The sequence below is a fragment of the Sphingobacterium mizutaii genome (assembly GCF_900187125.1).
Classification (GTDB): domain Bacteria; phylum Bacteroidota; class Bacteroidia; order Sphingobacteriales; family Sphingobacteriaceae; genus Sphingobacterium; species Sphingobacterium mizutaii.
Genome location: NZ_LT906468.1, coordinates 1845487 through 1903157, shown reverse-complemented (window position 1 = coordinate 1903157; position 57671 = coordinate 1845487). Strand labels below are relative to the sequence as shown.

40 protein-coding genes (2 of these 40 only partly in view) are annotated in these 57671 nt (G+C 33.6%); 13 read left to right on the top strand and 27 right to left on the bottom strand.

The window, feature by feature from the left end:
* From CKW03_RS08095 to CKW03_RS08005, 17 genes are all read right to left on the bottom strand, one after another.
* Positions 1-1254, bottom strand: the 5' portion of a protein-coding gene (locus CKW03_RS08095) for a glycoside hydrolase family 140 protein (protein WP_093095666.1). It extends 117 nt beyond the left edge of the window; only the first 1254 of its 1371 coding nucleotides appear in the window; it begins with the start codon at positions 1252-1254; its stop codon lies off the left edge, out of view.
* A 277-nt stretch (positions 1255-1531) separates the two neighbouring features.
* A complete protein-coding gene (locus CKW03_RS08090) occupies positions 1532-3214 on the bottom strand; it encodes a hypothetical protein (protein ID WP_093095664.1) in 1683 nt (560 codons plus the stop codon).
* A 394-nt stretch (positions 3215-3608) separates the two neighbouring features.
* On the bottom strand, positions 3609-4103 hold the full coding sequence (locus tag CKW03_RS08085; RefSeq protein WP_139185418.1) for a hypothetical protein: 495 nt from the start codon (positions 4101-4103) through the stop codon (positions 3609-3611).
* A gap of 759 nt (positions 4104-4862) precedes the next feature.
* Positions 4863-5243 carry a response regulator gene (locus tag CKW03_RS08080; protein ID WP_093095662.1) on the bottom strand — a complete coding sequence of 127 codons (381 nt, stop codon included), beginning with the start codon at positions 5241-5243 and terminating at the stop codon, positions 4863-4865.
* Positions 5236-6213, bottom strand: a complete 978-nt coding sequence (locus tag CKW03_RS08075) for a histidine kinase dimerization/phospho-acceptor domain-containing protein (RefSeq protein WP_147120810.1) — start codon at positions 6211-6213, stop codon at positions 5236-5238. Before CKW03_RS08075 ends, CKW03_RS08080 begins: the two co-directional genes overlap by 8 nt.
* Before the next feature lie 194 nt (positions 6214-6407).
* On the bottom strand, positions 6408-6758 hold the full coding sequence (locus tag CKW03_RS08070) for a response regulator (RefSeq protein WP_093095659.1): 351 nt from the start codon (positions 6756-6758) through the stop codon (positions 6408-6410).
* Between the two features lie 662 nt (positions 6759-7420).
* A complete protein-coding gene (locus CKW03_RS08065; protein WP_093095657.1) occupies positions 7421-8242 on the bottom strand; it encodes a helix-turn-helix domain-containing protein in 822 nt (273 codons plus the stop codon).
* An 864-nt stretch (positions 8243-9106) separates the two neighbouring features.
* Positions 9107-9610, bottom strand: a complete 504-nt coding sequence (locus CKW03_RS08060) for an RNA polymerase sigma factor (RefSeq protein ID WP_093095656.1) — start codon at positions 9608-9610, stop codon at positions 9107-9109.
* 3563 nt (positions 9611-13173) lie between these two features.
* Positions 13174-14865 (bottom strand): PepSY-associated TM helix domain-containing protein, encoded by a 1692-nt coding sequence (locus CKW03_RS08050; RefSeq protein WP_093095653.1) that lies wholly within the window; start codon positions 14863-14865, stop codon positions 13174-13176.
* Between the two features lie 8 nt (positions 14866-14873).
* The gene (locus CKW03_RS08045) at positions 14874-15149 is read right to left on the bottom strand and encodes a hypothetical protein (RefSeq protein WP_093095652.1); all 276 of its coding nucleotides are present in this window, start codon (positions 15147-15149) and stop codon (positions 14874-14876) included.
* A 427-nt stretch (positions 15150-15576) separates the two neighbouring features.
* A complete protein-coding gene (locus tag CKW03_RS08035) occupies positions 15577-16797 on the bottom strand; it encodes a DUF4374 domain-containing protein (protein ID WP_093095649.1) in 1221 nt (406 codons plus the stop codon).
* A 25-nt stretch (positions 16798-16822) separates the two neighbouring features.
* Positions 16823-19096, bottom strand: coding sequence for a TonB-dependent receptor (locus CKW03_RS08030; RefSeq protein ID WP_236736441.1), 2274 nt, complete (start codon positions 19094-19096; stop codon positions 16823-16825).
* Between the two features lie 147 nt (positions 19097-19243).
* Positions 19244-19936 carry a hypothetical protein gene (locus CKW03_RS08025; protein ID WP_093095647.1) on the bottom strand — a complete coding sequence of 231 codons (693 nt, stop codon included), beginning with the start codon at positions 19934-19936 and terminating at the stop codon, positions 19244-19246.
* Positions 19937-21544: 1608 nt separating this feature from the next.
* Positions 21545-21778 (bottom strand): hypothetical protein, encoded by a 234-nt coding sequence (locus tag CKW03_RS08020; protein ID WP_093095646.1) that lies wholly within the window; start codon positions 21776-21778, stop codon positions 21545-21547.
* A gap of 285 nt (positions 21779-22063) precedes the next feature.
* Positions 22064-23575, bottom strand: coding sequence for a PAS domain-containing protein (locus tag CKW03_RS08015; RefSeq protein WP_139185416.1), 1512 nt, complete (start codon positions 23573-23575; stop codon positions 22064-22066).
* A gap of 434 nt (positions 23576-24009) precedes the next feature.
* Positions 24010-24447, bottom strand: a complete 438-nt coding sequence (locus tag CKW03_RS08010) for a response regulator (RefSeq protein WP_157739437.1) — start codon at positions 24445-24447, stop codon at positions 24010-24012.
* 653 nt (positions 24448-25100) lie between these two features.
* A complete protein-coding gene (locus CKW03_RS08005) occupies positions 25101-25568 on the bottom strand; it encodes a DinB family protein (protein ID WP_093095642.1) in 468 nt (155 codons plus the stop codon).
* Positions 25569-26048: 480 nt separating this feature from the next.
* Here CKW03_RS08005 and CKW03_RS08000 point away from each other — a divergent pair, with 480 nt between their 5' ends.
* Positions 26049-26444, top strand: a complete 396-nt coding sequence (locus tag CKW03_RS08000; protein ID WP_093095640.1) for a helix-turn-helix domain-containing protein — start codon at positions 26049-26051, stop codon at positions 26442-26444.
* Between the two features lie 472 nt (positions 26445-26916).
* On the opposite strand, the gene CKW03_RS07995 is transcribed toward CKW03_RS08000, so the two are convergent.
* From CKW03_RS07995 to CKW03_RS07965, 6 genes are all read right to left on the bottom strand, one after another.
* Positions 26917-28242, bottom strand: a complete 1326-nt coding sequence (locus CKW03_RS07995) for a metal-dependent hydrolase family protein (RefSeq protein ID WP_093095639.1) — start codon at positions 28240-28242, stop codon at positions 26917-26919.
* A gap of 1601 nt (positions 28243-29843) precedes the next feature.
* The gene (locus CKW03_RS07985; RefSeq protein ID WP_093095636.1) at positions 29844-32780 is read right to left on the bottom strand and encodes an RNA-directed DNA polymerase; all 2937 of its coding nucleotides are present in this window, start codon (positions 32778-32780) and stop codon (positions 29844-29846) included.
* Between the two features lie 495 nt (positions 32781-33275).
* Positions 33276-33827 carry a hypothetical protein gene (locus CKW03_RS07980; RefSeq protein WP_093095635.1) on the bottom strand — a complete coding sequence of 184 codons (552 nt, stop codon included), beginning with the start codon at positions 33825-33827 and terminating at the stop codon, positions 33276-33278.
* A 733-nt stretch (positions 33828-34560) separates the two neighbouring features.
* Complete coding sequence (locus CKW03_RS07975; protein ID WP_093095633.1) at positions 34561-35490, bottom strand: HipA domain-containing protein; 930 nt, start codon at positions 35488-35490, stop codon at positions 34561-34563.
* Positions 35483-35818: a HipA N-terminal domain-containing protein gene (locus tag CKW03_RS07970; protein ID WP_093095632.1), complete on the bottom strand. Its 336-nt coding sequence runs from the start codon at positions 35816-35818 to the stop codon at positions 35483-35485. The genes CKW03_RS07975 and CKW03_RS07970 overlap by 8 nt, the downstream gene beginning before the upstream one ends.
* Entirely contained in the window at positions 35818-36021 is a 204-nt protein-coding gene (locus CKW03_RS07965; protein WP_093095630.1) for a type II toxin-antitoxin system Y4mF family antitoxin, read from the bottom strand. Before CKW03_RS07965 ends, CKW03_RS07970 begins: the two co-directional genes overlap by 1 nt.
* Positions 36022-36879: 858 nt before the next feature.
* Between CKW03_RS07965 and CKW03_RS07955 the strand changes: the two genes are divergently transcribed.
* The 5 genes from CKW03_RS07955 to CKW03_RS07935 all read left to right on the top strand — a co-directional run bounded on the left by CKW03_RS07955 (position 36880) and on the right by CKW03_RS07935 (position 45054).
* Positions 36880-37458 carry an RNA polymerase sigma factor gene (locus tag CKW03_RS07955; RefSeq protein ID WP_093095626.1) on the top strand — a complete coding sequence of 193 codons (579 nt, stop codon included), beginning with the start codon at positions 36880-36882 and terminating at the stop codon, positions 37456-37458.
* A 50-nt stretch (positions 37459-37508) separates the two neighbouring features.
* On the top strand, positions 37509-38690 hold the full coding sequence (locus CKW03_RS07950) for a FecR family protein (protein WP_139185415.1): 1182 nt from the start codon (positions 37509-37511) through the stop codon (positions 38688-38690).
* 112 nt (positions 38691-38802) lie between these two features.
* Positions 38803-42390 (top strand): TonB-dependent receptor, encoded by a 3588-nt coding sequence (locus CKW03_RS07945; RefSeq protein ID WP_093095622.1) that lies wholly within the window; start codon positions 38803-38805, stop codon positions 42388-42390.
* 22 nt (positions 42391-42412) lie between these two features.
* Entirely contained in the window at positions 42413-44164 is a 1752-nt protein-coding gene (locus CKW03_RS07940) for a RagB/SusD family nutrient uptake outer membrane protein (RefSeq protein ID WP_093095620.1), read from the top strand.
* An 11-nt stretch (positions 44165-44175) separates the two neighbouring features.
* A complete protein-coding gene (locus CKW03_RS07935) occupies positions 44176-45054 on the top strand; it encodes an endonuclease/exonuclease/phosphatase family protein (RefSeq protein ID WP_157739435.1) in 879 nt (292 codons plus the stop codon).
* 316 nt (positions 45055-45370) lie between these two features.
* On the opposite strand, the gene CKW03_RS07930 is transcribed toward CKW03_RS07935, so the two are convergent.
* Together CKW03_RS07930 and CKW03_RS07920 are read right to left on the bottom strand one after the other, a co-directional pair.
* Entirely contained in the window at positions 45371-45892 is a 522-nt protein-coding gene (locus tag CKW03_RS07930) for an alpha/beta hydrolase family protein (RefSeq protein WP_157739433.1), read from the bottom strand.
* Between the two features lie 643 nt (positions 45893-46535).
* Complete coding sequence (locus CKW03_RS07920; RefSeq protein ID WP_093095614.1) at positions 46536-46952, bottom strand: DUF3995 domain-containing protein; 417 nt, start codon at positions 46950-46952, stop codon at positions 46536-46538.
* Between the two features lie 274 nt (positions 46953-47226).
* On the opposite strand from CKW03_RS07920, the gene CKW03_RS07915 reads away from it, so the two are divergent.
* The 3 genes from CKW03_RS07915 to CKW03_RS07905 all read left to right on the top strand — a co-directional run bounded on the left by CKW03_RS07915 (position 47227) and on the right by CKW03_RS07905 (position 49925).
* The gene (locus tag CKW03_RS07915) at positions 47227-48153 is read left to right on the top strand and encodes a hypothetical protein (protein ID WP_093095612.1); all 927 of its coding nucleotides are present in this window, start codon (positions 47227-47229) and stop codon (positions 48151-48153) included.
* 87 nt (positions 48154-48240) lie between these two features.
* Positions 48241-49257, top strand: coding sequence for an acyltransferase (locus CKW03_RS07910; protein ID WP_093095610.1), 1017 nt, complete (start codon positions 48241-48243; stop codon positions 49255-49257).
* A gap of 179 nt (positions 49258-49436) precedes the next feature.
* A complete protein-coding gene (locus CKW03_RS07905) occupies positions 49437-49925 on the top strand; it encodes a hypothetical protein (RefSeq protein WP_093095609.1) in 489 nt (162 codons plus the stop codon).
* Positions 49926-49951: 26 nt separating this feature from the next.
* Here CKW03_RS07905 and CKW03_RS07900 read toward each other — a convergent pair whose 3' ends face one another.
* Entirely contained in the window at positions 49952-51922 is a 1971-nt protein-coding gene (locus CKW03_RS07900) for a DUF1963 domain-containing protein (RefSeq protein ID WP_093095607.1), read from the bottom strand.
* Between the two features lie 537 nt (positions 51923-52459).
* On the opposite strand from CKW03_RS07900, the gene CKW03_RS07890 reads away from it, so the two are divergent.
* On the top strand, positions 52460-53107 hold the full coding sequence (locus CKW03_RS07890; protein WP_093095604.1) for a flavodoxin: 648 nt from the start codon (positions 52460-52462) through the stop codon (positions 53105-53107).
* Positions 53108-53492: 385 nt separating this feature from the next.
* The gene (locus tag CKW03_RS07885; protein WP_093095602.1) at positions 53493-54062 is read left to right on the top strand and encodes a hypothetical protein; all 570 of its coding nucleotides are present in this window, start codon (positions 53493-53495) and stop codon (positions 54060-54062) included.
* A gap of 72 nt (positions 54063-54134) precedes the next feature.
* Here CKW03_RS07885 and CKW03_RS07880 read toward each other — a convergent pair whose 3' ends face one another.
* Entirely contained in the window at positions 54135-54479 is a 345-nt protein-coding gene (locus CKW03_RS07880; RefSeq protein ID WP_093095601.1) for a hypothetical protein, read from the bottom strand.
* A gap of 220 nt (positions 54480-54699) precedes the next feature.
* Between CKW03_RS07880 and CKW03_RS07875 the strand changes: the two genes are divergently transcribed.
* Positions 54700-55221: a hypothetical protein gene (locus tag CKW03_RS07875; RefSeq protein ID WP_093095599.1), complete on the top strand. Its 522-nt coding sequence runs from the start codon at positions 54700-54702 to the stop codon at positions 55219-55221.
* A 1270-nt stretch (positions 55222-56491) separates the two neighbouring features.
* Positions 56492-57671, top strand: the 5' portion of a protein-coding gene (locus CKW03_RS07865) for a phosphocholine-specific phospholipase C (protein WP_093095596.1). 1349 nt of this gene lie beyond the right edge of the window; only the first 1180 of its 2529 coding nucleotides appear in the window; its start codon is at positions 56492-56494; the stop codon falls past the right edge of the window.

Genomic DNA, 57671 nt, shown 5'->3' with positions numbered 1-57671 from the left:
ATACCAGACAGTCTCAATCTCAATTCGATCAAGTACGGGTAAATTCAAGATCACATCCGTACCATTGGGTAGATAAACCATAGCGAAATCATTTCCCGTTGAAGCAACTGTCCAATCAGTATCTGCTCCATCAGTATTCAGAATCAATTCTGGAAACGGTTTCATTTGGTTAGCTTTTCTCGAACCTAGGAGATTACGTGCATGGATGATATCCCAAGCCCCTTCTAGATCTAAATCGTCAGTCCAAAAACTTCTTGCAAAACCAACGGGTTCATTGGACTCATCACGCATTTGCCAGATCGAATGGCATCCGTATGTATAACCAAACCCACCAGAAAATATTGACCAGTATAGCGACTGCCTCACATCCACATCATCGAACCAACCTAATTCATTAGGGTTCCAGTTAACAGGATGATTTTCATACCGAGGTTCTGCATCCATGATAGGTTTTACAGGTACGCGATGATAATCAGGCACTAAGATACGCCTATAAATTTCTGATGTGCGTTTGGCATGGCCAGTCTGAACCATATTAAAATCCAACCAATCCTCATTATGAAACCATTCAGCAGAACTTCGTTCACCTATTGGGTGATAGGTCATTAAATGTTCGTTATCCATCGATTTAATACCTTCCGCCATGGAGCACCAAATATCAAAGTTTTTCCCGCCTCCAGACCTATCACCTCCCATTATCCATATAATGTTAGGGTGACTTTTGTATCTCTGGCCCAAAAATTCCCCATATTCAAAGGCATTTTTTTCAGTGAATATTTCTGGACCTATCCCCCATTTTTTATCAACCTTATCACCCCAAGTTGGTAGCAGACCAATAAAAAGCCCCTTTTCACATGCACGTTCCACAACCCAATCAATATGTTTAAAATAATTCTCGTTGGGGTGACTAGGATCTCTTCCTAAAAGAGGTACATTCCCCTCACTATTTGGAACAACCAATCCATCTAATTCCGCAAGAATTACCGCTTGAATTACCGTAAATCCTTTCTGTCGCCGATTTTCTAAATACGTTTCCGTACTTTTCTTATCAAGTCGATGAAATAATTCCCATGCAGTATCACCAAAATAGGGAAAATGGTCCCCATCTTCAAAGGCCAAAAATCTCCGGCTAGAATCTACTACTAATTTACCATGTGAGAAATCAACGGAAGGTCCATTCCATTTAATTTCTTGAGCGAAGATGGAAGGTAGTATCGATAAAGTTGATATAATGAAGACAAAATAGGTTTTCATGGTTTTCAAAATATATGTTTAATTCTAGCGGAAAAACTTTCTAATTCAAATAACGGTAAGATTCGTGTAAACACAACGTTGTTAATATTTATTATCTAAAGATTTTCTGAAGACTGTTAATGAAAATCCTTTGTGATTCGCACGAGGGTCATAAGTAAGCTAAATGCTGAAATCCTAAAAAAGTAGTTGGTTCAATTCCTCCATTTGACCAATTTTAAGAAATGAGCTTGAATTAAGACCATACAAGGGGGCTTCTTTTTTAGATATGTTACTTATATTAAATACCAGGAAAGTATTTGGAATCTGTCCCAGTACATTCAATTATCCCTTGCAATAGGCTTTTCCAAACCACCTTGAAAAAGGGATGATTTGGATTTCGATCATAATCCACCTGAGCTACATGGAGTTTACCATTTGCATCAGGGTTACTGTCGTTGATAAAGAATTTATTGGCAATAAATGATAAGATCCCTTTTTTACCTCTACCCTTACCTGGATCCTTAAGTAATTCAACTTTCAGATGGTCATATTCAAAAATGAATTCCCCCCAATTCTTGGTGTCATTTCCTTCCATGTCAAAGGTAATTGCTTTTAAATTGCCTTCCGTCAAACGAATGTTGAGAAGTGGTTCTAAGATTCTGTTATACCCTGAAACCTTCATGGCAGATAATTTGCCTGCATAAGAATAATTACCGATATCGCTTAGCATGTCAAAGGAAAATTGGACTTTCAGCTGACCTTGACCATAAACACTTCCTTGCAAATCGGCATTCATATTTCTATTTTTACGTAGGACAGATCCTACATTACTAACATTCTGAAATGTCCCGCTGATATTCTTGAAATCAATTTTCCCCTCTCTGAAATATTTGTCACTAATTTGCGCATAACTCAGATCAATGTGGCTAACCTTGACACCCTTAATGGAAATGGGAACACCGACCTCAAGTAATTGCTGAGCAGGAGATTGACCAATTTTAGAGACATTTTCCTTTTGGTATCTTTTATCTTTTGCTAGTTCAAATAGGCCCCCTTTAACATGCATACTGTCAGCCTCAAAAATCTTTCCCAACAAAAGCTTTTGGCTATTTACACCAGAAATATGGATAGAATCGATTTTCATATCGATCCTTGGCTTATTGAGTTTATCCTGCTTGGCAAAATTCTCCAAATTTAAAGTAGGCTGAAGCGCTAAATTACCAATATTCATCATTCCGTCCTGAGAACTAAACCTGAAATCTTCTATTCTAAATTTATAGGGAGCTCTCTTCAAATCGGTAGTGAATTCTGGAATATGAATTGCAATGTCCTTTGCATATAAAATACGCATGCTGTCTTTGAGAGATTGTTCATCAAGCAAAAATTTCGTCACAGTCAGATTTGCCCCATTGACAGTAATTGAATTGCTCTTTTCATTATTTAGATTCACAAACTCCAAATCAATGGAATTCACCCGGAATTCATCTAGAGCAATGGACTTAAAACGATTTTTTATCCTATCATAAAGATTTTTCTCTGATTTATCCATGTTGTACGAACGACTCCTTAAAATAGCTTTACACTTTAATGAATCCAGCTCAATAGAACTTATTTGGATTCTCTTCTTTACAAAAATATCCCAAAGATTCAAGCCGCTTACTCTCAAACTATTTGTTCTTCCTTGAAATCTGGTGTTTGGAGCTTTCTTGGAGATGTCCAGATTCTTGTAAATAATACTGTCGTGGACAAGCCTTACATCCTTCAAAGACAAATTACCACCAGCAATGTTTAGATCCAGATCGCTATATTTTATGCTGTAAAGACCTTTCGAATATTCGGCGATAGTATCCTCCAACCTTTTACCTAGCAAAGGTTTTAACTTATGAGAAACAAAATATGATCCGACCAACAACAATAAAACCAGAGTCGATAGAATAACGATGCTGATTTTCCAAATTTGCACTTTTTTTTTGTTCCTCATCAGATAAATAACAAGCTAAATGAGGATTTTGTTTGTGTTGCAAGTTGAGAGGTGCCTGTTTTTACAGAATTGGTACAGTTCAATCAAAATAATAATCCATGATTAGACGGTTGAAAATTTTCATCGTTATATTCATCAGCAGCAACCTCCTTGGTAAAACTATGGAGCGCCTAGAAAATGCGGAAAATGTCGGAGGTTGAACAATTCCGGATCTATTGGATAGCGACCCTAATTCAAAAAACCCAGACTCAATTAAAGAGCCTGGGAGGTACTAATTATGTTTCCAAGGATAGAATAAAATGTTAAGTGTCTTCAAAAAAGGCAAGGGGATTAGGAATTAAAACATTCTCCTAATGCAAAAGCTCCCTGTTACTAGAAATCAAACAGCAACTTATCAATTGGCGTAAATTCCGGTTTTGTCCAGATAAATTTCTTTTCTTCCATTTTGGAAAACCTCATTAATTGGAACGAAAACATCAATAAGATCCTCTCGATAACCTTCCAATAATAATTCTATACTTTCTGGACTAACCTTATACATCGTATAAATTGCATCATTGTCCAGAAAACTGATGTCAGATTTGAGCATGTTGACCTGAAAACTATTAAATAATTCATTTGCTGAATCCCTATCAACTTTGACAAGGTTTTGTGCTGCAAGATCATACCTCTCCATTTCTTTCTCTAATTTATCAGCATATTTTTCTGTTAGATATTTTAAATACAAATTTCTATCCCCACTTCGCAAAGCTTCATTTCTATAAGCAATTTTCTCCGGTGAGATTTCAAACTCGTATAGTTCAGGACGTTCTTTATAATGAAAATATTCGTTAAAAATTTTCAATCTTTCATCTAAGGTCATATGTTTTTCATTAATTTCTTGCTGCAAATTAAATAATATTAAATCAATATTATTGAAAATTATAGGATTGGAATAAGAAAACTTAATGAATTGTTCAAATTGGATCCCAAGAACCCATATAATCATTCATTTCGCTTTGATTAATGGTTGGTTTTCATTACAGAAGATTGGACGTTACTATATATAACGAAAGAATGGGGATGATTTTTTAGCGTTAATTTCCCGCTATCTGTGATCGATAATAATTTTGATTTCTACTAATTCCATGCATCAGCGTTTATTAAAAGTTATTAGTCTATATTTCATTTTAATAAATATTTATGATTTAACAAACTGTAGCCCAAATTGAAACTCTAAATAAAAATTTGACTTATCTTTTATTTCAATAAGCGTTCAATATTCTTATTCTAGGGTTAGGTTAAATATGAACCGCTTTAAAAAAAAGTCAGTTTGACCTTTTCCCATTTCAATGGTTTCTGGTAATTTATAAAATTTAGATAGAGTAAGATCAAGCACTTTAAAGTTACTACATAGTACCAGAAAAATGGAGTGATGATTTTTAGCATTTCAACAAAACTATAAGAATGCGTAAAATATCAATCAACTATCAGCTAGGTAGTCAACCGAAGGCCCCTCAATAAATATTATGTTATTTCTCAAACGACACTGGACTCTTAAAGATTCATGGAAATCAAAAATAAGGCAAAATCCCCCATAAAACCTCCATTTGAAATTAAAAATAATTTGCCCCCATATGACTTATTTTATCAACAACATTTACTATTCCTAACCCAGAAAGGTTCTCAATCTTTCCAATTCATTGAGCCTTACAGGTTTTGTTAAATACTCCAGGACCATTCCATTTTCCATGGCCATTTTCCTATCCGATGGACTTAGGGACGAACTGACCATAATTACAGAAACCCTTTTGCATAATCTATGCCTTTTAAGCCCTTCCATCACTTCCCATCCATCCATGATCGGCATCATGATGTCCAAGAAAACAAGGTAGCTATGGTCATGGTCTTGTTGAAGGTCTAACCAGTTTAGGAACTCTGACCCATTGAGAAATTTTTCGAAAACATTTCCCATCTTTAGGTATTCCAACATCTTTTCCAAGAGAAAGGATGAGATTTTGTCGTCATCAACCAAAATGATCCTAAACATCTTTCTCTCCTTTTTGCTCTTCTCGATCAACTATCTGACGTATTATCCTATCCAGTTCATTTGCTGAATCTAATAAAGCATCAAGTAAAAATTCGGATCGCTGATCATGGCTACCTTCTCTCCTGAGGTGTTCAGCCAGGCCGATGATGCGGGCAAGGGGAGCCCTAAGTTCATGGTTATGGAGAAAGTACATTTCCTTTAGTATATTTTGGTCCTCATGCTGCTTGGTAACATCTATTGCAGTACCATGGATACCGATGCACGCGTCACCCAAATGATCTGGTTTTCCCACCACCTTAAGCCGCCTCAATTTTCCACTCTGGGTCCTTACGGAAACAAAAGTCTTAAGTATCCTCTTGTTTCTAATTGCTTCAAAGAGCTGTGCCATGAATAAAACTTCATCGTCAGCATGGAGATAAAATTGTTTCACGTTTTCAAAATTTGGCATAAACTCTTTTCCTGTCTCAAACAGCTCATTCATACCAACCGACCATTTGATTGTTCGTTTCTCGATATTGATCCACCAATTTCCAAACCTTACGTCAAACTGCGCCTCGCTCAGGAGTCTCCTGTCTATAACATAGTCAGTTACATCAATTAATGAACGAACAATAACCAATACTTCTCCATCCTGATCAAAAACAGGGAAATGGGTTATTTCGAAGTATTTCACATTTTCAATTGATGTCTTCTTTTCATGGGGATCTAACCAGGTCTTAATTCCCCTGGAAACAAACCGTTTCTCCTTGAGGACTTCATCAAAAAGTGTTTCCCATTCCAATTCGTCAATAAATTCTGAAATAGGGAATACAGAAAAAAAACCTTTTGAAATCACATGCTCACTATTAAGATCGACCAAGTCGAGGTACGCCTCATTGGCGTCAATGATGGTGAATTCAGGTACATTGGGAAGAATGATCACGCAGGGCACTCCCAGCCATTTGAACAAGTTCGAATACTCAAAATTCAATATATTGCTTAGTTATGTTAATGGATATATATCTTAAAAAATCATTAGAAAGCATATCTTCTAAAACTAAGGAAAACAATTCCTAAGGAAGTTCCTCCAAGCCTTATTTGTAAATTAATATTGATAAAACCGCTATTTGAACGCGACAAAAAAATATTTACAAATAATAATCAACAAAAATTAAACCTCTGTGGTTAAAAAGGCAAAGCAGCCATAAAATCGCAGATATCAAAGGGTTTTTCAATAAATGCATTGGCTCCCGCTAACATGGATGCTTCTTTTCCATTGTGCGATGCCGAAATACCGAGAACAAATACATTGTTTAAAATTTCAGATTTCCGGATTAATCTTATTAATTCAGAACCCGAGACAATTGGCATCTCAATGTCACAAATTAGAACATCAGGACGGATAGTAAGCATTCTCTCCAATGCCCTTGTACTATCCAATTCAGCGATTAACTCAGCTCCTGTCACCGAAAGAACATCCATAATAGCATTAAGGACATGAATATTGTCCTCACAGATAAATATTTTCTTGTTCATATCCGTATGAATAATAAAAAATAAAATGACGCATGGCGATTATTTGTTATCATATATGCACCTAATAATTAATTATAGTTTTTGAAGTATTTATCAATTTTACTTTTCTAAACCATCAATCGCGTAAATTAGTTAAATCGCAAATTAACCATTACCTAATAACTATTGATAATAACAAATTGCTTAAATCAAAATCTGCGTCAAAAATTACTTTTCAAGTAAACAAAATTAAATTGCTTATCAATGTATTTATATTCAATTTTCCAGAATAGTTAATTGATTTTCCGAAATCTGTACGCCCTAAGAGTCTTTTCATGAGCTCGGGAATTCAATTTGAGATTTTTTGTAAGATCCGCAATATAAACTTTTAACCTCTATCAAATCATATAAGCCCCTTAATTACCTTAACTAGAAAATACTTTACTTCTCTAAATACCTAATTGATTTCAAGATAACATTGCAATTTCATTTGAGAATTGTCGACAATTAGACCTAAATTATTTCACCTATTAATAGAAGATGAAAAGTTAGGTGGCATTTTTCATACAAAATTTTGGCCAGAACGGGATGTTAAAGCCAATTAAAATAAGTATTTAGAAAAACAATAAACATATTTCACATAAAAATTATGATATCGTAAAATAAATCTATCAGGCTAGATTTTATAAATGGGGCTGGCCTCCTAGCATCCATTTTCTATATGTAGAAGGTGGATTTCCATATATTTTTTTAAAGTACATGCAGAATCCGTTGGGTGAGATGAAACCCAATTTCTGCGAAATTTCCTTAATAGATAATAATGGATCTTCGAGCATTTTTTTTCCTAGATCCATGATAAATCCATCTATTATTTCTTTAGGAGTACAATTAAGGACTTTTTTCGTAACGGATGACAATGTCCTTACGGTAATGTTAAGAGACTCTGCATAGAAATGAATTCCTTTATGCCTTGTTGAGTGGAGAGAAACGAGTTTTTTAAATTTATCGGCAATATTTACGTACGTCACTGAGACCATATTGACTTCAGTATCGTCCATCCTCCAACTTTTTTGCTTTTCAAATGTATGCTTCAAATGAAGAACGTTGTTTTTTAATAGGTTAGATATAATCAAATACCTGGATTCCTCATCACTTCGCTGATAGGTTTTGATCATATCATTCATAGCCCTTAAGTGTTGGAACTCCTTTTTGGATATTCGGAAATAATGGACATCACTTTCCCTGCCTTTAAAAATCGCTTCTATATGACTGTCTTGGAATAATGCAATATCAAAAAAGAAATACTCGGAAATAGGACAGATACTTTCCCTTTCAAGAATGGGTGGACAAAAGATCCTAGAGTCGAGCACATATTGGGACGGAGCAGTTTCCAAAATTTTTGAAACCTCAAGAATATCATATGTAAGGAAAGTAGCTAGATTACTGTCCTCCATTTCAATCAGGTCTTTTCCATTTACCAGAAAACATAGGTTCTTTTTACTCATAAACAGGCTAAACTTAATTGCTAACAAAAATTTAACCAAAATTGATCTTTAATATAAAAGTCCAGTCAATCCTCCGTATAACATATCACCAAGACATGATAACCTTACCAATAGTTTGAATAGATTTCTAAGTTGAAAAATAGAATGCAGTTAAGATTTTTAATTGATTATGGGGTTTAAAATTTATCCAACATTAAAAATTGCACCAGGATATTATCATGGAATTAGAATTTTATTTAGATTTATTATAAGCATTTTTTAAGTAGGACAATATTAAGATATTTTAAAAGAATGAACCTGGACGTATGGCTCAAAAAATTAAATAATCAATAAACCCAAATTGATAATGGTTATTAGTTTTGGAAATCAACTATGACTTGAGCAATTAAATAACGTCAAACATTTGCTGAGATTTAAAGAATCCGACCTAAATTGAAATCATATTAAATGAAATCAGAAATTTATATGTTTAGGCTTGGCTATTTGACTATAGAAGTATAAACTATGGTTATGTTTAGATATAGCTAATTACACTACCAGAGTTCTTTTAAAGAAAATCCAAAACCATTTCATTAAAAATGCTGTTTTCTTTAGAAATAATGATGTATTTGACTCCAATGCCACCTAAAACCCCAAAAATAGGTGGCATTTTTTATAGAACTTGCACATGGTGTTAGTTTTTTTTATTCCTAGTCCCATAAATTAAGATAAATATATAATCGTAAGGTTTTGTCTGATTTATGCGATATGGCAGAAATATTAAATTTCAATCCAATGAGAAACTATTAATTTAGTTAAACCAAATTATCAAAAATTATAGAGACATACCTGCAGCGACCTATTTTCCGTCTTGACTAAGTGATATTAAGTTTGCCTGTAACTTTTTAACCTCTGCTTCAAAAGTTTCCGTGCAGTGTGTATTCGAGTCTTTATAGTTCCTTCCGGCAATCCTAGGTGGTCGGCGATTTCATAGTATTTATACCCTTCAAAAAACATCATAAATGGTATGTAGTGTTTTTCTGGAATCGATCTTAAAACCAAATTCAAATCTTCTCTCATAAAATTATCTAAGCATTTGTTATTGCTTTGTTGCTTTAATGTTTCTCCAATAGATTGAACTTTTGACAAGTAATTTTTTTCTAAAACCTTTTTTCGACACCCATTAATAAAAATGTTCTTCATAATAGTATAAACCCACCCTAACAGGTTAGTATTCTTTTCAAAGCTATCCTGGTATTTCAAAACTTTAATCAAGGTTTCCTGGAGTAGATCTTCAGCTTCTTCTTGATCTTTGGTAAATTTGTTCGCATATTGTAATAGGGTGTCTGTATGAATCAACACCTCATTTTTAATAAAATTTTTGTTCATGATAAAAAAGATTATTTAAACCTGATGCAAAACATCCCTTGACAGGGATGGTTTTGATTATTCAACACTAAAATTAAACTGCACGTACAAATTCCAGTCAAAAAAAGTTTTTAAAGGTTGTATTGTAAATACTTTTGCAATCTATGTGCCAAAAGAAAAAACCTGCAGTTCAATCCCTTCTTAAGCTTTGATAATATGAATAACATTATTCATATTATCATTTGTTAACAGAGAATATTGCCAAGGAAGAAAGAGGGTAAAATGAGCAATCTTATTAACTTGATAAACGATTATCCCTTCAATGATAAAAAAAGGTATGAAACAAGTCTGATTTTGATATTGGTCGAAGTTAGGAATTAAGACGATTATTATTAATTGACCACTTAATTTTTTTAATAATTAGACCGTGGGCAAATTCCACCACCAGGGTAAATAAAAGATCGCTAGAGGATAGAGTCAAAAAACAAGCAGGAAATGGAGTAATCATGGCACTTTCCTAAGCTTCAAATAAATCTCCCTGGACAAAATTTTATCCGATTTTAGAGTACTTACCCTATCAAATTACACCTTACACAAGTATTGAAAATACTTGTATCAACAATTTTTTGTTCAGGAATTCCCGAATTCCAATTATAAACTTCGTTACCCTAAATAAATAGATTTAGTATTTCCCGTTTTTCAATGAATTATTAACAATATTAAGGAAATAGTAGCCATTGGACTACACGGTTAAAATACTATTTAGGCTTGTATAGAGTATTCTCTTATCTTTCTTAAATTAATAAAGTTTGAATTCACTATAAACATAATTTAGTAACTCTTTGAAACTCCATCCCAAATGGTGTGTTTCAAGGTTTCTTCAGCCCAACAATGGTCCAGGTGTTGGGCTTCTTTGTATATTTTTATTAACTTTAATGACTTAATCGTTTATCTGATTAAGCTCTGTTTCGACCCAATGGATAGGAACTCCATTGGGTTTTGTTATTTATTTCCTATATTTAATAACGTTAATTATATTATAATTGTTGGGAAACCAATAGCGTCCCCTGCTGTTGGTTTCTTTATTTGAATAATAATTTATATCTCATATTTTCTTTGATAATATATGATTCTTAAAATGCAAGCATAATGTTATGCTAACTTACAATAGATCTGATTATCTTAATTCATTGAAAACCTTCCATCATTTTTTTTCTGATACCTTTAAATGACATTCATATTTGTAGTTTATTGTAAGTCATGCCCAATGGAACAGGGTGATCCATTGGGTTGAAATTTGTTATATGTCTCCTTGCCATTTCCCCAAGGTTTTTTATCTTTGAAAAAGATAAGGCAGATAATATGCCGATATTCGGTTTGAATTCCCAGTGGAGAGGGAAAACCACTGGGTTTTTTATTTTATGTTGATACCTCTCAAATGTCGAGCTCTTAATCACCTTACCCTCTGCTCTTTATGAACACAATCGTTTTCACCAAGTAGCCTCATGATACTGTCCAATAATTTAAAGCGTATATTATTTCATAATGGAATTAGTAGGCTTAATTTTATGATTAAGCTAGGACTCATCTTAATATGATCATAGTACTTTTCTTATTTCATTTATTTGCCTTATCTTACTTCCATATAAGATTATTCCATAGTCTCATAAGTACCAGAATTGTTTTTATTAACCCAATAGATATATTTCTATTGGGTTTTTGTAATTTATCTACATCTTTTTCATTTAATCCCCCATCAATTGATAAGATTTAACTAGAAACATTTTCAATAGTTAGAAACTTAACAACCCTTCACCTACAATAGGACATTTTGAAAGTATATTTTTTGCATCTAGATAGTGGCAAAAACCCCAGATTATCATATTGAAATTTGAAAATAAAAATACTTTTTAATATTAATGGAGTAATGGAAAAGATTGGATTTGAACTTATTTCACATGCCAAAAATTTCATAGGTAAATTTCCCTTGAACAGATTAAATGATCCTTGTACATTCAAAAAGATTTTTTAAACAGGAACTATTACCATTGATACCATATTTAAGTATTTCTTTAAGAATGTTTATATTGACCGCTAGTTAATGCTTGGTAGCTCCTATCGCAGGAAAAATCCAAAAAATATCCCAAAAGCTTATGAGATGCAAGATGATTACCTGATTTTTAAATGATTTTTCGGTTTGATTTAATTAACCCAATTATACACATATTCCTCTTAAATCCTCATATAGTTTAAAACTTAAATTGAAATTGGTGAAAACCTATATGTACACTCAATTTATTAATTTTGACAAAAAAAGTATGATTCCTAATCGATCTGATCAATTCTTAAAATTGTTCAAGCCTTGTTATGTCTATTTCTGTACTGTTTCTTAAAATACACTTCAATTTGGGGATTCAGTTGATTTAAATTATCTTTTTATACAAGTTTAAGGTTTATAAAAAAAATGGAAAAACTATAAAAACCAAATAAATCAATAAAAATTCATCTGATTGCTCAATTTTAGAAATATCATGAGACGTTAAGGTTAATACCTCTTTTCCTTCGGGAGTAAAGGAATCGAATTCTTCAAATTATTTGCGATATATTGAGAATTTCTCTAGATTAAAACGTGATGATTTATTACAGTCGCCAACAATCTCACTCATATAAAATCAAAAAAGAAATATGTGGAAATCCTTCTCACCATTTACTCTTGGAAAAATATGTAAAAGAAATATCCTATCCCATTTATGGACCTTATAATTTACAGATCACAAAATAGACTCCTTCTTTATCATAAAATTTCATCGCTCTAAATTCTGTATACCGAGAAATATCATGAATCATTTCCTCAAGAAGAATAGAGTTAACATTTGAGTTAATTTCTACCGGTCTAAATTTAAAATTTCTTTCCTCGTATCTTGTTTTGTAAAAATCATTAAGGAAATCTATTTTTTGTTTCTTTGAACCATTTACAAACATCTCAGTATATTTTGATGCAATTTTATAAAATAATTATCGATTTTTACTTCGTTAACAATTACTTAATGTACTGATGTTTAAACATGTAACCTAGATTGTTGATTATCAATATTATTATTTTTCAATTAAATCACTTTAAAAAAATCACGTAAGCTACACTTTATCATCAAGAGATAAAAACTCGAATTTTCTAAAACCTATTTGGATTTCAGATTGTTATATCTATTAAATTAATTTTAAATAAGCAGTACAAAATCAAATATTAGCCCAATCAATTTCCCCGGCTAGATCATAGAGCTGGGGCTGCCATAGGTTGTTTAAAAACAATTTTACTGCTTTTTTATTCCTAGAAATAGTCAAATTCCTCAAATCCAAATTTAACCCGAAAATTGGTAAGGATAATATTCTATTATCTTTTTTAGTAGTTTCATTAAAATCCCTAAAAAAATATCATAACAGAATTCTAGCAAAAGCTGGCAATAAGCATATATTAAATTTTGGATTCTCAATTAACTTTTTTAGCTGTTTTAATTGTAGGAGAATGGAATTTCGAGCGCAAGTTATTAGCTAATAATCTGTAAGGTAAAAATAGTTTTTTTGCCTTATTTTGCCTTCCGACTTAAATTGTATTGAACTGGATGCGAAACATCTCCAACCCTTTTCGAGGACAGTAAATACATGAATACAGATAAACTTACTATTCCCAACAATAACCATAGAAAATCTACAATGAACAAATCCATCTTTCCACTTATGAAATTATCCCAAAACCAACATCCGGTTTTTATTCCATTAACAATGGGTACTAGTATGGCTGCGACAGCCCCTAGAAACAAGGTTTCTCTATTCGTCCGGTTCAAATTCCTGCGAATGATATAGTATAGAGAAATTATTAGCCACGATCGAAAATAAAATGCATATATAAATTCCTGTGTAACAGGAGAGGCTATTTTTATGGCAATAAAAGTAAAAGCCGTGACAGGCAGCATACTCAAACAAATGGACAAAAATACATTAGCGGCCCAAAAATTAAATTTTCTCTTCCTTGGGATCACATTATTTTTATCCCGGGCTACTAACCATATCAATATCCCGGATACTATCACTAAGCACCCCAAGACACCCAATATAAAATAGACAGCTTTTACAGGATATCCTCCAAAATCCCCAAAATGTAAACGATAAATCAAACTACGGACTCGATTGATGTAGTTAACATCTGTATATGGAGATTTTTCTTCCAAAACCTTATTATTGAGAACCTGAATAGCCAGAATGCCTGAGCCAGCAAAACTCCGGTTATAATGCGGTTCAACCTCAATTACTAGGTACATATTTTCATCTCCAAAATTCTTGATGCTTATACGTTTATATTCACTCAGGGGCCATTTTTTCTTGGCTTTTTCCAAATAATCCGACAGCCTAAACTCTTTTTCCAATTTTTTATAGCTGTATTCTAATGGATAAGTATGGATGGTTTCTAAATCCTCATACAATTTATCGGTTTTCTCTTCATATAAAACGTTGGCAAAAGGGGTAATTAATACTGTATTTATGATCAAAACCACCCCAGTAACCGCAAACATGAATTGATAAGGAAATCCAATCACGCCCAAAGCTGTATGCATATCTGTCCAAACTGTTTTCCATTTATTAAACGGACGGAAAACAAAAAAATTTGAGACAACTTTATCCCAATGGAGCAATAATCCAGTGATTAGAGCAAATAGAAATAGGAAAGATGTAATTCCAGCGATTAAATATCCAAAAGGAGCTATTCCCACTCGAATAGGGACCTCATTTAATTGAGCCAAAAAATGTAGGCGATACAGGAATTCGCCCATATCATAGTTTGCCGAATAGTCACCGGTTTTATTATGTATAAAATCATGATTTAAATACTTACTATCATCATCTCCCCCACGGCCGCGCCTTCCTTTGCCTTTACTAGCTCCTTCCGGTTTCTTCGCTTGTGCAGCTAAGTTTTCCTTATTAATAATTGTATCCTTAGATGCACTAAAATTAACATATCCCTTTGCCCCATTTTGTTGAAGATAAAAGATAATATCTCTACCTTGTAAATTGTAACCATTGGAAACAGAATCTAAAAAACCACTGTATTGCTGAGCTTCAACTTTTTGATTATAAAAACTGATATTGTTTTGCCAGGCTGAAATTTCCTTTTTGAAAAATGAAAATGAACCTGCAAAAAAAATAACATACAAGAGAGCACAGATGATTATTCCTGAAATGGTGTGTGTATTAAAATAGATATTATAGTTTCTAATTTTCATTTTGAGATTTACTTGATTAAAAATGGAAGATAAAATAGTGTTGCTAGCAGAAGATATAGAAACCATATTTTCCAACCATTTTTAGCTAAAAAAGCAATTAAAAGTAACGTGGCCCACAATATGTAACCTGTAATGCCTGCTGTAACAATGACATTCTTCTTCTCAAAGAGATAAGTCAAAAACAAATGAAAGCTAATCATCACTAAGTATCCACCAATAAATCCGGCGGAAATTTTTAGAAACCGTTGGAACGGACTACTTAAATATTTTTTATTTGCTGGCATGGCTTTATTGTGATGATATATAGGTAAAGGTTAGTTCAAGAATAAGGCAAAAAATAATTAGAAAAAGCACATGTTTATACTTAATGTATTGATAAGGAAAAAGCAAGACTACTAAACTGAGTAGTCCCATACAATAAATTATCCAGGCAAAAATACCCGCCCCAATACCTTGTAGACAAACAATGAATAGTAGACTAAAAATCGTTAGTATTGTGCATATAATTTGAGCTCTCCTCCTATTGGATACTATTTTTTCGAGCCATGCTGTACGCCTAGGAAACTTTACCTTTTTACTCGTATTAAACCAAATAAAAGCGGCAACTAAGATCATTCCTAAAATAATGCTATACATAATTGATAGAGAATAATATTGCCCATCTATAAATTTTAGTCCTTACAGATAGGCAATAAATGGTTGATAATTAGCTTAATTTAAATGTTCTATTGCGGTTAATGTACCACCTTCAATTTTTAGACCTTGTGTTGCTGTTGCTGAATTTACATCCACTTTATATACATAACCTATTCCAGAAGTTAAGTTCACACCGACATAGCCAAATCGGCCAGCTCTATCTGAATAATTATTATCTGTAATTCCCTTAACATCTGTAGTCTTTGGTAATCCGGTAACTGCTTTCCAAGTTTTTGCAGATACATCAAGAACACCAATAATATTTCCTATATTGTATGCACCTTTAGCTTCTTTAGTATTTGAAAAAGTAATGAACTTGTTATTCCCAACATATAACCAGTTAGTAATATTTAATCCGCCGGATAGCTCTTCGAAATTGATATAAAATGATTTGTCAAATTCTGTACTTCCTGAATTAATTCTCGTTACTGCCGAAGGTTTTGTACTGTTCATAGTAGCATTTGTTCCCATAGATGTTGCTACAGATGCAGAGAACGCATATATATCTCCATTTTCTACAAGTTCCAAACCATCCGTAAAATACCTTCCAATAAAGCTTGTTCTATCATCTTTAATAATCTTCTCAAGCTTCATGCTTGGATAGGAATAAACTGCTACCCAAGCCTGATTAGGATAATCAGTTCCAAAGGTCGCTGAACAACATCCCTTTACAGAAAAATAAGGAGCGTAGACCTTTGAACCTACTTGCTTAATCCAACTGAAGAAAGCAAGTTCACCATTGTTATTTAACTCCGCTGTATTGATATTCCCTTGGCTGGAAATGTTGAGCGTGTTTGTATTAAACTGATACCAGTTCGTTACTGGATTAGTAATACTTCTTGAAATCTTCATCATCAAGATATCATCATTTATTGGAGCAAATGCTTGTACTGTTTCCGTGACCGAGTTTGCTAGCTTGGTCAGATTACCATCCAGGATATTGTAAACCGTAACAGCTCCAGGATTCCCTTGTCCATAAAGCATACTAAAAAACTTGTTGTTATGCGTAACATAGTATCTATAGGTTCCGTCTTGCTCAACTCCTCTGCCTGCAGTGGATACCTTGCCGGTATCTAAACTACTTGTTGTAAGTAGATAATCTGCAACACCAGTTTCTGCAACAGGTGTCACAGCAACAATAAAATTACCCTTCGCCGCAGGTTCTGTTTTATCCTTTGTACAAGCAACAATGGTACTTAGTGTAAAGGCCGTGAATAATAAATTTTTAATTTTCATGTGGAATTATTTTTTAATTAGATTGTTATTTTTTATTGATAAAGTATCGTAGATTCAGATAGAATGCTCGTCCTGGTTTTTGCATACTAAAATTGTCATATAATCGCTCGTTCGTAATATTTCTTGCTTCAAGCCCTATATTATATCGGCCTTTTTTAAAGCTGTAAACAATATTAAAATCATGACTCAACTGTTGAGGAATCGTATTTTTGGTCTCTCCTCGACTAGGCCAATACAGATAAAAATCATGAATATATTGTAGGTTGTATCCGGTTTTAAGCATATCTCCAGAACCAGAAAAAACTGGCAAATGAACGTTTAGATCTAGGTTCCCAAATAAGTAAGGTATATTAGGCATTTGATCTTTATAAACTGGGCTCACCTCAGTATACCCATTCTCATATTTCTGCATATTCTGCAAATATTGATAGGTCCAGCTTGTAGATGCTGACAACCATTTTTTATGGAAATATTGCAACTCAAAATCTGCACCTAATGTTCGTACTCCTTCACGGTTATCAGCCATGTACTTACTCTGATTCTGATTTAATCTCTGGTAAATAAAATTCTTGGAATTTCTATATAACACCCCGGCAGTGATCCCAAAATGATCGTCCCTATCTATATCAAATTGATACATAATACCAAAGTTGATATTATTGCTGCTCTCAGGTTTTAGATTTGTATTCGCGTCTTGGTTTTCCACGTCCCCAAACAATTCATATGGCGTCGCCATTCTGTTGGTCAACTCATAACTTGCCTTCAATTGTAAGTTGGTATCTAAGAAATAGGATAACGCAGTTCCGTAACCGAACCGACTTGAATTGACAGAACTTGAATTACCATTCTTATTATTTTGAGATAAAAATTTTCCAAAAATATTGGCACTCCAACGTCCCTCTTTATTTATTTGATAGCCAAAACCTAATACATTCTTTTGTGATAGCTTGGCATATTCATATTCATTGTTTTGAGGATTTAATTCATCGGAACCACTTCTATTGAATGTGTTGAATACATTATTGATCGTAAAAACATGCTTATCACCTAAATTATAATTTGCGTTTGCCGTGATAATACCATCCCTATTCTTGTATTTATACAGTGTCCTTGAACGCTCTCCTGATGTGGATGGAAGGTCTGCATATGTGTCCCCAAACCAATCAAATCGCTTTGCAACTGTGTCTATAGTTTGTTCCGTTCCCAGGTTTATATTCGCATTCAACATAACATCTAATCCCTTGATAAGGTTATTCTTGCTATATCTCAAACTCGGCATTACAATATTTCCTTTTCGATGCCAGGCTCCAAATACCGACTCCATCCTGGCGCCAGTTTGTATATCTTTATAGTTATGACCAAGGGTAATCCCAAATACCAACCGATCTGCAAATGATTTGTTAACCAAACCAAAATTTGCAATGATAGATTCGTTATGAAATTGATCATGAAATCGCTCTACCTCAGTATCATTTGCGTAGTTGTCTCTCCTGTTATTATGCTTTTCAATGAATACTTTGTAATTGTTGTCAGAATAATTCTGAAAGGCATTTAATTCAAAGGTTAACCCACTCTTATTCGTTACTGCTGTATTGATTGTAGTCCTATGGGTATTGAATGATCCATATGAATAAGAAGCATCAATATAATTCCTGTTAGATTTATTAGTTACTATGTTTATAGCACCTCCAAGTGCATCTGATCCTAACCAAATTGGAACTACACCTTTAAAGACTTCAATATTCTCCGCTAAATTGATTGGAATGGTGTTCATTTGAAAGGTGGATCCCATGTTATCCATTGGCACGCCATCAATAAAGAAGCGAATATGATTTCCTGAAAATCCATTTATTGCTAAATTCAGATTTGACCCTAGTCCTCCTTGTTCTCGGACACGTACACCAGGCACTTGATCTAAAGCATCAGAAATATTTATTGTACTGTTATAATACTTTTTAGCATCAATGGATGTCACGTTAAAGGCCATGCGATTGGTAATCTGAGGCTTGTTTAAACCAGTCACTGGTACTTCTTCAATTTTTTGGGTTTTTTCAAAAAGTAAAATATCAAGATGATTATTTCCCTCTTTAATCTCAATCTTCCTCTTAAAGATATCATACCCAATCGCCTTAGCTATAATCTCAAAAGAGCTATTTTTGATTTTTTCAATTTTAAAATTGCCGTAACTATCGGTTAGGACCGTATGCCCCGCTAATCGAATAGTAACACCTTCAATGGTTCGATTATGATTATCCCTAACGGTCCCGGTTAGGCTGAAGTTACTCTGTGAGTGGACCATATTGCTTAAGAGCAAAAATAAGAGTAAGATAAGCTCTCTGCGAAATCGATTAAGCACTTGTATATTAAGATTAATATCAGTGATTAACAGCGACGTTAAACCAAATAAATTCATTTGTTAAGTTTTTAGAGATTCGTGCTGTTTGTGTTAGTTAACAAGAATTAATGAAGTGTTTGTGCTCCAATGCTTATCGATGGATTTGCTACACCTGTTTTTCTTTGTATTCTCCGTTTCGGCAACCTCGTACTTTCCGGCTTTTAGAGATTTAAAGCAGATCTTTCCTTTGCCATTTTCTTTGAACTTTTTAATCCATCCACTCGGAAATACCACATCTACTTTAGCCTCTAAAAATGGTCCATCTTTGGGTTTAATGTCTTGGAAAACATCCTTTACATAGTGATACTTTGGTTCAATATCTAAAGTCGACGATAGCTCGGTAAGAGTTGCTGACTTTCTCCTTTCTTGAATTATTAAATTTACAGTAGATTCAGAAGCTGATGTTCCAAAGACTTCTTTTGCTGGATGTCCAACCTCAAGGATATAAACAGCTTCTTCCGTTGGAGAAATAGTTGCACTAAAATAATCTGGATGTTCAGTTGCTTGGATTGCTGTTGTTTGCTGGCTTGGTGAAATTAGATATAATTTAAATTCGTGAACATCTGAATGCCAATTCTCGATTGGGTCAATAAAATTATGAATGAATTCACCGAAATAAACTCTAACATTTTGGGTTTTATTCTTCTCGCCAAAAGGTGTTGTTTCAATCCACAGGGAGTGGGCACTAACCATTTTAAATCCGAAAATGGCAAAAAAAATAATTAATAATTTTATGGTTTTCATGTTTTATAAGAATTTGTCGTTCTGTAATTTTTAAAAAAAATGCTTTGGCATTCTTTTACGTTTAATTGTTAATTATCTGTTCTCTATTCTTCATTGAGATTATCAATAATCGATCTGAAGAATATGAAAGGACAGCATACGACAAATTATCAAACAGCTATAGATTTGTTTGAATTTTCCTATATTGCATGTCCTTCCATAATTGCATGTTGAAGGTCCCATACGAATGAGTATGGATTCTTAAACTAGTTACCGCTGGTTTAAGAAGGCGTCATACGAAGATTACCGTCTTACGTATGGCGCTCTTTTGTTTAAATAGGAATTGTATCATTCTTATTTTACATTCAAATTACCTAATAAATGAAACAATTGTTTTTATTTAGACCAATTATAAACAGTTGCAAATATAAAGTATTATTTCAGCAAAATTCAAATATTTTTTACGATTTATTAAAATCTAACGAGAGCCGTAATCCGTTAAAACTATAGAATTTTGGGAGTTAGAATAGATGAATAGATATAAGACTAATTAATCCTAAAGCCTTATGGCATAATTTTATTAAAACAATACACATTAGGTTTAAATGAAGAACTATGCGGCAAATTCCATTCAGTTTATCAATAATCTGAAACTTTGACAAGATGAAAGTAGAGGATTGAAATCAAAGATTATTTTAAGTTTTGCATATATTACCTACTTAAGTTGTCCAGTTTTTGTTTAATCTTATCAACTAACGGGAATATAATTAAAATAGATAGGACTTTTTACTAAAGATATTATGTTGTATTTTTTCTATATTTAAATCTTCAAAGCTTTCTGATTATTTCAGTTTAGGTCCAATATCAATCCAGTTATTGGACCTTTATTGTTGTTTTTCTTTAACCTTAAAATATATGTGCATTAATAACCAATTATTTCAATTGAAAAACAAAAGAAGTTAGCCTTTTTAGATTCACCTGAAATATCAAGAATTAATCAAAACATTACAAAAATACCCAATATAAACACTGAAAGTTCCTATTACTATTATTACCATCCATGATCATTATTTTCTTGAATTTTTTCCATCTTAGCTCCACATCAATCATGTAATTAAATCTAGTTTTTTACCAACCTTCAGGGGCCAATAGTTATTTTCATATGGAATAAACACGTGACAATATTTTTGCTAATGGAAGTGAAGCACCTTCATTGGGAACTATTAGCTAAGTAATTAGATAAATTTTTATAATTGAGATGGTCTACTTAGGATCTTCAAAAAATCACTATATATTTTAGAATATATATTCTTTGAAAGTTTGAAGTTTATATTTGATAACGAGTCGAATAATGACCCATACCACTATTATTACGAAAATATCTTGTCCAAAAATATGAATGGAGCCATAATCGTTTTAAATTCCGTCAGCAGATTATTTAATAAAATGCATGAGAAGACCGAATACGATGAGAAAAGTTCCTATGAACAAAAGAGTTGCTTTACAATTCCTATATAAAAATCTTTTCATTCCAATAAATGTAATACCTACGTTTTAAAAATCCGAAGATAAATATTCTTTTTTAAACTATGTTAAATATTCACTATAATTCATAAAACATAAGTTATTTCACAGAAGTGGAATACTCTCTCCATTTCGCTGCATGGACTCTTGAAACCTATGAACTTCAAATCTAATTAATTCTGGCCACTTTCCTAAACCTTCAATTATTAATTTTTCCCCTTCTAAGGATCCTGCTAACTCCCCTATTTTCAATGCTTGAATCTGTAAAATATCCAAATAATCTTGGTTTGGAGGGGAGTAAACCTTAGAAAGATTTTGACCCTTATTGTAATTTTTCATAACTAATTAATAGTTTTATTAATGGTGATTTCTTTGCAAAATAAATAATTGCGAACTGATTATCAATTTTTTTGCAAAAAAAGCAAAAAATATGGGGCAATGGTGAAATTTAACCAACACACACCTTAGCTCGCTAGTAAGAAAATTCAAATGGTATCTTTATACTTTGATATACAAAAAAATTGAAAATTACCCTTGGTAAAAATGTAACACCCTCATATTTTTAGAGTTATTTTATGGAAAATATCCATCAAAATAGTAAGCCAACAAACTCTTCTTTAAACATTAAGCCACGTAATTATCAGGCATTTTGATGACTAGAATATAGTTCTGTGAATCGGGTTGTAAAAATTTAATTGACCCACCTACGGATAATACTTGGTGCTTAGCTATGAAAAAATCCACGGTCATTACTTCTTTTAATTTTTCTGCCGCAACATTATAATTATATGGATCCATTTCAGATTGGTTATTGGATTTGATATGGAGTTTCAGTGTTTTTTCAGATTCGTTAAACAATAGCGATGCCCTATTCTCACTACCCGTTTCCTTTATGCTGCACAAAATGACATATTTAAAAAGAGTTTTCAAATATTTCATTGGGAAAAAAAACATTGTGCGTTGTGATTGTTTAATAATATTGAAACCACTACATTTTATTTGCTTTTCCAATTCATTTACAGAGTCCTTAAAAATAGAATTAACTTCATTCCATTTAAACTTATGATCCAAGGAATCCAAACTTTCCAAAAAATCAATCATCCTACCTAAATGATTTTTGAATTTGTTACCACTCAATAAAATCATGTCTAGGTACTTCCGATCCTGCCTAGACTTAGTGCCAGTTTTTAATTGTTCGGTAATCATTTCAATATTTGCAAGAGGCGACCTTAAATCATGTGCAAGCACTTGGTTTATCGTTTCAAGCTGTTTAATCTTTATTTCCAATTCAAAATTTATTTTTTCAAGGGCCGAATTCTGGAATTTTAATTTCTTCTCAATTTCCTTGAAATCAGAAAGATCCTGGATTTGACAAATAAAATAAGTTACCTGTCCGTCTTGATCTTTTACAGAAGAAAAAGAAATTAAGCACCATAAGTATTTTCCATTTTTAGTACAAACCCTAGTTTCAACAACAGCTTTATGAACAATTCCCAATCTTAAATCCGTAACTGCGACCATTAATTCCTTAATATGGTCTTGATGGATGTAATCAGAAAATCCCTTGTGCCGGAAAGTCTTTTCATCCTCCATCCCTAACATTTCCAAAAGAGCTCGGTTCTGTTCGACAATTCTCATTCTTCCGTCCAACAAGAGCATTCCAATGGAAGAATGCATAAAAGCTTGATTGAACTTCTCTTCTTCCATTTCAACCTCGTATTGAAGTTCGATCTCTTTGGTAATATTAGAAATAACAACCATCACTTTTCCAGGAAAGTTCTCCATAAATCTAGTCTTCAATCTGAACCAACTTCCCTTAAAAGCCTCTACAGGCGATTGATAAATTATTTGGTGACTCTTCTTCGTCCTGATGGTCTTTTCAAGTATATCCACCATAGTTGAGGCAAATTCTTCCGGAAAAAGGTCTTCAATCGGAATGTTCAAAATTCTATCACGGTCAAAAAAAAGTTCCTGTGGTTGAAGAGTCCAAGAATCCAAAATTGTACCGTCACTAGAGACCACAAAAACTATATCATCAAAGCAGGAAATAATTGATTCTAGCTCAAGGATCCTCTCCCTTAATTTATAATTTTCTAGACTATAATTTTCATCTTTCATAATTTTTGGAATTTCCACGGAAAAGCAAAAATATATAAATTTTCAGATTTAATGCCAAATTCGGGCTATTCTAACGAACGTTTGGTCCTTTCCATAGAAATAAATAAGGGTTAAAGTTTTAGTTCAAAATCCCTCCAGAAAGTATTTCTTTTAAGGAATATTAACCAGAACGAGATTAAAATTTCAGATTGTATTCAATATCAAATCTAATAATCAATTCATTCAGCAGTACCTCAGGGTTCCGATGGTATCTCAATTTTATACAGAGAATTAACAAAGTGGCTAATTGAAGAAAAGTCAAAATGATCATATGATTAATTACAACAAATCACAAACATTATTTTAAAATGAATTAATTAATTATAGAAACCAAAAGAGAAGTGTGTTGAGAATCTCTTATCTTAACCACTATTTAAACCAAATCTTATAAACTTTTAATTATTCTGTGCCATTCAATTGGACACATTTAATGCTTGAAAAAGTTGCTCTGCGGTAAAGGGTTTTGTCAAGTACCTCTCTATGTAAGGAATTTTATTTGCACGAGCTAGGTCTTCCTGGCTTACAGAAGAACTTACGATAAGGACCCTTGGTACATCGATTCCAGCAAAGATTTTCATGCTTTCAAGCTCTTCCAAAAACTGCCAGCCATTCATTAGTGGCATATTAATATCCACTAATAAAACATTTGGAAACGCGACTCCCTTGATATGGAGCGCATTTAGATGGTTAAGAGCAATAATTCCATCTGAAAAAATTTTCAGGTCAATCTTCATGTTGGTAAATGATTGAATCATTTTTGAAACAAGGAAGCAAAATATACTATCATCATCAATCAAAATAATTTCGAAAATCTTTTCCTTTTCTGCCGATAACTCTGATTTTTCCATCATTAAACACATTAAGTCTTACCAATTTTTTAATAAAAATGACTTTTCAAAAACTCATTCTTTTCTAATTTATAAAGTTTTAAATATATTGAATTCTTACGATACATATATTAAAGAGAAGTTAGGACAAAAGATCCAATGAAATATTAATCATTATTTCACAAATTATAACTATACTTTTTTGTTCACAACCTCTGTTCTCAATAATGGAAATGTTAACAATACCTCTGTAATTTTATTTATATTTGTATAAATAGCTAGTTGCATAATTTACATTTGGTAGGACCCAATGGAGTAGTCCATTGGGTTATTTTTTATAATTTAATTTCATTGGTCTTTTATATTTATTATATTTAGGCTCCTTTAGAACGACATACTCTAAATATTACGCCTTAGCCTGACAATTCCTCGATCTGTCAGGTTTTTTTTATGTATCAGCTCATTGAATGAAACAATCCTCATAATCCGAATTAAGTATTAGTAGGAACGAAAATGATTAACAATGTAAAATCGATTTAGAAAAACTATTCATGATAATTTACATACCTTTCGATTCAAATTCATTTTCATAAAAGAAGATCCAATGCTGAGTTTAATAAATTATTTCCAGATTTTTAAATATTAAGAACACTGCCATCAATCAATTAAAAGAAATTTCAAATCAACAATTTATATTTTATATAATCGGTCTGTATTGGTTCAATTTCCTGTTTACGAAGTTCAGTAGCAATTTGAGCCCTGTGGTAGTTTGAATGGTTAATAATGTGAAACATGATATCCTTAATCATGCAACTATAATCATTATTGTCCTTCATTTGGAAATCAATCATCTTTAAAGAATTATCCTTTAGCAGCATATCTTTTGATATCGAATGATTAGATTCATCTAAATCACCCATCATAGGTACAGAGTGTATTTGCCAGATTTCCCAATGTTCATTATTTTGCATTATTCTGTTATTCCAGATTCGATGTGCATTCAATATGTGACTTAAAAGTTTTATTGATTGTTCTGAAACCTGATCTTGATAAAGCAAGAATAATTTAATCAATTCATGATTACAATGACGATTATAATCAAACATTTCATTTAGAAAACAATCCGAAGTTTGATGTAAATGCATTAATAAATATAAAAGATATTACTCAATAAAATAGTCATGATAATGAATTTACCTTATTTTACATGGAATTTTCAACTAAGTTGGTCAAGTTTTAATGGTATAAATTGGTGTAAATTTCAAAAAAACATAGCTCATTAAAATTTTATTTGCATAATCATATTCGTCGTTCGTTACCCTTTTATTGTAAAAATGGATAATATGGTAAAATAAATCATATTTAAAATACTATAAAATACATCATACTATTATTTCAATTCATCTTCTTTTAAGGTATAACAAACATTTAGAGTAAAAAGTGCATTTAGTAGTTTCATTATTATTTTTTAATATTGTCTATATCAATTGCCAATAATTATATCTTTTTGTATTTGATAATTAAGTTCATTAACCTCAATATATATTTAATAAAGGGACTGATGTTGAATCAATTGTTTTAATATATTTTGTTAACCTTTATATTTGACCTTAAAAATAATATACATGGAAAATAATTTGGACCTTCAAAATAAACAAAATGATTATTTAAGCCCTGATATTGAGAATAGAATTTTAGAATTACTAAAGGATTGGGAACAAACGAATGGATTTATACAAAGAGATATTAAATTAGCACATTTAGCAAAAGCCTTAGGTTTTAATAGAAAATATATCTCTTATGTTATCAATAAAAATTTAAACAAAAGCTTCCCAAATTACATAAACGACCTTAGACTTAGTTTTATTGAGAATATGATTGGTGAATTTGAACCAAATTCAAAATTAAATCTGACCTCATTGGCAAAATTGGCAGGTTTTTCAAGCTATTTTAAGTTTGCTCACTATATAAAAAAAACCTATGATATGAATCCAACCTATTATTTTAGGAGAAAAAGATAATGACCATTTTTTCTACATTAATAAAGTATTTTTAAATCTTTTTTTTAAATCGGAGACCGGTTAATATTAAAAAGTAAATGTAATTTAAAAATTAAATTACACACATATATTATTATGAATTAAATTTGACATCTCTAAAAGAAACTTTATAGAGAAATATATTGATAATTTTTAGGAAAGATAAAAATCCTTTGGATTGAATTGATTTTCTGCTTATTTTTAGCTATCCAAAATATTGATTTGTAAAATTACTTTATTAATTAGTAGTTTAGGGTTAACACATATCCCTCGTCTAATACGAGGGATTTTTTGCTGTTTAATATATACTTATCTATTCATTATTTTGAGATCATTAATTCCATAATTAAATAACTGAATCATTTGGGTTTTCCTTTATGTCACCGAATCCAAAGCAAATAATTAAATTTAAAAATGATTATTTAATTGTTCCTAAATTAATGAATAATCATTTTTATCTATGACTTAAGTCTTTGAATATTTTCCCATCCTTCATGATAACAATAAACTTCATTTTTGGTTGAGTCAGCAGCGACAAGTCCTTGAAAGGATCTCCGTCAACCAATATTAAATCTGCCAAAGCATTTTCCTCAACTACACCTAATTTACCTAAATAAGGACTTCTCAAACCAGACATTTGCAATAACTCGGCATTATCTTTTGTGATCATTTTTATTATTTCTGAATTTTCAAACCATTGCTGCAATTTTAAAATATAATGATTTTGTTGAGCGTTTAATTCCGGTTCAAACAAGAAATCAGTTCCCCATGCCAATTTTACACCTAATTTCTTTGCCATGGGCCAAACTTTGGCCTGTCCCTCCAACACAGGTTTCCTTTTGGCTTTTCTTTCCTCACTCATGTCATCGGTATCACCCACCAAATTTTGAAGGCTTAACCAAATTTTTTTATCGGCAAGAATTTTAAGTGTTTCTTCATCTAACATTTGCCCATGTTCAACGCATTTCACACCCGCATTAATTGCTCGCTGTACAGCCTTCGGGGTATACGCATGAACCGTCACATAAGTTCCCCAATCTTCAGCAGCTTCTACAGCCGCTTTCATTTCATCAAAGGTGTATTGAGTTACATCAATAGGGTCATATGCCGAGGAAGTGCCGCCACCTGCCATTAGCTTTATCTGGCTTGCACCAAATCTCAAATTCTCTCTTACAGCTGTAAGTATTTCATCACGACCGTCAGCAATAAAAGTAGCTCCAAATCTTTCAGCCCGAGAAACCACCCCGGTAAAACGTCTAGAAGGTTCAGACGCCGAACGGAAGTCTCCGTGTCCAGAGGTTTGGCTTATTGTTGCCCCGGAGGGCCATATCCTAGGTCCTATCAATTTTCCATTGTCTATTGCTAACTTAAGAGGAAATATTGGCCCTCCAGCGTCACGGACACTTGTAAAACCTCTCATTAGCATTTTTTCCGAAGAAGAGCCAATTTTTTCAATAACAAACTCTTCAGAAAGGTCATTTGTCATCATTTCTCCCATGGTTAAAGATCCAAAAACTAAATGAACATGAACATCAATGAGCCCTGGAATTAATGTTTTCCCCTTTCCTTGGATAATTAAAGAATTATTACCATTTTCAGGAATCTTGCTACGACTAATTTTTTTTATGGTATTTCCTTCAATTAAAACGTTAAAAGGTCCTGATAAAGCGCCCTTCTCATAATCGTATAAATTAACATTTTCAAATAATACATTTGCATGTTGTGAAAATGCTGGATAGATATTAATTATCAGGAATAAAGTTATAATAATTGCTTTCATATAGTTAAGTTTTAGATGGCTTACGCAGGAATCCTGCTGTCAGGAATAATATAATAAAATTCACATTTTAAATCAATTATTTGATTAAAATTCATTTAAAGCGATTTTTTTATAAAAAGACTTTCAGAATTATTACTTATATTTTTAATTCTGATCTTTTAACTCTAAAATCAGCCTTATAAATGAACAATACTACTATAAAAATATTTAAGAAGTATGAGGGCTATAAACTTTATTGCCAAATTAATAGTATTACCATAATGACCATAGAAAATAATGTTAAGATGATAAATGCATAGAAAAATAATCTTACTGTCCTATTTTCTCTATCCACTTCAAAACCTGCGGACCAAAAATATTCTTTCAATTTGCATAGGTAATAGTTAAATTTTGATCCAATTCTATCAAAGTATTTCATTGATTATTTTTATATTATCTCCACTAACAATTGATATTCAATATTTATTGAGGTACGTAAATTGGGCCAAAATTAAATGAACTATCTAACAAAGAATATACCTACCCTTAGGTATATTCAAAAAGGATTACTAGCTGGATAACGATACACAATCGAATTTATCTAACCTAAAAGTAAGAAAATGCTTGTGTGATTTAGTTCGAATTAAAAGAACTCATTTTTAATGATTCGTTTTCTAATTTGTATTTTCAATTCTTTATATATAATTTAGATTACTAGCTTGAATTAAAATTTAATATTAAAATATTATTTAACTATCACTAGCTATCGAATCCCTGGTCAAATTTAAGTTGTGACTTCTTAAATAGACTAGGGATTCAAATATGTTCTTATTTAGAAGAATTTCCAAAATATCAAATGGCTCCCATGCACAATGGATAAAACAATTTCTAAACAAATTATTAATATTTTTGTAGTATTAATAAGCAAATAAAAAAACAGTTAGAATTTAATGCCACCATTCTAAAGAAATGGTGGCAATTTTTATCAAAACAGTTTTCTTTGGTACAGAAGAAAAAACTCTACATAAAAAGAATTTCATACATACCAACTTCCTTCAAAATGATAATTTATCATTTACTTTCGAGAAATTCTAATATCTTAATTTCTTTACCGTCACTTGGAAAATAATATTTCATCATAAAAATAATATTTCATTAAGCAGATTATTTATTCCCCACCTTTATTATTTATTCATGTATTATAAAATTCCCCAACCTAACTAAATATTGAACCCTTCCAGAAAAAACAATATTGAATTAATAATTTCACTTTTATCCTCATCATCTCCACAAGGAACAACTGATTATCAATCAGTTATGTTTTTAACACCACAAAACGCACCACTAAAATAGTGGTGCGTTATTTTTAGTTTGTAACCTTGATGAATAAATAAATCATTGAATGATCTTTACCCCACCGATAACCTCTTTAAAACGAATAAAAAAGCCGTAAATTAGATCCAGGCTCCTATTTACCCCTATACTGAATTTTTACTGCTAATAATTATTCATGTTTCTACATAAGTAATTTTCTGAAAAGTTTTTTCATTTTGCTTGTTAAACTTTTCCATGTTTAGATCTCATTTAAAAGCAAAATAGGTTTCATATTACATTATGATTAATTACTTGAGTTTTCTCTCATTGGAAACTTGAAAACCAGTTGGAAATGGCTTAAAAGGCCTATCTGGTGATATTTGATTCGTTTGATAATCTCTCAACTCTTTAAAGTTAATCTCAGAAATAATGAACGAATCTAAAGTTCCTCCATGTATTTTTTGAAGATCTCTTCTCCAAGAATCTTTATATGGAGCTCTAATTCTTGTGTCACCATATTGCTTATTATTGCAAATAGAAACAAAACAATGAAGATCAAGACATGCGGAATTAATTAAGTGTTGATAAGTTTCCAAATCAGGATTCCAAGCAACAACAAACAATAAATCAATATTTCCTCTCAAAACAGAACGATTATTAATATCTAACAAATCGTTGCATATTAATCCGCTGAAAATAAAACCATTATGCTTAACAACTAACTTTTTTTCAAATTTTGGGACAATACTAAGTCCGTTTTTATTATAGATTTCTTTACTTTCATGAATAGCTCCAAATAACTTAGATTGGTATAATGCAATCGACCCACTTCTATTATCATCAGAATTCAGTATATAAACCAATTGATTATCTACCGTTAAACCAGAAATTTTATATTCTAATCCAGCAATTAAATTAACGCCAACAAAGCTTAGTTTCTTAGCGATATGAACATACATATTCCTAGGTAAAGAAAGTTCATGAAACACTAAATAATCTATTGATTTGCTCTCTTTTATTACATCATTTACAATCTTAATCAATCTATCAAACCTAGTTACATCTGGCTCATCATTCAATATTCTAACTTTTGCATCAAAGGAAATATCATCTGTAAAAAAGTGTGTATTACAAACTCTAGTTTTCGCTTTATTTTTAGTATCTGAAAAATCAACAAAGCTAAAGTTTTTCACATCATCATATTCTTTCTCTTCAGATAAACTGTATTTATGATAATACTTTTCTGCTAGATCTTTAAAACCATCCTTATCTAAAATTTTGTTTTTAAAAGTAACTGTCAATTCAAGCAACGAAGGACGTCTAGTAAAAAAGTAGAACCCCGTTGAATCTGTAATTCCACTGGAATTCTCTTGATAGTTTGTTTTAACATTTATCTTGATAAATTCAATTATACTTTTATTAAAGAAAGTATTGGCTAAATTATCCGAAACAGTAGATAAATTAATGTTATTATTCAAGTATTTAACAAATTCAGGAAATTTATAAAAGGAATCTTTATATGCAATCTTATGTAAGTCCGTGTTAAATAATCGAATCACATTTTTCAGCATATCTTCTTTTGAAGAATTTCCTTTTAATACTTTTGAAACCCAATTCTGGGCATAGTTACTTTGAATTTTATGTAATGAACTATTTGTTAATATATTTTCTGCAATTTTATGATACAAAAAGACCTTTGATTTTTCAAAATACGTTGAATTGATATTTTTTGACACCTTTATATAGCCCATAACACTTTCTAAGGTTTCAAAGTACTTTTTTATTAAATCCTCATTATTTGAATGGATTAGTATACCAAACAACCTAGGCAAGTATTTATTTAAGTCCACAAAATTTTTAAAATCGAAAATATAGCTTTCAATAATATTCAAAAAATTAAATAATCGCTTCCTCCAAACTTGACTATTGTAAGAACAAATAAAAGTTTCAAAACTAACTATCTCCTTTATAAATTTATTCCTTTTTAATATTAGCCCGGTTGATTTTCTGAGACCATTTACTTCTTCGCAAGACTTATTTAAATCGTGAAATAAATCAAGGTTTTCAATCTCTTCATAATCTGAATTGTCAGGAAGTAACTTCCATTCACTAGAATTTTTATTTATAGCTTTTTTTAATTGGTTAACTTCTATTTTATCTTCAATTCCATTAAAAACAAAAATATTCTCTTTTTCTGGATTAAACTTTAAATATGTATCAAATCCTTCATGAAATATTGAATTATTGTCATATATTACAAAACTTTTTAAGGGTTTTAATATATCTTTTAAACACAATTGGTCATTCGTATATCCAGAATACTCTACAGCAATAATTAGATCATCTACATATCTTCCATAATATAATGGCTTCAAGTTATCAATAATGTCTTGATCAAAATCTAATAAATAAATATTAGCTAAAACTCTTGATGCATTAAGAGTTAAAGGAAGTCCAAAGTTTTTATTATCTAAATTATTAATATTGCTATCAAAAAAATCTTGATAATTTTTGTTATTAAGATCATTAAAATGTTCAATCATTTGAAATAAAAGTTCATTAATAAAAAGATCTGTTTTGTTAAAACTATGCTTTTTAATTAATTTATCTACCTTAAACCTTAGCTCACTTATCTCAATTGAATGATAATATTTTTTTAAATCAGATGTAATAACCAATACATTTTTATCTTCCTTAATTATATTAAAAAGATCATTTTGCCATTTTTTATAATCATTAAAATATGGCTTATAAAGAGTATGGTTTTGTTTATAATAAGGAATATTAATACTATCATCGTATTTCTTAAGCCTGCAGCCGTAAACATTATCAGGAAAATCGAGATCTAATTTATATCCAATCCGATTTAACCAGAGACCTCCAATTATTTGAAAATAAATTGATAAATCTCCAATGAACCTAAACCCAATATTTTTAATCTCAAATAAATTACGATCAAGATTTTTAATTGATTTTTTTACATCAACAGATGCTTTTTTAGAAAAATCAATATCCTTTAAGATAAACTCTGAAAAACCAATATTTTCGTGATTATTAAAGAATCGTTGGGTTTCATTTTTATTACCATTTAATACAGAAAGAAGATTATTGATATTGCTTTCAATATTCTCTTCAAATAAAAGAATCTTATCCAGTTTAATATAATCTTTTTCATAGAACAACTCTCTTTTCACCTTTCTATAAGTAAACAAGAGTTCTTCTTTAGTAATTGAAACTTTATTCATATGTTTTGATGGTTATGTTAAAAAAATAATAAAAATATAGGTGTATAAAAATTGAGTTTTATCCCCTATCCCCTAGCTCCTAAACCATTGTCAAAAACCTGTTCAAAATCATTTGGTTTTATAAGTCACACCTTCAATTTTGGAAGAACGATCGGATAGTTTAGGTTTCACCAACATTGTAACGAAGACATCATTTCAAAGCGTTTTTATGTTAGAAAAAAAATTCCAATAAAAAGTTCTAGCTTACACGAGCCCAACTGTCCTTCTAAACTTTTCTCTGACTTAGCTGATTGAAGTTAGACAAGAATAAAATTATCAAAATCATCCACTAAACTATCTAGACTAGTGGTTAAAGGAAGATTTTAATTGTGTTTCTCTTGCTATTTTTTTATTAGCTCGAATGATATTTTCTCCTAGAAACGAAGTACGTTCAAAGGCTAATCTCTCGTATGGTCCATAAAGTTATTCTCAAATGATTGTCAAGTTGAACATTCATCATCTTCTATTAAAAAGATGTAATTCTAAATCCGCTAATGATTCAAACGCTGCCTCAGGTAATTCTATCTTTGGGATTTTTTTATCTTTTAATACTTGTTTAGCATAGGCAATTACATAATAATATTTCCCATCGGTAAGATCGAATTGAGTCCATGGTTGAATATCTTTGATATTTAATCTCTCTTGAATAATCCTATCCACCGGAAAATGTGGCGGACGTTCAATATTACCAACTACCCATTGATATTTTAAATATAAATTGAGAAGCTTTTGGCTAATTCCAAAGTTTAATGACCCTCTTGAAAAAATATCAGCATATTTTTTTGAAAATTCTAATACTTCAACAATATTCTCAATGTGTTTAGATTCTAAAACCTCACTTTTATATTCTGGTAAAATCTTTGTGTCGATATGTAATCTCAAAGCACTTTTAAACTCTGATTTACGTTTCTCAAGAGTTTTAGTTGTAGGTTTATAACAATATGCTCTTTGAAATGCACCAAGCATTGTCAAACCCCATAATTCATTGTTTAAAAAAATATCTCTCATTAAAATTAGTTTATTATTGTTATTATAATAAATGCTACCCAAATGGTTTCTGCAACATTGCCTACTTAAATGCTTGCATTTGCATTAATTGTTCGTCAACTTTATTTATCCTTATATTATGGAAATATTTTAACTACCGCACTTTGTTAGTTGGCTAAAAACAAACATGTTGTAAGGAAAGAAAATCAATTTTGGTTTTTGGTGCTAGCTTTCCAAGTTGTTTAATCATTAATCTTAAGCATATCAACTTGAAATAAATCGTTGAAGTCCTCTCCTGAATCGGCGTCAACCGTCGACTGATTGAATTAATTAAGGATGGCCTCCAGTTTCCAAGATATTTTCCTTACTTAGGCTAAAGTAGCAAACAGCTATTTTGGTTCTAAAAATAGCCCAACATTCCTAATGGTTCTTCTTTGATAGAAACTATCCTCTCCTCATCAGTGGCGAACGCACATTTTTTTTCGAATTCGTCATGCAATAGGTAATTAGCGAATAAATGCTTTTTCCCGGAAAGGATTTTGAAGAAAACAAAACCTAAAATATAGTTAAGTTTTTCGTAAATACTTTTTCTTCCTCTTAAGGATACTTCTTATTTCCCACAGCTTTTGCACTTGTTGTTCTGTTGACATATATTGGTAATATTAATATTGCGCGCTATAAACCGTACATAATAGGGTTAAATATACTTATGAAAACTAAAAAAAAATACGGGAAACCATAATGATGGCAAGCTTTAACTAAAGTTTAATTTATTTAATTTAACTTCAAATATCTGTTGATATCTTTCCTTAAATTCAGGATTTAAAAAACTTCGACTAATCCAATCTTCCACTTTACCTTTTTGCTTTGAAAAATCTTTATAGACATTATCTCGAACTAATTCAGAAATACCCAAGCTTTTTGCGAATTGATCGAAATCAACTTTCTTAATTTTTCTTTTGCGCCCGGTAAGGGTCAAAGCTAAATCTTCATAATCTTTCGGATAAATCAGGTTTACATTCAACAAATCATAGGCTGGTGAGAGTAAAATATCTCCTTCTGAGTGAATCAATGAGAAATTTTTTAGGTGCATATCATTATTCCCCGTCAGAAAACTAAACAATACTAGTCTAAAATATTTGATTATATCTAAACCTGAGTTGGTCGCAAATTGCCTTATTATCTTTCCAGCTCTTTCGTAAGAACTTTTATATTTCTGCTCAGTCAATAATTCTGAGAGCTGACATAAATCCTCCACATGGATTTTCTCTCCTGACTGCCTATCAAATCTTTTCGTAAGGTATGCTAATTCTCCAGTCGAAGTACGGATTAAGGTATGCTCGGCTGTTTCAATCTTAAATAATTCAGCAAGGTGCATCGTTAAATCTTCCACTTCAGGCATAAATGGGAAGTTATCAGATTGTGGCTTCAAAATATATTCTCCCCAGAGACCAACCAAGGTCAAACGCTTATCTCCTCTTTGTCCTTCAAGAGTTAAGGAAATTTTAGGTTGCACTCCTGTTAAGGCTAATCGCTCATTAACAGTAATTTGGGCCAAGCTATTCAATTTCTCTCGATCCAGTTCTAAGTAAGGCATATCTGCTGTACCAAAGAATTTTTTAGAGCAACTGGGATGGTAATCACCATTTTCAACGGGTTTATAACAGAATAAACAATTAGCCATTTCCTTCCGCCTCCATCGGATATACAGAGACAGCTCCAATGGTATCTCTACATAGGTTTATTAATAATTCAAAACGATCTCTAGGATTCAGTTTCCAATGCTTTTCTCCTATTTCTAATAACCATCCTTCAGGTATGAGGCCATCAAAAAAAGGAAACAGCACATTGCTATGATAAATTACTTCAGTCAATGGAAGGGTCAAACTAACAGCTTTAGGATCAGAAGAATCTAAATACTGCTGATCATACCAAAAAGTATAGCCAGCATCCCCTTCTTCAAGGTATCCTGCCAATTGATTTTGGTAGAAGATTTTTGCCTTACGTGCCATTATTCCCTGGATTTATCTATTACACCAACTTCTTTTCCAAATAGCGCTAGAACATCATTAACTTTGTCCAATCGAAGGGTTTTCTTACCCTGTTCTAAATCTCGAACAAATCGCAAACCTACACCTGCATTTAATGCCAAATCTTCTTGGGTAAGCTTTAATTCCTTACGTTTTTGTTTTACAAATATCCTTAAAGATTCCATAATTATACCTTTTCTGATATAAATATAATTAAAATACTGTAAACTATACTACTTCGGGTATAAATATTTAATTCACCAACTATTTATACCCTAAAAGGTATAAAATAAAAAAACGAATGATTACCTTCGAAAAATCACTACTGTTTTCTTTTATTAATAAATCACTTAAATATAATTATGAGTCCCGAATTATTAGTTCCAACCAATGTTGTCAAGTAAACTTTCTGTGTACACAAAAGTACTTCTTGCATAAGACCGAAACCTTAATAGAATTATATAAAAAGTGCCTTAGGATCCACCTAAGGATTTGAAGACATTTCAACCTATTTTATCACTTTAAACAATTTTAAACCATTCATTTTAGGCACAATTAATATAAACATAGAATTGATTTCGAGAAATCGCTTACACCCATTATCGATGATGATACCAGAGTTGAATATCCTTGAAAGTAGCGTAAGCCTATCTATGAACTTTAATAATCCACACAACCTAAAGATCAGCTCCAATCCATTGTCCGAATCCATATTATTATCCAAAAGATCATTCCTCTTTTCTCTTAGATGGCTTTTTGGTAGATTCCCCTTCCACAGCCTGCTGTTAACTAGTCACAGGTAGGATATTTAGATGTATCAATCTGATATTGGTTAATGGTTGTTTTTGCTTTCAAACTCATGATACTATTTGCATTGAATTTATCGATGTTTAAACAGGGAATTTTGAAGGCACAATCGATAAGATAAAAAAATTTAAAAAACGATAATTAAATAAATAATAATCTTTACATTTTATTAAACTTGAATTAACAATTCATTTATCTTTATAATGTTCCTTTGACCAAAAATAACCTAACCAAGGATGAAAGCACATGATTTAGATCTTGATGATGATCAGTTTCAACTTTTTCAAGAAGGAAATGAAAAAGTATTTAAGTTAGTTTTTGATCGATTTCACAAGATTTTGTTCCGCTACGCCTATGCTGCATTAAACGACGTTTATAAAAGCGAGGACATTGTCCAAACTGCCTTTATTCAATTATTTAAGAACAAAACACGGATCAGCAGTCCAGAGGCCCTTTACCCCTACATTTTTGTTATTACAAAAAGATTGGTTGTAAAAGCTTTCAAGGAACATATCCTCAACCTTAGTGAACAGTTGCAAAACAAACAAATGGAGGTGACTTGTGAAGAAACAGAGCAGGAGTTAAAATCAAGAGATCTAAAGAGCATACTTAATCAATTGATTGATCAACTGCCCCAAAAGCAGGGAGAGATATACCGATTGAGTAAACTTCAAGGCTATTCTTATGACGAGATTTCTTCGATTACTGGGAGTTCTCGGAATACAGTGAAGAATCAGCTCATCACGGCATCTAAAAAAATTAAAAGCAACCTAGAAAAGCTATATCTGATTATTTTTTACTTTTTTTTCATGTAGACTAGTCCTTTTTCTTTTCCATTGCCTTTATAGTGGAAAAGAAAGACCAATTGAAAAAAGAAGAACTAAAACACTTAATCCAAAAATATAAGGATAATCAATTAACTACAGATGAGATACAGCGTCTGAAGGAGGCATTCCATACGGAAGAGTTTGAGTCTATTTTTGATCAAGCCACCGAGGAATTTTTCCTTGAGATTAGAGACCCTTCTAGAGAAATAGATTCCGAGAATCTTTACAATAGCATATCTCGGAAAATTTACCTTCAAAAAAAGCAACCTTATAGATTAAGAAATTGGTTTTATATCACAGCTGCTTCTGTAGCAGCGACTATTCTGCTATTCTTTTATTTCAATACATCCATCATTTCGAATTCGACTGAAGAAATTGCCTTAGCAAAACAAGAAAAGAATATCATCCTTCCGGGTGGTGCAAAAGCCAAGTTGGTATTGGAAGATGGGCAAATCGTTGATCTTGCTAATTTACCTGCTGATACGACTTTACAACTCGCAGGCTATACAATCATCAAAAACGCAAAAGGTGAACTTACTTATACCTTGAAGGATTCAAAACTTGCTTCAGCGGGTCTATACAACACAATCGTTACCCCAAGGGGTGGTGAATATAACCTTCAGCTTCCCGATGGCAGTAAGATATCTGTGAACGCCTCGTCAACGATTCGATACCCACTCCAATTCGATAGAGAAAAAAGAGAGGTTGAACTTGATGGGGAAGCGTACTTTGAGGTGAAGCAGATGGTTAAAAATAATAAGACAATTCCCTTCATTGTAAAAACCAGAGAACAGACGCTTAAGGTACTCGGCACGTCGTTTAATATTAACTCATATAGTGACCGAATTGAAACGACATTGGTAGAAGGAAAGGTTGAATTAAGCTATCCAAACAGCAAAGGCAGATTGCTAAACCCCAATCAACAAAGTAGGTATCATTCCAAGGATGAATCTTTTGATATAAAGGACGTTGATCCATTTTATATGATCGCATGGAAGAATGGGAATTTCGCATTCGAAAATGCTTCGTTGAGTACTGTGATGAAGGATTTAGAACGCTGGTATGATGTTGAAGTTGAGTACCGGGGTAATATTTCGAAGATTAGATTTTCGGGGACAATCTCAAAATATGAGCATATAGAAAAAGTTTTAAAAGCCATTGAGCTAACAGGAAGTGTGAAATTTAAGATTGAAGAAAGGAGGATAATCGTAATGAACTAAACTTACTCTTCACATTTATCGAAAAAGCAGGAGCGTTAGGACCGCTCCTGAGTAATTGATAAATAGTTCGACTGATAGTACGCTAAATATTAACTAATCAACCGACTTACAAATGTATAAAAAAATCAAAATTATCTCCAGCATTGGAGACATTGTACATCGAAAACCTAATTATCTATCGATGAAACTAGCTATTACCCTTATGTTTGCCTCTGTGTTTCAAGCTAGCGCTTTCACCTTCGGACAAACGGTCACATTAAAAAAGAAGAACGTTAGTATGACTAATGTTCTAAAGGATATTCAAAAGCAAAGTGGCTATAACATTTTCTACGACAGTTCTTTTTTCCCAAGTAATTTATTTGTCAGTGTAGATTTTAATAAAAAGCCCTTTGACAAAGCGCTGGAAAGTTTATTAAAGGATTATGCGATCGATTATAACATCGTTGACAAGAATGTGATTTTACGTAGGAAGCCCGCTGCTTCACAAGCGGTAAATACACTTCCGAAAGAAACATCTTCGGTACTTCAAACCCAGATACGCGGAACGATTAAGAGCGCGGACGGCGAACCTCTTTCAAATGTATCCGTAACGGAGAAAGGCGGTACGGCAAGTACTATGAGTGATGAACAAGGTAACTTTGAAATTACCGTTTCGAAAGCAAATGCGGTCCTTGTCATCAGTAATATCGGCTTCGAAAAGCAAGAAATAGATGTTTCAAATCGCAGTACTGTTCAAGTTGTTCTTCTACCAGCATTGACTGAAGTTGACGAGGTTGTCGTGGTAGGCTACGGCGAACAGAAAAAGGTCAACCTAACGGGAGCCGTAAGCCAGATTTCCGGTGAGGAATTTGAAGATCGTCCTGTTACCCAACTGACGCAAGCACTACAAGGAAATGTTCCGAACCTAAATATTGTTTTCGGGTCCGGACAACCCGGAACCAGCGGCTCTGTTAATGTCAGAGGAAATACTTCCATCAATGGTGGTGGTCCATTAATCCTCATTGATGGTATACTAGGGACCTTAGACCGTGTAAATGTGAATGATGTAGAATCTGTGACGGTTCTTAAGGACGCATCGGCGGCGGCTGTATATGGTGCAAGAGGCGCGTTTGGTGTAATCCTTGTAACTACGAAAAAAGGGAAAGTTGACGGCCAAGCATCTATAGATTATTCCGCAAACTTCGGATTTACTACACATGCTACCAATACGGATTTTATCACATCGGGATATTGGAATGCCAAGATTAACGACGATGCGATGTACAACGCCTTAGGATATCGTACGACCCGATATACCGACGAAGATTATGAAGAGCTGTTGGCCCGTGTAAATGATAAAACAGAAGATCCATCAAGACCATGGGTTGTCGTTAAGAAAGATGCAAGTGGAAATGACATCTATCGCTATTACGCAAATTTTGATTGGTTCAATTACCTTTACGACAACAATCGTCCTAAATCTGACCATAACATAACACTAAGTGGTATGTCTGGAAAGACGAGTTATGCCTTATCAGGTGCATTATCTAATGAACAAGGTATCTTTAATATCCAACCCGATAAATTCAAACGCTATAACTTACGCGCGAACATATCGACAGAAATTAGACCTTGGTTAACTGTGAGCAATGGTACCCATTTCTTTAAATCCTCATACGATTGGGCTGGACTTTCAACAAATTTCAATCAAGTCTCTAACAACGTAAGCAACAGTCCTACCTATCACTATCACGCGATGTATGTCCCGAGAAACCCTGATGGAACTTTGACAGGCTATTCAGGAATCAATAGTTATCCGATCGGATATGGACTTCACAATGCTTTAGAAAGCGGCACGATGAAAGGCTATAATAATGGCACTGAATTTACCAACAAAACCGAAGCTATCATAAATCTTGGAAAAGGCCTGACATTGACAGGTAATTATTCCTATCGCGAATACAGGGGGGAAAACAGTTATCGTCAAACCAAACAGTATTATTCGAAATACCCTGGCGTAATGGAATTGTCCTCGTTAGGAGCCTTAAACCAAGATAGATTGACGGAAGCGATGAGCAAATATTCATGGCATTTCATCAACGTCTTTGCGAACTATCAAAAAAGTTTCGGCGATCATAACATCGTTGCAATGGCAGGTTTCAACCAGGAAGACCGAAAGTATAAACGCATCGGAGGAGTTGGACAAGACTTATTATCTGAGACTTTAAATGATTTAGATCTTGTTATTGGTGAAAAGCAGTTTAATGGTGGTGCAGATGAATGGGCAGTTCGTGGAGGATTTTATAGATTAAACTATGATTATAAAGGCAAATATTTATTTGAAACAAGTGGTCGATACGATGGTACGTCACGATTCCCTAAATCAAGTCGCTTTGGATTCTTCCCGTCTTTTTCTGCTGGATGGAGGGTTAGTGAAGAAGCATTCTTCCAACCGATCAAGAATACAATCAATAATTTAAAAGTACGCTATTCATACGGCTCATTAGGAAATCAGGAAGTAGATACCTACGCATATATTGCTTCCATGGGAACTGGCCAAATCAACTATTTAGTAGATGGTCAGAAACTGAATGTAACCTACAATCCTGCACCAGTTGCGCCATCACTAACTTGGGAAAAAATCAGCACCAGCAATATAGGTTTGGATTTCTCTCTCTTAAACAACCGTTTAAATGTTGAATCGGACTATTACGTTCGTAACACGATTGGCATGTTAAGTATAGGAGAAACCCTTCCGGATGTATTCGGTGCCGGCGAACCAAAGGTAAATGCGGCGGATTTAAGAACTAAAGGTTTTGACCTATCGCTTACATGGCGAGATCAATTAAACTTAGCCAGCAAGCCTTTCAATTACTCTGTGAGGGCAATTCTATCTGATTACACATCCGAAATTACCAAATTCAGTAACCCTGCCGGTTTGTTGAACACTTATTATGTAGGTCAGCAATTAGGCGAGATATGGGGCTATCGTTACGACGGATTCTTCAAAACAACTGAAGAGGCACAAGCCTACGCTCAAATTGTCAACCAAGATCAGATCAATAGACGAAGAGTACAGGCACCTACAGAGGATTTGCGCAGGTTACAAGCAGGAGACATCAAGATCAAAGATCTGAATGGTGATGGAATTATCAACGCTGGAAAAAGCACCCTTTCAGATCCAGGTGATCGTGAGATAATCGGTAATAGCCAACCGCGCTATTCATACGGATTAACTCTTAGTGCGAACTGGAATGGGATCGACGCTTCTGTATTTTTCCAAGGAATCGGAAGAAGACATTGGTATCCAAACTTGGAAGCACAAGCCTTCTGGTCGGTATACGCAAGACCGTATGATTCATTCATCCCTAGCGACTTCCCAGATAAAATTTGGTCGCCGGAGAACCCAAATGCTTACTTCCCATTCTTACGTGGATATACGGCACAGAATTCCGAACTGTCGGTAAATAACGATATGTATCTACAAGATCTATCCTACTTGAAGATTAGAAACTTAACGGTTGGTTATACATTTCCAACGAGCTTAACGAATAGGATTCACATAAATAAATTCAGACTGTTCATGAGTGGTGAAAACTTGGTTACATGGACGAAATTGAAAACTGATTATATAGATCCTGAGCAAGTGATGACCGATAATACAGGCAGAAGCTATCCAATGGGTAAAGTTGTGTCTTTCGGTGCTCAATTATCCTTTTAACTATTAATAGATTTTGACCAGTATGAAAACCAGAAAAATATTACCTCTTATAACGATAATGGGATTGCTGACAGCATGTAATGATGATTACTTAGAACGCTATCCACTTTCCGAATTAGCACCCGAGAACTATTTCTTAACTGCTGCGGAGTTGCAAAATTATACCAATGCTTTTTATGCGGAACTTCCAGATGCGCTATCAATTCACTATAATAATCCAACGCAAGCAGATGATGAAGCACGCAATACGCTAGCCGCTGAGATACAAGGGACACGAGAAACTCCATCGAGTGGTGCAGGATGGGATTGGACAGAGCTCCGTCAGATCAACTTTTTCTTAGAAAATTCCCATAAATGTACCGACGAAGCTGCACGTTTGAAATATGAGGGTGTCGCACGATTCTTCCGTGCATACTTTTACTATGGAAAAGTCGTTCGCTTTGGCGATGTGCCTTGGTATGACAGTGTACTTGAACTCGATGATGATGGACTATTTAAAGCGAGAGATTCCAGAAAGTTAATCTTCGAAAAAATGTTGGAAGATATCGACTTTGCAATCGCTAACTGCCAAACTGAAAAGAGTACAACATTGATAACTAAATGGACGGCGCTAGCTTTTAAATCAAGGATGTGCCTTTTTGAAGGTACATTCCGCAAATATCATGGCTTAGGTGACTGGGAAGCAGTATTAACAGCAGGAGCAGCAGCAGCGGAGGAACTCATGAATACAGGACCTTACAGCATCCACAAAAGTAGCACTGATAAAGCCTACCATGAGCTTTTTATTGCGGAAGATGCAATTCCTAGTGAGATGATCTTAGCAAGGCAATATGATGCATCCGTACCATTTGTACATTCTGCCAACTTCTATATTCTTTCTGCATCCTATGGAAGACCAGGCATGCAAAAGTCATTAGTAAACAGCTACTTGATGAAGGACGGCACACGCTTCACCGATCAAGCAAATTACCAAACTATGCAGTTCTACGATGAAATGCAGAACAGAGATCCCCGTTTAGCGCAGACCATTCGAACGCCGGGTTACAAAAGAATCGGAAGCAATAGTACTACTGTTCCCGACTTCGCGACTTCAGTAACGGGATATCAGTACAGTAAATATGTATTGGCACCTGCATTTGATGCCGGACAATCAACCAATGATATGCCAATCTTTCGTTATGCAGAAGTGCTTTTAAATTTTGCTGAAGCAAAAGCAGAGCTAGGAACATTGACCCAAGCTGATATCGATAAAAGCGTAAAATTATTACGTGATCGGGTTGGCATGCCGAATTTAAACCTTCAAGCTGCCAATGCTAATCCAGACCCTTATCTCTTATCTGAATATCCTAATGTTACGAAAAGCAGCTTCACGGGTGCAATCCTAGAGGTTCGCCGTGAAAGAAGAATTGAACTTGTAAAGGAGGGACAGCGTTATAATGATTTAATGCGTTGGAAAGAAGGCGCTCGCTTATCCAAGAAATTTTATGGACAATACTTTCCTGGTGCCGGGGAATATGATTTAGATAAGAATGGAACGATCGATTTAGTGATTTATGAGGGCACTGCACCAACGAGAAAACCAGGTGTCCAATATCAAAAACTTGGAGAGTTAGTCCTTGAGAACGGCAATAAGGGTGGACGTATCGTTAATCTTCCTGATATCATTAAGAAATGGAATGAAACAAGGGATTACCTATACCCTATCCCGACTCAAGAGCTTGAATTAAATCCACAGTTGAAACAAAATCCAGGATGGGCATCTTCAGGAACATAAACTTCAGAAAAATGAAAAACATTATTAAATACTTTTCGATTATTGCTATTGCTTGTGTATCCACACAAGCAGTAGCACAAAAAAAGATTAAAATCTTATCTTATAACGTGCTATACGGATTACAAAAAGATTCTACGGCCAATATTGATCGCTACGTCGAACTCGTAAAAGAGCTAGACCCGGATATAGTTGCTACCCAAGAAATGAATGGTTGGAAGCAGAAAACATTGGAAGACTTAGCCAAACGTTATAACCACCCCTATGCGCTACAATCAAAAGAAGATGGGTTTCCGACGGCACTAACTTCGAAAAAGCCAATGGTAAACTTCAAAAAAGTAACCGAGAATATGTGGCACAGCTATATATATGCAAAGATAGAAGGTATACACATCTTCGTTATCCATTTCTCACCATTTAGCTATAAAAAGCGACAGGAAGAGGTGGAGAACATCATTGCACAGACCAAAGAGCTCAATCCAAAAGAACCTATCCTGATCATGGGCGACTTCAACTCCTTATCTGAATCTGATAGCAAGAACTATGACGAAGCCGTGCTAGCATCAATGAAAGAACAGGAAATCAAGCGCGAACAAGTTCGGAACCTGAACAATGGAGCGATTGATTATACCGTCTTAAAAAAATTGGAAGATGCCGGATTTTATGATTCTTACAAGGTATTGAATAAGAATTTTGAAAGCTCAGTTCCGACCTACAAAAGTGGTGAAGCGAAGATCAAGCAGTCTAACGCGGGAATAGGAAAGCGAATCGATTTTCTTTGGGCGAATGAACCTGCGAAGAAAATGCTTACGAAGAGTATTGTTCTTAAAAATGAAAAAACACATATCATTTCAGACCATTACCCAGTATATGTTGAGCTAGAACTTCAATAAGCAAATGAATCCCTCCTTCTCCACAAAAAATTAAAGCTCATCGAAAGATGGGCTTTTTTTTGTGGACCGCAGGGATTAGAAGGATGCTTTATTTCCCAAAATTATTGTTCTGCCTGAACTTTTAACATTAAATCGCGTGCATTAAGCCCACATACAGAATCTAATTCTTCCAAATTATATATTTCTTTGAACTCAGGCTTTTGCCCTTCCTCTTCATGTAACCTTGTAAATAGTAATTTTCAGGTCCTCCAAAAAGAGTTAACCTATAAATAATTGATTGTATTCCTGCTAAAACCTCAGCTATATTTATAAAGATTTAATTTTTTACAATATACTCCTTAATGGAATCAACACATTTCTCAAAAGTCAATAGCCAATGGGTATCATCAATGATTAATTGCTCCACCTCAAAACCTCTATTTATGCAGGAATGATCAATAACTTCATCTCGATTACTCTGAAGAAGAAAACAATGATCTATTTCCTTTATTTTTTCCAAACTTTTTTCTAGTTTCTCCGGAAAAGGAAAATTGGCAATCCTGCTAGAAAAGTCCAACAAGGGATTAAGAAGGACTAATTTAATTTTCATTCCAGAGGCTTTTAACTTTTCTCGTAATTGGTAGGCATAATTTCCTCCTGTGGAATCACCTATAAGGACAAGTTCATTTTTGTCCTTGTAATGTGTCCATAAACCAGTTAATAGTTCACTAATATCAGTATCAGTCCCCCATTCTACACAAAAACAACTGTGAGTACAATCAAAGGCATTTTTAATCAGTTTAAATTTCCTAGAATCCTTATTGGATCCCAAACCATGAAAATATAATAAATCAATCATGAGTATTTTTCTTGTTAGTGAATAGATCATTAATTACACAAAGGGGCAAAACAAATATTAACCAAGGCAAGGCATAGATCAATTGTATTGATTTTTTTATCAAGTAATTGACCATTCGAAATATTGAATTATTCATGTTAATCAACTTTTAATTTCCCCAGAAGTAGATTAATAGACCATAGAATAGAATGTTCAATTCCAGTTTTAAATGCCGGTATTTGATTTTAAATGGCAGTTTATAAAAGCCCTGAAGGGATGTAATGGAATTGTGTTTTATTTTAGGGAAATAACTCTTCGGCTTTCCATAGGTTATAACAAGTAATTCAGTAAGAACTGTATAGACCAATTGAATGAAATTTCCAAAAAGCCAAATAAGCAGTCGATATTTTTCTCTTCTATAATATCTTACCTGCAAAGGAATTACAATTCTGTCAAGAATAATGTTAGGTAAAAATTCCAGGAATTTAATCTTATAATAAATGTAGTATGAAATAACCATAGTCGTTTTTTTTTATTCATTATACGACGAGAGGAATAATAATTTCAATAATTAGGTTATTTATTAAATATTCTATTTGATACCACGGCTAAATAGAATTCATAATGATAAACAAATTTATCACTTGGAGCAGCTCCTATTTCTTTAAGCAGCAAGATTTATCACCAGTATCAATAACGCGATCAAGAAGCACAATGGCACAAAATATCTATTATCATTTCTTGAGAATGTGGTGTTTTTCACTTTCTTAAATAGGCCGACGTAATGAAAATCACCTATTACACGTAATAAGAATACTCCCATTATTAGCCACAGAATCCATCTCGAAAATCTTTCAGGAACTAAATCCAAACTTGGTAAATACAGAAGAAAAATCATCAGCAAAAAACCAATTCCAACGACTATGCAGGACATAAAACCAGGCTGAAATAGCAAGGCGCCTTTTTCAGTTACCGGTACGCTTTCCGTTTTACCTACCGTTCCTCCAAATGCCCAATACAGGTGAAATAGCGAAATGGTTAAGAAGATAATGGTTAACAGCAAATTGAAAAAATAAATCATAGTTTAACAGCTAGTAAAATGTAGTAAATGGAATTTAAATGGCAACAGTTTAAGTGCTCAAGGACAATATTAAAATACGATTTTTTCAAGACTTAATTAAAAAAGGTTTTGGCCTTTAGAAAGCACCAGGTAGTAAGCAATAAAACCAAATGAAAAATTAACCTAATAAAAAAAGCTCAGAGGTAAATTAGTAAATGCTAATGAAATAATTTCTCAAGATATTCCTTATTTATTAATAAATTAGTTTGTCTTTAAATCCAAGACTGCTACCGTTATGAACAGGCTAAAATTCACACATACTATTATTTGCTTAACCTCTATTTTATTAATCTTAAGTTCCTGCAAAAAAGACCCCATCAATCAAGAAACTACATCTGACAAGATCTCAAAGCTAGAAATAGTAAAACTTCAGGCTTCCAGTGGCTTCAGTAACACTATAGATTTGAAGTATGACGAACAGAACAGGTTAATTGAGTTTGGTTTAGATAAATTCTCTTATAACACCCAAGGAAAGGTTGAAAAGAGATCTTTGTTCGACGCCGATAATAAATTAATCAGTGAATATGGATATAGATGGGATACTGAGGGAAGGTTAGCAGAAATTCGTTTAAATTATTACCATTCAGATGAAAATATCAGTGGGATAAACATTGCTGAAAACAAGCCTATTATTGCAAAGTTTGAATATCAGAACAACCAACACAACCCTAGCAAGTTAATCTGGAGAACCATCAATATGGGCTATTCAGGGGGCTCCATTAAGACCACCCTATCCGCCGAAAAAACAATGAGATACTTTTATGAAAGTGAAAACCTCTCTCACGCTATATATTCAGGGAGCAGTGATATTTTAACAGGCAATCCTTCTGCTGGCACTTACGCTAATATTGAAGCTCATTTTTTCTTCAAACCTGGAGATAAGCCCCATTTCTTAAAAAAATTATATGATAAATTGGGATTCAACCCCATCGATTTTTCAGATATTATACCTTCTAAGCAACCCATCCAGAATATCATTTATGTCTTTAAGTATCAAGGAACGTTGTTTGAACCTGATTGGGAAAAAGCAAGCAATTATGAAATAGCTTATGATAAACTTGATCGTCCAACCCTTGTTTCCATCAATCAAAATATTATTGGACTCAGCAGCATATACCCTGATGTCAACAAATTATCATTGGTCTACAAAATAACTTACTAGAGTGATGGTATCTTTTGGAAAAGAAAGATATTTCCCTATTTAGTATCCTCCACTAAATTTTTCTCCAAATATCCATACTTTTACCCTATGGCCGAAAAAAATCCATACCTCATTTATTTACGCGTTATCGCGACAGTATTTGTGGTCTTGATACATGCTTCAACAGGGTTCCTTTATCGCATAGACACCCATGCTTTCGATTGGAATTATGCCAATTGGATCAATGCGGCCACACGTTGTTCAGTTCCAATCTTCGTCATAATTTCTGGAACATTATTGATCCCGAAAGATGAAGATACCTGGACCTTTTACAAAAAACGACTTCCTAAAATCATCTATCCATTCCTGTTTTGGACGATCATCTATTTGATTTATTATTTCTATCGATACACCAAGTTTGATCAATTGTCCAATGAAAAGATATGGTCTATCATCGTAGACAAGATTTTGCACGGAGCCAATGCACATCTATGGTACCTGTACATGATCATCGGCGCTTATTTGGCAATTCCATTTCTAAGAAAAATACTGATACATTGCAGCATTCGTGAAATTGAATGGTTTCTGTTACTCTGGCTCTTATCCTCTTGCTTCATGAGCAAACCCCTTTACTCCTACATGCCTAAGTTCGACCTGACCTTCTTTTCCGGATATATTGGTTATCTGGTATTAGGATATTACCTGAGCATCAAAACTTTCAAATTCAATAATCGGCAGGTAACTTGGGCTTTAATCTACCTATTGATGGTCGCTATCGCCGGCATTGGAACCAATTTGCTCAACCAAAATGCCAACAAACTGAATACCTTTTTCTATAATTATCTCTTCATCACAACAGCTTTAGCAGCAGCCGGATTATTCCTGTGGGTGAAGGAAAGCATGCAAAATCTAAAGGTCCCGAATTGGGTTTTGATAACTGATAAGTATAGTTTCGGGATTTATCTAGCCCATATCATTCCATTAAACTACTTCCACCCCCTTATCTCAAAACAATTAGGAACAGTCTGGGTTATTCCATTAGCAAGCGTTTGTGCTATTATAGTTTCGATTATCATTACCGTTGTTCTCAGGAAGATACCTTTTGGAAAATATGTTAGCGGATAGGCTTATTCCAGCTCAAAATCTTTCAAAACTATTAATTACCTTTAGACCACACACTAAATATCAATCAATAATAATAGCCAAAAACATAGGCTATATTTCAAACATTTACCGATATATAAGCTCCCACTTATGATTTAAAAAATCTTGAGCACACAATACCTAATTAATCAATCAGAACTATGAAAAATCCTAACAGCTTATTACTCCTGATCATCACGGTCATGATTACCTGTTCAGCAAAACCATCCTATTCCCAAGGACAGAAATTTATTTATGCAGAAGCAGCTGGTTCCGGCTTACTGGCTAGTATAAATTTTGATAGACGCTTCCAGAAAGATTCACGAGAAGGAATGGGATTTAAAGCTGGAATAGGTACCGGTTCATTATTAGGACTTTGGGACTCTAAATTCAATATTCCACTAGGGTTAAACTATGTCAAAGGCAAAAACAAATCAGCCTTTTTATTTGGTGCAAACCTTACAACGACCCTCATCGATGAAAATGCATACGAAAAATCGGGCGTTATTTTAGTTCCTTCCTTGGATATCGGGTATAGATTTAGACCATTGAAAAAAGGATTCGCTTTCCAAGCAACAATAAACCCTTGTTATGTACAGGATTCTGGGCTCTCATTAATTGGAGGTGTAGGATTAGGCTATGCATGGTAATTCCGCTCAAAGCCATCCCTACTTCCCTAACTACTCTCCATCGTCACGAATACCTTGCTAAAATCCCTTTTCGCCAGATCACTTTTATGGATCACAAAAAACAGGTCACCCGCATCTCCCCATTGAAAATTCCCTTTGGAACTTACTAATAGCAAGATCACCCAATCTTGGGGATCACCTTTCCAAGTCAATGCAGCTTGCAATTCGGGAGATTCATGTTGTGTAAATGCATATGCATTCATGGCATGGTCAAACCCATGCAGGTCTAGCACTGGCTTTTCAAATGGCTCATACAGGTCATAGGTAAAATCATATTGATCCTTTAGAGATTCTGCTTTCCCTTCAAAAAGGTAGTTATTGACATAACTCGCATAAAAAGAAGGAGCAGAAACCGTCAGGAATGCGTCTGCCTTATTGGCTTGGTATTCTCCATCCATCAGTTCAAAGAAGTCCTCCTCCTGAAAATCAAACCTCTTTCCAGAAGCCAGCTCCTTATTATCTTCAACATAGATTACCTTTCCGATATCTTGGTCCTCAGAACCAAAAAACTGAAAACTCTTAAAAAAGAAAAACAATGTCCCGGTACGAGGTAAATAATCCTGGAGTGCAGCAATCTTTTCACAATTGATTTGCGCTATAAATTCATAGTTTAATTCTTGGTCCCTATAATCAGAAAAGAAAGTTGGATAGGTAAGGCTTTCTGGTAAATCTGGTTTTCCACCAAACCTATGATTTCCCACTTCAGCATAATCTTCTTCGGAGGTCAATTTAAAGCCTACAGTTCGTTTTATCAAGGATAACAACGCTTCCTTATAGTCAGATAAATCATTGTCCTTAATAATTTTCTCCACTCCAGAAATCAATATTTTATTATTTTCCGCTTTATACATCTCATCATCCCATTCGACCGTACCTTCTCCATTGGCTCCGGGATAGCTCGTATCAAGAAGTCGTTTTTTCTCCTCCATGGTCAGGTCCAGGCCTTTAAAAGAATTATATGCAAATGGTAGTTCTTCCAAAGGATTAAAACTTGCCTTAATGGTCCTCAGGTTAGGCTGTTGTAATAGCGATTCAGGAAGTGTTTTGAGAAGGTTATTTTCTATGTCCAAATATTCTAACCAAGGCATTTGAATGTCGTCAGGAATGTGTTCGATCTTATTCTTCCCTAACAAGACATATTCCAGTCTGGGCATCTTCCAGATTTCATCAGGAAGATGGCTTAACTCACAATCAACAATACTCAGACGGTCCAATTGCATTAAATTTGCAAAAGATTTTGGAAGCGTGTTAATAACTGCCTGATTAACGGTTATCTGCTTTAGGTTTTTTAATTCGGCGATTCGATCACCAAAATCGGCAAATGGCAATTTATCTTTATCCCAATAATTCCCAACTCTTTGAATGATTAGGTATTCCAAATTTTCGAACGTATAAATTGCTTCAGGCAATGTGCTGAAAGTCGGATTGGTGATTTCCAAAAGCCGTATGGTATAAGGATCTGCACCTTCGGTCTCCTCTAAACTCTTAAATTTATAGTTAGCCCAGTTTAAGTTTGCTGGATCAAACTCCAATGCCGCTTCTAGAGGAAAGCTAGGAGAAGGGTCTCCATATCGGTTTTTTAAATCTCCCTCAATTAGAACCCAACCTTCTTTATATTCGATGGTTCCATAAAAATAAAGCGAATAATCAAGTCCTTCCTTACGGAAATAGGTGTAATCCTCAGGATTTTTATCCTCTTCATAATTACATATACCAGTTGGAATACCATTTTTATAGATTCCAGAGGCCTCAAAATTAAAAGATATTATCCCATCATTGGAATAATCATCAAGCAAAACTTTCTTCTTATCTGAGGCTATATCCTGACTCTGAATTTGGATTTCAGTATATAGTGTCTTGCTTAATTCTCCTACGACCCACTTTGTTTTCTTTTCTAGAATTGAATACGCCTGTCCGGCTATTTTAAAATACGGCAGCTTACTTTGATTGTTTTCCATAGTGAGAAATAATTTAACATCACTATCCGAATATAATCAATTTCAATAATATTTAACCTAGACAATATATTTATGGACAGGGACTTAATTCCCTTCTACCCCACTCTCAGCCAATTCCATACAAGGCAAAAGTTTATTTTATCCCCAATGCTAACTGAGAAATCAATGTTATTAGCTGTACTAATTGAATTATTTCTTTGAAAAAAGAAATTTAAATACAGCTAATACGATTAATAAAAACACGATTAAGGCAAACATTTGCCAAAGCACTAATCCTTGAGAAAAATCCATGAGCAAATTCATAATAGTTCGTAATTGATATTTAAAAATAATAAAATATTCAGTAACAACTTGTCTTAAAACAAAAAACTGAAAATAATTTGAATTCATGGATTGAAGTGACAAGATCTTATCATCAATAATTCAGCAACAAGGATTAGACATGCTAAATAGGTAATATTGGTAGTAACCTCCGTAATCTGTATACCATTAAAATACCCAACTTTTAAGAACTTTGTCTAAATCAAAGGAATACAGATGAAAACAAACATGTTACATTGTTTTATACTGAGCATTTTCCTATTCTCAAGCTCCAGTTCAAGGGCTGTGGAGCCAAGCCACATCAAGGAAGAAACTCCCTCAGAAAATCCAGACTCTTTAGAGGATAAAAAAATATTGATTGTCTATCTGTCAAGAACAAAAAACACGAAAGCATTAGCTGCTATTATACAGCGAAAAACTGGCGGTGATTTAGTGGAAATTGAACTTGAAAAACCCTATCCAGAACATTATCAAAGCCTGGTCGATCAGGTTGCAGAAGAAAACAGAACGGGTTATTTACCCCCACTAAAAACAAAGATCCAAAATATGGAATCATACGACATCATATTTGTAGGATTTCCAACATGGGGTATGCAGCTCCCTCCTCCCCTAAAAAGCCTTCTTTCGATCTACGATTTAACAGGGAAAACAATCATTCCCTTCAATACCAATGCTGGATATGGCATTGGAACCAGCTTTGAAACGGTCAAAAAGTTAGCTCCAAACAGTAAAATCCTTGATGGATACTCCACTCAAGGTGCTAAAGAACGAGATGGTATCCTCTTCGTCATGGAAGGAACCAAAGAAAAACAAGTTGATAAGGATATTGAGCTATGGCTTAATAAAATAGGATTATTAAAATAAAAGGATTGAACAATAAATGAAGGTGAAACAAATATGATATCTTATCGGTGCGAGGTTCATGGCAACAAAGAGCAATCAATAATTCTTTAACAACTACAGATCTAATTATTGCTATTCTATAAAAAAATACCACCCATTCTTGAATAAGATAAGTTATTGGCTCTTCAATAAGTTTGGGGAGCCATTTTCATTTTATTAAAATTTACAACTGATATTTTTACAATTATTTTAACCAAAGATTAAAACTAAAAAGAGAAGAGCATAAAAAACACGTTTTGACTACTGCAAACCCAACATTACAATAATTTCATAATCCCTTAACCTAAACTTATCATTTTCTAAAACCTACCTCTCTAAATTCATTAAACTAAAAAATTATACGATTATGAAAAAACTATTATTCAGCAGCCTGTTATTATTTTTTTCTTCCCTAGCATTTGCACAAGAAGATTCTGAAAAAGTCAAAATGGCCATCATTAACGATTCCACAACGATAAAAATCCAAGATACTTTGATTGTCAATATTCCATCTTCTTTTGAATTTGCAACCATAGAGGAACAGAAGAAGACCTTAGGTCTGGGTAGGCTCAAACAAATCGGCGATATTGGAGGAACATTAGGTCATGGTATAGCCATGATTGGAGTGGGTGGCACGGATCTTTCCGCCGTTCAATCGGGCATTAAGATCATGGGAGCTTCCAGCACCATTACATCAGCAGGAATGGCATCAGATGCCATTGATGATTTGAATGTCTCTAAAAAGTCCAAAAGTATCATTGGGAAAAAACTAATCGTTACAGAACTTCATAAGTACCCGATCAGTGCTGTAGACCATGCTTATTTTGCCATTGCAAAATTGTTCAATTCAAAGAAAAAATATAAGGTTTATCTGGTACCAGCACTTTATTCTAAAGAAGTGATTACCATGAGTGAATTGGAAAGACTAAAAAAATAGCGGTTCAACCGATTTTGAATAAAAAGGTTTTATTGGGACATTATCATTCCCAATACAACCTTTCTTTGGAACTTATTCCCGAATCAAATTAAGCTTGTTCGGAAGTTCAGTTTTTGAAACTTCATCTAATATGATTTCATCATCCGAAACGAATGTAACACCATAGATGGCTTCAATATTAGTTGATCGCAGGGTCAAAAGATAATCCCCATAGCTATACATACCTCTTAAAACCCTAGGGTTAGGCACCTCTACGCCCATTTCAAAGGAAGCGTCGCTTTTTAAGTCAATATATAAGGAAGTACTGCTATGGTCTAATACCCATTTCCCCTCAATATTCTCTATATGCAATTCAGGCTCCTCAGAACAACTTATGATGCTTAAGGATAACAAAGCTGCTATTAATAGTCTTTTCATGATTTTTGGTTCTTATTTCTTTAAATAATCAGCGTCAAAAATAAATTTAATTAATTATAATTATCAAATATTATTTCTTAATTCTGGGAGAAAGTTAAAAGATATCCTTTACGTATTCATCCCATTTTGTAAATACCAACTATTACTAAATATTAAAGTGCTCCTCCCCTTTTTAATGGTACGATTTTCGCTCATATCCAGCATAATCACACTATATTATATGAAAAAGAAAATCTTATTAGGTGCCGTACTAGCTTTATTTACCATGTTAAATTTCAGTTGCAGTAAAGATGAATCTGTTTCTGGGGAGTTAGGCAACAATTATTTAAAGGTCAAGATTGATGGCGTTGAAAAAATATTCTCAAATGTGAGTGCAAATTGGGTAGAAGGTGGCAATTATTTAATGATTACTGCGATGGACCAAGGAAAAGAGTCTTTAATGATCAATGTGATGTCAGAGACCACTCGCGTAACTGCTGGGGAATATCATTTAGATGGCGGATCAGGATTTTATCTCTTGGTGGCGCATAATACCACAAATGAAGGGGTACAGGTTAATTCTACCGCAACCGATGATACGGTAGCTCCGGAGGATTCTTTTAACCTTAAAATCGATAAGATCAATAATGCTGAAGTTGAAGGTTCTTTTTCGGGAGTTTTAGTTCGTAGCCAAGGTCTACAAACCTTATCTACCCTTAAACTTTCCGAGGGTGAATTTAAAACTTCAATTAAAGCCAATTAAGATTATTCAGGATTAACATCAAAACGAAGAATCTATTTTTTATTTTTTCAAGGATTTTTTCATCGTGATCGGTGGGAACGAAATGTTTTTTTGTAGGATTTTCAGAAAAACATTTCGTTCCCGCTTGGCAATGTCATGCTAAAATATTTCTGCCCTTCCAGGGCAGTATAACTCAAAAATCATCCTTTCTCGGGGTCACCCTGAGAAGTAAAAATTTGGGCTAAATTTATTGGAAGGTGATGACAGGAAAGTGGAAGGCAAAAAATGTTTTTTTTATTTTAGAGATACAACCCCTTTTGGGGTTCCATTATTTTAGCAGACATGGCACGTTAGCTTGGAAGTCGCGCAAAAACGATGTTCGATTAATCGAACATCGTTTTTGCATTACCCCTTTATTGTTTACCATCCATGCTAAAATAATTCATCCCCGCTGGGGATGTATGGCGGATAAAAAATATTCTTCTGGAAAGGAAATATAGCTCTAAATACCTAGAAACAAAGGTTTAACAAACGTGTCATCGTAAGAACGAAGGATCTCGGAGGTATATAAATTACGATTGCATTAGCGTACAGTTCCTGTACCTTCGTTACACGATGACAGGAAATTGTTGGACATTTACGTACAGATTCTTCACTAATCGTTCAGAATTGGAAGTGTCCCAGAGAGGGTTTCAGAGCGCAGCGAAGAATCTATTGTTGTTTTTTTAAGAATCGTTGTCATCGAAATCGTAAGATGAGGGAACTATTTTTTATTGATTTGACCCCTTTAACGTGGATTTTCAGAAAAATATTTCACCCCTTCCAGGGGTTGTCCGGTAAACGGTACATTTTTCTACAAAGATTTCACCCCCTCTGGGGGTTCGCTAAAAACACAAACCTCCACCCTTCCGGAGGAAGCCCTTTAGCCTCCGGCTCAATTCCTTGGCGGAGAGATGGTGGGAATAATTCTGACCATTTTTATCGTCCAAAATTGACTATATCTTCTTACTTTCCTTTTACTCTCGTTCGAGACATATTCGGAAAATTCAAAATATGCCTCGAATAAACCTAAAACAAACCTCCTATGAAATGATAATATTTTGTCCAATGAATTACCGAGTTTTTGAAAATCCTGACCAAATTAGCATACTTTGTAAGTATAGATTTCCTAGATGAAGGAATAAACAATTTCGTAACAATTCTATTCACTTAACAATTTCATAACCAATTCCCTCGCGATTTTCTTCCATAATGGGGTAAATTAGTTATACCTAAACAAATCCAATACCTCATGGAAAACCGTAGAGAATTTTTAAGGAAAGTAATTATGCTTTCTGGAGCGACAGGGATGGTGAATGTAATACCCTCAGCCATTCAAAAAGCAATGGCCATCGACCCTGAGCCTGGCAGTACCTTCCTAGATGCCGAACATATCGTCATATTGATGCAGGAAAACCGTTCCTTCGACCATGCCTTTGGTTCTTTATCAGGTGTTAGGGGCTTCAATGATCCGAGGGCAGTATTACTGCCAAACAAGAAACCGGTATGGTTCCAAACCGACCTTGCGGGCAAGACCTATGCCCCTTTCCGATTGAATATCAAGGAGAGCAAAAGTACTTGGATCGGCGACCTTCCGCATTCAAGGGCCAGTCAGGTTGATGCTTACAATCTCGGGAAATATGATAATTGGCTGCCTTCAAAACGTTCCAGCAATAAGAAATATGCAGATATGCCTTTGACCTTAGGGCATTATAACCGCGAGGACCTCTCCTTCAATTATGCGATGGCTGATGCCTTCACCATCTGTGACCAGAATTTCTGTTCGGCCATGACCAGCACTACGCCCAACCGTTCCTTTTTCTGGACTGGAAAGATTATGAGCACCGAAGATGGATTGCCAAAGGCCAATATCCGAAATGAAGACTACTCATACGGTCAGGAGACCTGGAAAACCTTTCCTGAGCTCTTGGAGGATAATGGGATCTCATGGGGCTTTTATCAAAATGAATTAAGCAGTGTGGGAGGATTTAAGGGAGAAGAACGCTCCTGGTTAAGTAATTTCGGCTGCAACCTGCTAGAATTTTTTGAAGTCTATAATGTAAAATTCAAGGATCGATATCGCGAGAGCCTGCAAAACCGAATAGATACCCTTCCCGGGGAAATCAATAAACTCCAAGAAGAGAGCCCTTCTTCCCAAGAAAGGGCTAAGAAAGTACAAGCCAGCATCCGCGACAAGCAAAAGGCTTTGGATGATGCTAAAGCGGAACTTGAGAAATGGAGTAAAAGCAATTTTGATAAACTTAGTCCGAAGAAGAAAAGCCTATACAAGCGCGCATTTATCACCAATGAAGGGGATGCTGACTATAGAAACCTAGATACCTTAACCTATAAAGACAGGGATACCCAAAGAGAGTTGGCTGTTCCAAAGGGGAATTTACTTCACCAATTCCAAGCCGATGTCAATGCAGGAA

Coding starts and splice junctions, on each gene's coding strand:
- CKW03_RS08030 (WP_236736441.1), bottom strand. CDS start 19,096: ATGGTCCACTCACAGAGTAACTTCAGCCTAACCGGGACCGTTAGGGAT.
- CKW03_RS07945 (WP_093095622.1), top strand. CDS start 38,803: ATGTATAAAAAAATCAAAATTATCTCCAGCATTGGAGACATTGTACAT.
- CKW03_RS08065 (WP_093095657.1), bottom strand. CDS start 8,242: ATGAGTAAAAAGAACCTATGTTTTCTGGTAAATGGAAAAGACCTGATT.
- CKW03_RS07940 (WP_093095620.1), top strand. CDS start 42,413: ATGAAAACCAGAAAAATATTACCTCTTATAACGATAATGGGATTGCTG.
- CKW03_RS07900 (WP_093095607.1), bottom strand. CDS start 51,922: ATGGAAAACAATCAAAGTAAGCTGCCGTATTTTAAAATAGCCGGACAG.
- CKW03_RS07955 (WP_093095626.1), top strand. CDS start 36,880: ATGAAAGCACATGATTTAGATCTTGATGATGATCAGTTTCAACTTTTT.
- CKW03_RS07930 (WP_157739433.1), bottom strand. CDS start 45,892: ATGATTGATTTATTATATTTTCATGGTTTGGGATCCAATAAGGATTCT.
- CKW03_RS07880 (WP_093095601.1), bottom strand. CDS start 54,479: ATGAAAAGACTATTAATAGCAGCTTTGTTATCCTTAAGCATCATAAGT.
- CKW03_RS07915 (WP_093095612.1), top strand. CDS start 47,227: ATGAACAGGCTAAAATTCACACATACTATTATTTGCTTAACCTCTATT.
- CKW03_RS08010 (WP_157739437.1), bottom strand. CDS start 24,447: ATGATGGAAAAATCAGAGTTATCGGCAGAAAAGGAAAAGATTTTCGAA.
- CKW03_RS07965 (WP_093095630.1), bottom strand. CDS start 36,021: ATGGAATCTTTAAGGATATTTGTAAAACAAAAACGTAAGGAATTAAAG.
- CKW03_RS08060 (WP_093095656.1), bottom strand. CDS start 9,610: ATGAACAAAAATTTTATTAAAAATGAGGTGTTGATTCATACAGACACC.
- CKW03_RS07995 (WP_093095639.1), bottom strand. CDS start 28,242: ATGAAAGCAATTATTATAACTTTATTCCTGATAATTAATATCTATCCA.
- CKW03_RS07875 (WP_093095599.1), top strand. CDS start 54,700: ATGAAAAAGAAAATCTTATTAGGTGCCGTACTAGCTTTATTTACCATG.
- CKW03_RS07985 (WP_093095636.1), bottom strand. CDS start 32,780: ATGAATAAAGTTTCAATTACTAAAGAAGAACTCTTGTTTACTTATAGA.
- CKW03_RS08045 (WP_093095652.1), bottom strand. CDS start 15,149: ATGCCAGCAAATAAAAAATATTTAAGTAGTCCGTTCCAACGGTTTCTA.
- CKW03_RS07935 (WP_157739435.1), top strand. CDS start 44,176: ATGAAAAACATTATTAAATACTTTTCGATTATTGCTATTGCTTGTGTA.
- CKW03_RS07910 (WP_093095610.1), top strand. CDS start 48,241: ATGGCCGAAAAAAATCCATACCTCATTTATTTACGCGTTATCGCGACA.
- CKW03_RS07970 (WP_093095632.1), bottom strand. CDS start 35,818: ATGGCACGTAAGGCAAAAATCTTCTACCAAAATCAATTGGCAGGATAC.
- CKW03_RS07890 (WP_093095604.1), top strand. CDS start 52,460: ATGAAAACAAACATGTTACATTGTTTTATACTGAGCATTTTCCTATTC.
- CKW03_RS07975 (WP_093095633.1), bottom strand. CDS start 35,490: ATGGCTAATTGTTTATTCTGTTATAAACCCGTTGAAAATGGTGATTAC.
- CKW03_RS08005 (WP_093095642.1), bottom strand. CDS start 25,568: ATGCATTTACATCAAACTTCGGATTGTTTTCTAAATGAAATGTTTGAT.
- CKW03_RS08090 (WP_093095664.1), bottom strand. CDS start 3,214: ATGAGGAACAAAAAAAAAGTGCAAATTTGGAAAATCAGCATCGTTATT.
- CKW03_RS08080 (WP_093095662.1), bottom strand. CDS start 5,243: ATGTTTAGGATCATTTTGGTTGATGACGACAAAATCTCATCCTTTCTC.
- CKW03_RS08035 (WP_093095649.1), bottom strand. CDS start 16,797: ATGAAAATTAAAAATTTATTATTCACGGCCTTTACACTAAGTACCATT.
- CKW03_RS08020 (WP_093095646.1), bottom strand. CDS start 21,778: ATGAAAAATTACAATAAGGGTCAAAATCTTTCTAAGGTTTACTCCCCT.
- CKW03_RS07980 (WP_093095635.1), bottom strand. CDS start 33,827: ATGAGAGATATTTTTTTAAACAATGAATTATGGGGTTTGACAATGCTT.
- CKW03_RS08050 (WP_093095653.1), bottom strand. CDS start 14,865: ATGAAAATTAGAAACTATAATATCTATTTTAATACACACACCATTTCA.
- CKW03_RS08070 (WP_093095659.1), bottom strand. CDS start 6,758: ATGAACAAGAAAATATTTATCTGTGAGGACAATATTCATGTCCTTAAT.
- CKW03_RS07920 (WP_093095614.1), bottom strand. CDS start 46,952: ATGATTTATTTTTTCAATTTGCTGTTAACCATTATCTTCTTAACCATT.
- CKW03_RS07905 (WP_093095609.1), top strand. CDS start 49,437: ATGAAAAATCCTAACAGCTTATTACTCCTGATCATCACGGTCATGATT.
- CKW03_RS08000 (WP_093095640.1), top strand. CDS start 26,049: ATGGAAAATAATTTGGACCTTCAAAATAAACAAAATGATTATTTAAGC.
- CKW03_RS08025 (WP_093095647.1), bottom strand. CDS start 19,936: ATGAAAACCATAAAATTATTAATTATTTTTTTTGCCATTTTCGGATTT.
- CKW03_RS07885 (WP_093095602.1), top strand. CDS start 53,493: ATGAAAAAACTATTATTCAGCAGCCTGTTATTATTTTTTTCTTCCCTA.